Below are 57,671 nucleotides of genomic sequence, written 5' to 3'. Positions count from 1 at the left end.
GCACGCACTCGATGACCTCGGGGAGCCGCTCGGCGGCGAGCGATTTAGGCAGGACGGTGAGCACGCCCTTCTTTCGGGCCGCCGCGGCGAAGTCGCTGTCCTCCTGCGAGGTACAGAGCACGATCGGTATATGTGCCGTGCGCGGATCGGCGCGGATGATCTCCAGGGCCTCCAGGCCGTTCAAACCCGGCATGATATGATCCATGAAGATCGCGTCCGGAACCCGGCTTTTGAGGATCTCCAGTGCCGCCTCTGCGGAGTCGGCGGTATCGACATCGATACCGCAATTCTTCAGCTCGATGCGCAAGGCGTAACGCGTGACTCTGGAATCGTCGATCAAGAGGATCTTCATAAGGTCGTGACGGGCGGTATCGGTCAGGTGAGAAAACGCCGTCAGTTTACTGGTCGGAGGGGGCAGAGTGCCATGGGCGAGCAGGCTATAGAGTTTATTCGTCTCGAATCGGCGCAGGCGATCGCCGAGGAAACGGCCCGCCGAATGAGCGCCGCGGCACGCCGTGCCATCCGGGCGCGCGGGCGATTTCTGTGTGTCTTGGCCGGGGGGCGTACCCCGTTGGCCGCCTATAGTCGCCTGGTCGATCAACCCGAGGATTGGGCGCATTGGCATCTCTTTCTCGGCGACGAGCGCTGTCTCCCGCCCGACGACCCCGAGCGCAACAGCCGCGCGATCGAGCTGGCCCTGACGGAGCGCGTTGCGATTCCGCCGGACAATTTGCATTGGATCCCCGCAGAGTCGGGGGCAGAGTCGGCGGCCGGCCGCTACGACGCCCTGATTGCAGATCATATGCCCTTCGACTTGATCCTGCTGGGCATGGGAGAGGACGGTCACACGGCGAGCCTCTTCCCCGGTCATGTGACCCCGACGGACGTGCTGGCGTCACCCGTACACGAGGCACCTAAACCGCCGCCCGATCGTGTGACCCTGACCCCGTTGGCCTTCGCTTCTGCCCCGGAGCGTTTGATCCTGGTGACGGGTGCGGGCAAGCGCAAGGCGCTTGCAGCCTGGCGCCGCGGTGCTGACCTGCCGGTCGCGCGGATCGCTGCCCTGGGCAGGACTGATGTGCTGATGGATTCCGATGCCGCAGGGGATTGACCCTGAAGGTCGAGGTTTCCTATTGGAACAGGGCAGAGATTCCGAGACCGTACGAGATCGTTGTCGTTGTCGTTGTCGTTGTCGTAATCGCGGTCGTAGTCGTATCGATGGTCGACAACGACAACGAACGGTCTCGACACATCTGCCATGCTTCGCTGGCGGGCCCTCGATCCTTAGTCGTGTTCCCGTCATCTCGTCATACCGCTGCGGCGATGCGACACCTCGTTCAGGCGCTCTGCGCCGAGCCGTACTTCCCTGTTGACACTCCGCCAGGATACCCATCATGAATCTCGAAATTGCCATCCCGATCGCTCTGCATCAGGTCGCCGGTCTTGTCTGGGTCGGCGGGATGTTCTTCGCCCATTTCGCGCTTCGTCCGACGCTCAAAGAGGCGCTCGATCCCCAGCCCCGCCTGCGCGTCGCACTCGGCGTCTTTCAGCGCTTCTTCCCCTGGGTCTGGGGCTCGATTGCCGTTTTATGGCTCAGCGGACTCTGGGTGTTCCTCGGGGTCTCGGGCGGCAAGGCCGGGCTCTATGTCCATGCCATGATGGGCATTGCCCTGATCATGACGCTGGTCTTTACCCTGATCTATTTCCTCTCGTTCCGCCGGATGCAGCACAGCGTCGCCGCGGCCGACTGGCCTAAAGCCGCTTCCGCATTCGCGTGGATCCGCGGATTGATGGCCGTCAATCTGGGCTTGGGTTTGGCGACCGTGGTCATCGCCGCGGCGGGACCTGCCTTGATCAGTCTCTAAGGGATAACTCACAAGCTGCCGCTTGTTTCGCTCCGGGAGCCGAACGTAGATGAGGAGAAGAGTCCGAGTTTCGACACGACACCGCAGCGACAAGAGGTTCACGCGGGGGCGCGGAGTTGCGGCAAAGAGAATGCTGATTGGAGCGGAAACCGCTCCTACGCGGGGGCGCGCCACAGGGTCGGTGCATTGACCATCGGTGCGGCCCGAAGTCACCAGGCACCGGAGCGTCGCAGCGCGCTTTCACGCCGCAGCGCGGGAGCCAGTTTGACGGTGGGAGCGTGGCGCCGGTTCGAATACCTGCGGGGCTGCCGAGCCCCGGGGCGAGTTCGAATAGTTGCAGATCTCGGGAGCGTGAAGGTGGCCGGCTTGAAAACCGGTGTCTGCAGACCGACAGGCAATCGAGTGCCCCGAGCGATGACCGACCGGTTAAGATCAGGTCATAGGTACAGACTCCGCGTCGTCACGCCGTTATTCATAAAACTAGAATGAGAGGATTACGACACCACACCGAGCGCCACCGCACCGACCGTATCGGCTGGCTGCGCGCCGCCGTGCTCGGCGCGAACGACGGCATCGTCTCGACCGCCAGTCTTTTGCTCGGCGTGGCGGCGGCCAATGCCGGTCACGATAATCTTCTGCTGACCGGGGTCGCGGGCCTGGTGGCCGGCGCCATGTCGATGGCCGCCGGCGAGTATGTCTCGGTTCATTCGCAGGCCGATACCGAGAACGCCGATTTGGCGCGCGAGCGCACCGAGCTCGAACAGGATCCCTCGGCAGAACGCCGCGAGCTCGCGGCCATCTATGTCGCACGCGGGCTTGAGCCGGACCTTGCAGAACAAGTGTCCACGCAACTGATGGCGCACGACGCCATCGGTGCCCATGCTCGCGACGAGCTCGGCATCTCCGCGAACTTCAGCGCGCGGCCGATTCAGGCCGCCTTGGCGTCGGCGGCCAGCTTCGCGGTCGGCGCCGCGCTGCCGTTGGCCGTCACGGCCTTGGCCCCCGAGCAGGCCCTGATTCCCTGGGTGTCGGGTGCCTCTCTCGCCTCGCTGGCCGTGTTGGGCGCCATCGCCGCTCGGTTTGGTGGTGCCGACATGCTGATCGGCGCTTGGCGGGTCACCTTCTGGGGCGCGCTCGCGATGGTGATCACGGCCGGTGTGGGTGCCGTGTTCGGCGGCGCTGTTTGATCTTCCATCGTCGTGCACGGGATTTCCGTGACACCGCTGATGAACCGCTATGCGCAACGCGTGGCGCGGCACCGGCGGCGTTAGGGCGCCCCTGCCGGCTGGCGAGGGTACCTGCCCTGGACGACGTCGTCATCGAAATCCCGGTCTTTGGGCATGTCGTACCGTGTCTGGAGTTGGCCGATACCTGACGCTGCCGGTTTGGTCTGATAAAGCCCCTCGTCCTGCTTGCCGCGCCCACCGGTCGGGCCGCAAAGCGCCCGACCGAGATCACCGGGATCGAGGTCAAGACCCGCTTCCGGCCGAGGACGAATCGGGCTCAACCCAACCGCGGAACCGCGGGTGCAGATGTTCGGCACGACCTACGCACCCGGCGACAAGGTGCTGCAAAGGGTCAACAACTACGGCAAGGAGGTCTTCAACGGCGACATCGGTCGGATCGCGGCCATCGACCCGGAGCAGAGCACAGTGACCGTGATCATCGCCGAGGCGAAAGCGCTGCGGATGGCGGTCAAGCGGCAGGACCCCTTCGCGGCGTCCTCCGGTACGGGTGAGCTCCTGCTTGAGCAGGGGTCCGGTAAGCCGATACGCCTCGCCTGCGCTCTGCACCGCGGTATGCTTGGCATCGCCTCCTTATGTGCGATTCCGAACAGAGCGATTCCGATCTCTCCGCTACACTCATCAATACGGCCTACTGCAGGTCAGCCAAGCGGCTGACGACACGCCTCCGCGTCGGGTTCCCGCACGCTGCAGCCGGCATCCGGCGAACGAATCCCGTCAATCGTCCATAAAGAACCCCGCAGGGACCGCGCCGCGTCAATTGATGACCGCTGCAAGGCCGCGCGGCGAGCGCGCCAAAGCGGTGATCACTGACTCGGCGGAGACAAGCCATGACCAAGACGAGGACCCGGGGCGACGGCACGGACACCCCTGCGTTGCCCGTCGAGCTGCCGGAGATCACGGAGCCGTCGCCGGCAGCGACCGACACGAGCGAGGACCCGCATGCCGCGGAGCCGCCGCCCTTCACCGTCGTCGGCATCGGTGCCTCCGCCGGCGGATTGGCCGCGTTCGAGGCCTTCTTCTCGGCCATACCGCGCGATAGCGAGACCGGCATGGCCTTCGTGCTGGTGCAGCATCTCGCGCCGGATCACAAGAGCATCTTGACCGAGCTGGTCAAGCGCTACACTCGCATGCAGGTCCGGGAGGTCGAGGACGGCATGCGGGTCGAGCCGGACTGTGCCTACATCATCCCGCCCAGCCACGACATGGCGCTGTTCAACGGCACACTGCGCCTGCTCGAGCCCACGGCGCCGCGCGGGCTGCGCCTGCCGATCGACTTCTTCTTCCGCTCCCTCGCCCAAGACCAACATGAGCGTGCCATCTGTGTCGTGCTCTCGGGTACCGGCAGCGACGGCACCCTCGGCGCACGGGCGATCAAGGGCGAAGGCGGCCTGGTCATTGCCCAATCGCCCAAGACGGCGGCCTACGACGGCATGCCGCGCAGCCTCATCGCCAGCGGCCATGCCGATTACGTCCTGCCCCCCGAGGAGATGCCGGCGCACCTCATCGCCTATGCCGCACAGGCCTTCGACAAGACAACCCGGCCGGTCGCCCCGTCGGCGTCCTCCGAGGATGCCCTGACCAAGATCTGCATCCTGCTGCGCGACAAGACCCGCCATGATTTCTCCCAGTACAAGGAAAGCACCCTACGGCGTCGGATCGAGCGGCGCATGGCACTGCATCGGATCGATCGCCAGGGCGACTATGTCGGCTACCTGCGGCAGGACCCGGCGGAGATCGAGGCCCTGTTCGGCGACCTGTTGATCGGCGTCACCAACTTCTTCCGCGATCCGGATGCCTTCGCCGCCCTTGAGGAGGAGGTCATTCCGCGTCTGTTTCACGGCAAGCCTGCCGGCGCGACTGTACGGGTCTGGGTCTGCGGTTGCTCGACCGGGGAGGAGGCGTACTCCATCGCCATCCTGCTGCGCGAGCACCTGGAAACCCTCAAGCAGGACTTCAAGGTGCAGGTCTTCGCGACCGACATCGATCCACGCGCCATCGAGCAGGCCCGCGCCGGCCTCTATCCGAGCAGCATCTCGTCCGACGTCTCGCCAGCGCGGCTGGCGCGCTTTTTCTCGGAGGATGCGCAGGGGGGTTACCGCGTTCAAAAGGTGGTGCGGGATCTCCTGGTGTTCTCCGAGCAGGACCTGGTGCAGGACCCGCCCTTCTCCAGGATGGATCTCATCAGTTGTCGCAACCTGCTGATCTATCTCAACGGCGATCTGCAAGCGCGCCTGATCGCGCTCTTTCACTATGCCCTGAATCCGAACGGCGTGCTCTTTCTGGGCAATTCAGAGACCGTCGGCGAGGTCCCGACCCTGTTCGCACCGCTCAACCGCAAATGGAAGCTCTACAGCCGGCTGGAGCGACCGCGCGGCGCCTTCGTCCCGACCTCGGTCATGCGCGGGCCCCTCCCGCCGGCGTCGACCGACGCCGCGGATCCTCTGGCGCCCTCCACGGCGAGTCGGCACAAGGGTAAGCTCGATCTGCGCGCACTCACCGAGCAAGCCCTGCTGCGCCACTGCGACCCGGTCGGCATCCTCGTCAACGGCCGCGGCGAGATCCTCCACATCTACGGTCGCACCGGGCAGTACCTGGAGCCCGCCCCCGGCGATGCCGCCATGAACGTCTTCGCGATGGCGCGCGAGGGCTTGCGACGCGATCTGACGACCGCGCTGCACCGCGCCGTGACGCACCGCGAGCCGGTCCGTCGCCCGCGGCTGCGGGTGAAGACCAACGGCGACTTCAGCCGCATCGATCTGACGGTGCGCCCGGAGGAGACGCATCTGGACGGGATCCTGCTGACGGACTTCTACCTGGTCGTCCTGGAGACCGCCGCACCGCAGCTGGCCGCACCGGGCACGACCGCCTCGGGGACAGCGGGGGACGCCCCGACCACGGGCGATGGGGACAACGCGCGCATCGCCGAGCTTGAGCTCGAGCTGCGGGCGAAGGAGGAATATCTGCAATCCACGCGCGAAGAGATGGAGACCTCCAACGAGGAGCTGAAGTCCACCAACGAGGAGATGCAGTCGGTCAACGAGGAGATCCAATCCACCAACGAGGAGCTGGAGACCTCCAAAGAGGAGCTGCAATCGGTGAACGAGGAGCTGGCCACCGTCAACGCCGAGCTCCAGACCAAGGTCGCCGATCTCTCGCGCGCCAACAACGACATGAACAACCTGCTCGCCGGCACGGGCGTGGCGACCCTGTTCGTCGACCACCAGCTGTGCATCACGCGCTTCACGCCGATGGCGACCCGGCTGATCAAGTTGATCCAGACCGACATCGGGCGACCGGTCGGCGACATCGTCTCCAACCTGGTCGATTACACCGATCTCACCGACGACGTGCATGGCGTGCTGAGCGACCTGCTGCCCCGCGAGCACGAGGTTCAGACCCGGCAGGGCGCCTGGTACCTGATGCGCATCGGACCCTATCGTACCTTGGAGAACGTCATCGAGGGCGCCGTCATCACCTTCGTCGACATCTCCGAGCGCAAACGCAGCGAGGACGCCGTCCGCGCGGCCCGCGCCTTCGCCGAAGCGATCGTGGATGCGGTGCGCGAGCCCCTTGTCGTTCTGGATGCGGACCTGCGGGTGGTCTCGGCCAACCGCGCCTTCTACCGCCACTTCCGTCTGGACGAAGCGGACACCGTCAACCGTCACCTGTTCACGCTGAGCCACCACCGCTGGGACATCCCGGCACTGCGCGATCGCCTGCAGGAGATCCAGGCGCAGGGCGGCAGCTTCGACGACTTTGCGGTGGAGCAGACCTTTCCGGACATCGGAGCGCGCTCGCTGCGGCTCAACGCCCGGCGCGTCGACCCCGGCGAGGGTCAGCCTTGCATGATCCTGCTGGCACTCGAGGACGTCACCTCCCCCCCCCCCGGGGATCACCTGAACCAACCGATGCCCCGACCCCCGAGGCCCGGCCATGACCGACCCGCATGATCTCGAAGCAAACAAAGATCCGGGCGAGCGGGGCGACCCAAGCACCCCGCCGCGCGCGCCCTCCCGCGAGGAGACCTCGGTGCGGCTGCGTCGAGAGGCCGAAGCGCGCCTGCCGACACCCGACGAGCCGGCACCCCCGGCGCTCGCACCCGAGGAGGCCGAACGCCTGATCCATGAGCTGCGCGTGCATCAGATCGAGCTCGAGATGCAGAACGAAGAGTTGCTGCGTGCCCAAGAGGCGTTGGAGACCGCCCGGTCGCGTTACTTCGATCTCTACGATCTGGCGCCGATCGGCTACCTGACCCTGACCGAAGAGGGCATGATCCGGGAGGCCAACCTTGCCGCCGCCACCCTGCTCGAAACCCCGCGTGTCGGCCTGGTCGGCCGTCCCCTGACCCGCTTCATCCTCCCCGAGGACCAAGACATCCTCTACGGGTGCCTGCATCGGCTGCGCACCACGCGCGAGCCCCAGACGTGCGAGCTGCGGCTGCGCAAGACGCAGGGCATCGGGCGCTGGATCCGTGTCGACAGCTGTCTCGAGCCGCATCGGATGGGCAATCAAGGCCACTGGCGGGCCACCCTGAGCGACATCACGGCGAGCAAAGAAGGCGAGCAGCGGCTGCTCGACGCCCAGACCCGGTTGAAACGCGTTGCGGGGATCGCCGATGTCGGTTTCCTGGAGTGGAATCCGCGCACCGGCGCCATACTCCTGCCACCCGCCGTGCACTCCCCGACGAGCGATGTGCAGGACGCCGCAGCGCCGCAGACCTTGGACGCTTGGCTGGCCCGGCTGCATCCGGAGGATCGCGAGGCTGTGCGCACCGCCTTCACCCGCTTCGCCACCGACTGCGAGGCGCCCGCTGAAATCCACTATCGCCAACACAGCGAGAACGGGGATTACCTCTGGTTCGCGGCCTATCTGGAGCCGATCATGGATGATCGGGGCCGGCTCGATCGGGTCCTGATCGTTCACCAGGATGTGACCCAACGCAAGGAATCCGAGGAGCGTGCGCTGCACTTGGTGCAGCACGACCCCTTGACCGGGTTGCCGGGCCGAAGCCTGCTCGCGCCGATGGCCGCGCAGATGCTTGCCGGCGCCGGGCGTGCCGGTAAACGCCTGGCGGTCTTGTTCGTCGACCTGGACCGGTTCAAGGCCATCAACGACGACTATGGACACGCGGCCGGCGACGAGGTGTTGCGGCAGACCGCGCAACGGCTGCGTGCGTCGTTCCGCGCCGACGACCTGGTGGCTCGACTCGGCGGAGACGAGTTCGTGATCGTCCTGGCCAACATCCGGGACGAAGACGACGCCGCGACCGCTGCCGGAAACGCCGTCGCCGCGCTCGCGCGCCCGTACCCGGTCGCCGAGCAGGAATTGACCTGTGTGCCCAGCATCGGGATCAGCCTCTATCCGGACGACGCCGCGACGATCGACGCCCTGATCAAATGCGCAGATCTGGCCATGTACCATGCCAAACAGGTCAGTCCGGGGCAGTTTCAGTTCGCCACGGCCGCGCTCGAGCGCCAGTCGCGCGCCGTCGCGACAGTGAAGGCCGGCCTGCGCGAGGCGATGTCGCAGCAGGGGTTTCGACTCCTCTATCAGCCGGCGCTCGATCTGCGCAGCGGCGCCGTCATCGGGGTCGAAGCACTGCTGCGGTGGCCGCAAGCCGACGGCAGCGAGATCGCACCCTTGGTGTTCCTGCCGATCGCCGAATCGATCGGACTCATCCACGACCTCGGTGCCTGGGTGCTCCGGGAGGTCTTGCGCCAACACCGCGCCTGGCTGGCCGAGGGCATGCCGCCGATCGCCGTGACGGTGAACGTTTCGGCGCGCCAGTTCCGCCATCAGTCGTTTCTGCAGCACATCACGGACGCGCTGCGCGACGGCGGGGTCGACCCGGCCCTGGTGTCGCTCGCGCTGGGCGAGGCCACGCTGCTGCAGGACATGTCCGCCTCGCGCCGCCTCCTGGACAAGCTGCATGCGCTCGGGGTGCGGGTGGCGCTGGACGACCTCGGCCTCGGACCCTCCTGCCTCGGCCACATCGAAGACCTGCCGTTGGACGCTTTGGAGATCAACCGGACCCTGGTGCAGGGTTTGGACGAAGGGGCGCGCGCGCCGGCCATCGTCGAGACCATCGTGCGTCTCGGCCACGCCCTGCAGATCAAGGTCACCGCGATCGGCGTCGAAACCGAGGCGGAGCTCGGCGCCGTGCGCGACCTGGGCTGCGACCGGGCACAAGGGTTCTATCTGGGCAAACCCATGACCGGGGACGAGCTGGCCGCCTGGTATCGCAGCCGGCCGCCCGCTCCGGGAAGCGACCCTGGCCCTCCGCTTGGTTCACCGTCATGAGGGGAACGTCGTCGTGATCCGCTTGAGGTTAGTGGCGCGAGCAGTCGCCCGCACGCTTGATTGATTAATTAATTGAATTCGGTCATCTCGCCGCCGGTGATGACAGGCGGACACCCTGCCTAAGCCGAAGACTGCCCGTTGCGTATCGACGGCTTGGCCTTTCGTTGCTGCGTTCTCGGGCCCTTCCAATAATTCCCTCAATCCTTGTGCGGAGAGATCTCACGGCACACGCACCACTCGTCGGAGCAGCTCTCGTTCTCGCGACCAAAAGGCAAGAAACGTAGCAAAGACGCTCAGAACAGCTATACTGAATGTGATGGAGCCCACGGTAAACCAATCCGCAGCCAAGATGAAATGTGCACGCTGCATGGTCCCCGCGATCCGGCAGGACAAACAACCCCGGATCGATTCAACCTTATCAACATGAAAGGTCATTTACATGAACTGGAATCAAATACAAGGCAACTGGAAACAATTCACCGGCAAGGTCAAGGAGAAATGGGGAGACATCACGGACGACGACCTCGACCGCATCGCCGGCAAACGTGATGTTCTGGTCGGGCACATTCAGGAAAAGTACGGCATTGCGCAGGAAGAGGCCGAAAAACAGGTCAAGGAGTGGGAGGAGAGCAACAAGCTCGACGGTTAGGACGATTCACTTCCTCGAGCGCTCGGCCTCGTTCAGAGCAGCAACCGAGCAGGGAATCGGGTCCGCGCGCTTGCACTAGAGGAGCAAGCACATGTCACTCGGCACGATCCTTGTCATTGTCCTGATCCTCATCCTGGTCGGTGTCATCCCGACCTGGCCGCATAGTCGGTCGTGGGGTTACGCCCCCTCGGGCGTGATCGGCCTGATCCTCGTCATTCTGCTGATCCTGTTTGTATTGGGTCGGCTCTGACCTTCGGATACCTTCGGTCGGTTCGCTGCAGGCGAAACCGCCCGAAGGATCTGTCCCCTATCACCATCGAGAGAGGCACATATCCCGATGAAACTATCCTATAAAGCGATCTTGATGTCGTTATTGGTCCTGAGCTTCTCGCTGGGATCGCTCGGTTGCGAAAAAGAGGGTCCGGCCGAGCAGGCTGGAGAAACGATCGATCGAACCGTCGAGAAGACCGGGGACAAGATGGAGGACATCAAGGATGCGGCCACGAAATAACGCGGAGCATGCAGGAATGAATCGTTCCTACAACGTCGCTTTGATGTCGTCGGTGATCCTGGTTTTCGCACTGGGGTCGGTCGGTTGCGAGCAAGAAGGTCCGGCCGAAAGGGTCGGGCAATCGATCGATCGAACGGCCGAACAGGCCGGCGACAAGATGGAAGACGCCAAGGAGGCGGCTTCCGAGAAGGCAGAGGAGGCAGGTGCCTATATCGACGACGCGGCGATCACCGCCAAGATCAAGGCAGACTTCTTAGCCGATCCCGTGCTCGAGGTGTTGCAGATCAGCGTCACGACGACCGACGGCGTCGTCACGCTCAGCGGTGAAGTCGACTCGCAGGCGAGCATCGACAGGAGCCTAGTCATCGCCGGCGGAGTCGAGAACGTCCAATCGGTCCGAAACGAGCTGGTGGTCAAGGTCGCCGAATAGCGTTGCGACTCCATCTGAGCATCTGAAGGAACGAACCGCTCCTCGGAACGCCTCGGGCGTCCGAGGAGCCCCGACACCCACGAGAGGAAACGCAGATGGACGCCGAATTCAAAACGAGAACCCCGCAACTGAAGAATCGGGTCGTGAAGGTCGCCAAGTATTATCATCCACACACCTGGAAGGAAAAGGGTCTGTGGTGGACGGCAGGGCTATTTCTGGTGACCTACCTGGTGGTCATGGTCATCTTGGGCATCGTTTGGTCACGCTCGCCCGGATCGGTCGATGTCAATGAATACGCTATGGAGCAGGTCGGAAAGGATTCGACCAAGCTGGTGCCCGGCACCATGACTACCGCTGCGGCCATCGGGATTGCCGAGACCCTCTTGAATAAACCGGGCGGCTACCTGACGAACGACATTACGCCTCCGGGGATCTTTCTGGACAACATCCCGAATTGGGAATTCGGCGCCTTGACCGAGCTTCGCGATTTATCCCGCGCCCTGCGCAATGACTTCAGCCGTGCGCAGACGCAATCGGTGGAAGACGTGGATCTCCAGATCGCGGAGCCGAAGTTCAACTACGATTCCCAGTCCTGGATCTTCCCGTCATCCGAGTCGGAGTACCGCGACGGGATCGCGGCTATGCATCGCTATCTGACGCGACTCGCCGACGATAAAAACGGCGACGGTGAATTCTTCGCCCGCGCCGACAATCTAGCCGCCTATCTGCAAGTCGTTGCAAAGCGGCTCGGCAGTCTTGCGCAGCGCTTGTCCTACGCCGTCGGCCAGGCCCCGCTCGATACGGCGTTGGCCGGCGACGCAAGCGCCACGAAGGCATCGCCCGACGCCAGGCAAACCTGGAACAAGACACCCTGGCTCGAGATCGACGACGTCTTTTTCGAGGCGCGGGGCTATACCTGGGCCCTGCTGCGGACGTTGACCGCCATGGAGGCGGACTTCGCCCCGGTGCTCGAGGACAAGAACGCCCTGGTGTCCCTCAAGCAAATCGTGCGTGAGCTGGAGAATACCCAGAACATGATCTGGAGCCCCATGATCCTCAACGGCACCGGATTCGGACCCATGAGCAACCACTCCCTGGTGATGGCCTCCTACATCTCGCGCGCCAATGCGGCGATCATCGATCTTCGTCGGCTGTTGATCGAGGGTTAGGCAAAGCCCGGAAGATCTGCCCTCCCCGGACGGAGGGCACCGGAAAGGGCCATGGAGCCTAAACACCGTCAGCGTTCCCATGAGAGAGGCCGAGCCATGATGCAAGGTGACGAGCAAGCCGGTCGGCACATCGCCGGCAGGCGAATCGGTGTTCACTTGGAAAACGATTTGGAAGGACGATTGTTTATCCTGCTGGGTGTCTTTCAAGAATACCAAAGCAGTGCAATCTCTTTGGTACTTCTGCGCACCGCCGTCATGCGCGATCCCCGCTTGGCCTCGGTGCTGCGCCCGTCATTGACCGACATGCAAAGGGCCAACCAGGCCCTTAGAAAGGAGGTCATGCAGATGCAGCATGACATTGCCGCGCAGATCTCTCGTGACCCGGGTCATAGTGTCGGCGGGAAGCCGCCGTCCGAGAAGGCGCCCTTGTGACCCCTTCGGCGCCGAGCATCCATCGTTGCAGATGCTCGGATTTTTCAAAGATTTTGGTGAAGGTGAATATGATGAAAACACTTATCGGGCTCGTGATGCTGTTGTCGATCGGACTCTTGATCGGATGCAATACAATCGACGGAGCAGGCCAAGATATCGAACGTGGTGGTGAAGCGGTGAGCGACACGGCCAAAGAGGTTCAGAAGAGCATGTGAAACGGGCTCGTCGCGGTTTCTCGACAACCGGCAAGACCGCCTTGAACGTCCTTGGCGGCCTCGCTCATTAGATATCGTCCACCCACGCCTTAAGAAGGGACTCGTGACACCCGTTCCGCGGTGTCACGCAGCCCGGGGTGGCGCTCCGCGCCACATGCCACTGAGGCCGGAGTTACGAACGTTGCATCCTTGGGTACAGGCCCGAAGTGACCAAGGTCGCCTCCGATAATCGGTATGGAGTGTCTCCGAGTGCCGAATACGCAACGCTATTGGCCAAGGTCTAACCCGGCCCGTGCCCCGCAGCTAGTAGTTTGACCAACCACTGAAGGCTGCACCCTTCGGCACCGCAACAACCGTGAAACGCATGTCGAGGGGATACCATTTCGCCGGATCCTCACCGGCCCATTTCTTGAAGCCAGCATAATCGGTGACCGGGACCCCGTTCTTATTCTTGACAGCTACACCGTAACGTGTGCGCGGGTCCTTCCAGACAATCGGAACGCCGTTCTTTTTCCACATGCTCGGGATGTCGCGAGACCAAGTAACCTGGGTTCCAGACTTGCCTTGGACGTTGGCCGTCGGGGTGCAGGTCTCCCGAGCCCCCGACCATCCGGAGGTCGGAGTCTTCCACTGCCAGATACAGAACTGAAGCTGCATCGCTTGCGCAACAGGTTGGCTTCGGATCTGCACACGCATATGCAGGGTTCCGCCCGCGTAGTTGATCGGAGATGTCCAGTTACCGTTCGAGCCGGCGAGCATCTGGAAGATCCGATTATTCGGTTTAGCAACGGGCTCGACCTTCGGAAAACCCCGGTCGGCCTGAATAACCGGCCGGTTCCAATCGAATACCACGAGCTCGTTGCCGGAAGCAGCGAAAACGGGCGAGAGTGCGACGACGAACGACAGTCCGAGTAGTCCGGTGAGGACGTAGCGGCTGACTGGCCCACCGAAACTGCGATGGGTGGATGGGGGTTGACGGAAATTGATCATTCGGAACTACCTTTCAAGTTGTTGGGTTGAGCCAGATGGCCACAACCAGGCTTGTCATGTAAAACCAAGCTCCATGCATTGTCGCAGAATGACGACCGCCGACTGTGACCCAGCTCGAAGCCTTGCCGACCGGGAGCTGTTTGATGGCTGAAGACGGATTGAGTCGGCCTTTCCCTCTTTACCTTCCTCGGGTTTACCCTAACCGTCAAGGAAGGATTGGATGAAATGCGAAAGGAAGGGGCAGAACCCGTGGTGACGAAGACGGTCCGAGGGTTGCGCGCCGGATGCTCCGGCCGCCGTCCACCGGATCGATCTCCTCGCCGCGCCGCGCCCGAGAACCGCCGTTGTTTCAACGCGGTGGAGGGGTCGAGACCGGCGCCGTTGCGGTTTCTCAACAGCTGCGGATCGGTTTTTTCTCGAGTGCCGGAGTCACGGCTGCAGGTCTTGTGGCGGGCGACAGATTGCTGGATGGCTGGAATATCGATGTTGTATCCGGCGAGCTCGTGATCGATCCTTTCCAGGGGATCGCGGTCGACTTCACTTTGGCGTCGATCCGCCTCCGGGGATCGCCGAGTCGCACTCGGCAATCCCCTTAACGGACGAATGCCCCCGACGGATCAAGATCCCTCCTCCGAGCTCGGCAGCAAGCCGATCGCGCGAGCGGACAGGCTGATCTCGACGGCATGTTCTCCGCGGTCGTCCACCAGCGGAATCCCCGGCTCGTCCCGTGCGACACCATCCAGCGTGATCCGCGTTTCGCCCTCTCCATCGCCGCTTTGCCTCACGACGATGTCGTAAAGCGTCTCCCGATAGCGGTAACGCAGTTTGAACCCGTTCCAATCTCGGGGCAGACAGGGCGCGACATGCAGGGTATCGACCTCGAGCCGCAGCCCCAGCAGAGACTCCAGGATCAGCCGATACATCCAGCTCGCCGAGCCGGTATACCAGCTCCAGCCGCCGCGCCCGACATGCGGTGCAACCCCGTAGACATCGGCGGCGACCACGTAGGGCTCGACCTTGTAGATCGCGATGTCCTCGGGCGTGCGCCCGTGATTGATCGGGTTGATCATGCCGAAGAGCTCCCAGGCCTTCGCCGCATCGCCCAAGCGCGCGAACGCCATCGTCGCCCAGATGGCCGCATGGGTGTACTGGCCGCCGTTCTCGCGCACGCCGGGCACGTATCCCTTGATATAACCAGGATTCGAATCGGAGGTGTCGAAGGGCGGATCCAGCAGCTGGATCAGCCCGGCGTCCCGGCGCACCAGCTGCGCGTCCAACGCCGTCATCGCCGTACGGGCACGCGCCGGATCGCCGGCCCCGGACAGCACCGACCAGCTTTGCGCGATCGAATCGATCCGGCATTCGGGCTGACTCGCCGAGCCCAACGGGGTGCCGTCGTCGAAATAGGCGCGCCGGTACCAGCCGCCGTCCCAACCATGCGCCTCGATGTTCGCGCGCAACCGGGCCGCCTCCGTCAGGCAGCGCTCCACGAAGGGCTCGTCGCCCTGCAATCGAGCCACCGCGCCGAACTGCGTGAGCACCTCATGGAGGAACCAGCCCAGCCAGATGCTCTCGCCCCGGCCCTGGATCCCGACCAGGTTCATGCCGTCGTTCCAGTCGCCGGACCCCATCAGCGGCAGTCCATGCTCGCCGAACCGCAGACCATGCAGGATGGCCCGCACGCAGTGCCCGTAGAGACTCGCCGATTCCTCCGACTGTCCGGGGAGATCGTAATAGGCGTCGTCCTGCCCGCCGACCAGGCGGCCCTCGAGGAACCGGGTCGTTTCATCCAGCACACCGGTATCCCCGGTCGCCAGGACATAGCGAGCGGTCGCGAGCGGGAGCCACAGATAGTCGTCGGAGCACCGGGTGCGCACACCGCGCCCGGAGGGCGGATGCCACCAGTGCTGGACATCGCCCTCGGGAAACTGACGCCCGGCGCAGAGCAGCAGGTGCTCGCGCAACAGTCCGGGCTCGGCATGCACGAGCGCCATCGCATCCTGCAACTGGTCGCGGAACCCGAAGGCGCCGCCCGACTGGTAGTAACCGCTGCGCGCCCACAAGCGGCAGGCCAGGGTTTGATAGAGGAGCCAGCCGTTGGCCAGGACATCGAGCGCGGGGTCCGGGGTCTCGACCTGCACCGCACCGAGGGTGTGCGTCCACTGGGCATGGATCGCCTCCAGCGCGGAGCGGGCGGCGGAGGCCCCGCGGTAGCGATTCACCAGCACGCTGGCATCATCCGCGCCGCGCCGACCGGCCACGCCGAGCCGGAAGACGATTTCACGGGTTTGCCCGGCGGCCAGATCGATGCTCACCTGGAGCGCGGCGCAAGCATCCAGCCCGGCACCGACCTTTCCGGACAGCCGTAAGCGCGTGAGCGCGGCCGGTGCGTTCAGGGTACCGTTGCGCCCGATGAATTCGGTCCGGTCCCCGCTCAGGGTGCGGGATTGGTCGTCCACGTCGAAAAAGGCGCGACGGTCGGCGAACTCGGTATTGTAGGGGTTATGCGCGAAGAGCGCGCCGCTGATCGGGTCGATCTCGGTGACGACATGCAGGGCCGACTTGGGCCGCAGATCCCCGAGCACCCATTCCACGTAGCCGGTCGCGGACAGGCGGCGCGCCTGATTCGACCGATTGCGCAGCTTGAGCACCGAGAACTTGATCGGTGCGTCCACCGCGACATAGACCCACAACTCGGATTCGATACCGTCTTCGACGTGCTCGAAGACGCTGTAGCCGAAGCCGTGCCGGCCGACGTACTCCGAGGCACCGCCGGCGGGCAGCGGCGTGGGCGACCACAGGTGACCGCTCTCCTCGTCGCGCAGATAGAAGGCCTCGCCGCTCGCATCCCCGACCGGGTCGTTGTGCCAGGGGGTGAGGCGAAACGCGTGGGCATTCTCGCTCCAGGTATAGGCCATGCCGCTCGCCGAGACGACCGTCCCGAAGTGCGCATTCGCCAGGACATTGACCCAGGGTGCAGGCGTGGTTTGGCCGGGCAGGGTCGTGACGACGTATTCGCGCCCGTCGGGGCTGAAGCCGCCCGGGCCGTTGTCGAAGAGACGCGGCGCTCGGCCGTCCGGCTCCGCATCGCCGGCCGATGCGGCCTCGACGCCGCGACTCCATTCGGCAAAACGGGGGCGGGTCGGGCGCAGGCGCGGGATCCGCGCTTGCGCCGGTGCGCGCCGAGCGAGCTGCTCGACCAAGGTGCCCCGGGTATCGCAGAGGATGACCCGCGCCACGGTCTGGAAGAGGATGCGGTCTTCGTGGCTGATCTGATCGGCCGGGCGCACGAAGATGCCGCCGGGTCGATCGATCACATGCGCCTCCGCACCCGCGGCGATCAGGCCCAGGATCTGATCCTGCAGCTGCTGGCGGTAACCGGCGCGATCCTCGTTCCAGATCACCAGATCCACGGTCAGTCCCTTCAGGCGCCAATAGGCGTGCGCCTGCACCAGCTGATGGACCAGCGCGATGTTCTCCGGATCGCCGATCTGCACCAGCACCAGCGGCACGTCGCCGGACACCGCATGGCTCCAGAGCCCGGATTGTCCGCGCCGATTCTGAGCGAGCACGCTCGGCTCGGCACGCAGCGAGGCATTGGCGTAGAGGATCGAGCTGGCCAGGCGACCATAGAGCTGCACGTCGGACTGGCTGGCGTTGATCTGGCGCAGCACCACCTGGCTGTGGGTCCAGGCCAGATCGAAGACGCGGTCGGCGAGGCGCTGATCGCGGTATTTTTCCACCAGGCTCACGGCGCTCTCGCGATCCTCGCCGATGCCGGTCACCCGATCGATGACGGCGGATTGATCCGGTTCCAGCGTGATGGCGTAGCGGATGACCACGACGGGATCCAGCACCGAGCCGGCGCTGCCCGAGAGGCCCTCGTACCCGTGCATCGCCTGCGGATCGGCGACGCTGCGCTCGCGCCCGATAAAGCGCATCCGGTCCGTCTCGTAGGACGGGGTGCTGCACTCGGCCCCGCGTACCACCATCAGGTGGAACATCCAGGGCGAGGACTCCTCGCGCGAGCGCGGCCGGCGGGTGCAGAGGATCGCCGGCTGCGCCTCGAGCAGCTCGGTTTGCACGAAGAGGTTGCTGAAGGCCGGATGGGCCGCGTCGGCGGCGGGCGGGGCGAGCACGACCTCGGCGTAGCCGGTGACCTCGATGACCCGGGGGCTGCGCGAGCGGTTGGTCAGGCGCACCCGGCGCAGCTCGATGTCGTCTTCCGGGGAGACGGCGATCTCGGTATAGGACTCGATCCCGTTATCACGGCGACGAAACTCGGCGCGGCCTTCCGAGAAGATGGCCTCGTAGCTGTCCGGCGCTTTGAGCGTCGGCTGATAGGCGGTCGACCAGAAGTCGCCGCTGGCCAGGTCGCGCAGGTAGCAGAAGGTGCCCCAGTGGTCGCGGGTGGTGTCTTCGTGCCAGCGGGTGACGGCCAGATCTTTCCAGCGACTGTAGCCGCCGCCCGCGTTGGTGACCATCACGTGGTAGCGGCTGTTGGAGAGCAGCTTCACCTCGGGGATGGGCGTATCGGGGCTGGTGAACACGCGGATCGCCGCATCCTGACTTTCGGATGTGGTGCGGATGTCGGCGGGCTCGCCGGTCGCGTGCAGATAGAACGAAGGTGTCTTGGGGATGCGTTCCTGCAGCAGCAGGGCGGTCGCCTGAAACATCGGCGCCGCCATGAAGCGCCGCTGCATCGGACGGTCCAGGAGCAAATACGCCAGCGAGAGAAAACTCATGCCCTGGTGATGGGCCATGAAGGAGCGCACCAGGGCGCTCGTCTGCCCGCGAGGTAGACGGGACGGCGTGTAGTCGATGGCCTCGTAGAAGCCGTAACGGCCTTCGAACCCGCATGAGGCGAGCCGCTGGAGATTGCGGCACGCCGCCTCGGGCGCCACCATCAGCGCGAGCGCGCTGGCATAGGGCGCAATGACCAAATCCTCCGCCAGCCAGCGTTTCAGGCCCAGGCCGGGCACGCCGAAGGCGCGGTATTGATAATTCAGATGAAGGTCGACGGTGTTGTAACCGGATTCGGACACGCCCCAGGGGACACCGCGCTGTTTGCCGTACTCGATCTGCCGGGCCACCGCGGTGCGATAGGTCTGATCAAGCAGGGTGTTGTCGTAGGTCGGCATCACCAGCAAGGGCATGAGGTATTCGAACATGGAGCCGCTCCACGACAAGAGCGTCGACTCGCCGGCGGCGACGGTCAGCAGTCGCCCCAGGGCAAACCAGCTCTCCTGCGGCAAATGGCCCTGCGCAATCGCCACGAAACTGCCCAGCCGCGCTTCGGAGGCCAGCAGGTCGTAGAAGCTCGCATCCTGTCGCCGCTCGCCGACGTTGTAGCCGATCGCCAACAGATGACGCGACGGGTCGTAGAGGAAGTCGTAGTCGGCTTGCGCCAGCTCGCCGGCTTGCCGGGCGAGGTGCTCGAGCAGGGCGATGCGCTCGCGGACTGCGCCGTCGGCGCCCCGATCCGCCTCGAGCACGGCGAGCCGACGCAGTGTAAGGGACAGGTCCCGAGCCCCTTGCGCCTCGACCGAAACCGGGGTCGCCAGCGAGGGTACCAGCAACAGCAGATCATCCAGAAGGGCACGGCATTGACTGGCCAAGGCCCTGGCCCAGTCGTTCGCGACGCCCGTGGTGTGCGCATCCAACGCCGACGCCGCAACCTCGGCCGCCGTCGTCAGCGACTCGAGACACCGGCATGCCTCGGCCGGCGTGGCGGGCGGGGACTGAGAGGCCGACTCCAGGATCTGCCGCAACGGCGTGAGCGCGGCCGGCAGGACGCCGTCTCGATGCGGCTCGGGACCTGCGTCGAGCGCGTCCGCCAGAATCCCGAAGCTGTCCTCGATCCCGTCCAGCCAACGCGGGTTGAGTACGGGAGCGTCGATCAGTGCGAGCAGACCCGGCTGCAAGGTCAGCAGATGACCCGCGAGATTGCCGCTGTCCACCGAGGAGATATAGAGCGGGGCGAGCGGCTTGAGTGTCCGGGTGTCGTACCAGTTGAAGAAATGGCCGCGATGGCGCTCCATACCGGCCATCGTGTCCAGCGTGCGGGTGGTGCGCTCGATCAATCCGCTCGCCGTCAGATAGCCGAAATCATAGGCGGCCAGATTCGCGAGCAGCGACATCCCCATATTGGTCGGCGAGGTGCGATGCGCGACCACGGGCACGGGATGCTCCTGATAGTTGTCCGGCGGCAGCCAATGATCTTCCGGGCCGACGAACCGCTCGAAGAAGGCCCAGGTCTTGCGGGACATGGCGCGGAGAAAGCGCACTTGCTCGGCCGACAGGCGGGCCTCGCGACGCGTCAAGGGACGGCTGATCCACCAGGCGATGGTGGGGGCGGCCAGCCAGAGCAAGAGGATCGGTCCCGCGACGAGCAACACGGGCGGATTGAGCCAAGCCACCGCCGAAGCCGTCGCCAGGGCCAGCACGGGGGCGATCCACATCCTCCCGTGAAAGGCGAGGAGGTTCCCGCGCGCGCGATCCGAATCGCCCGAGGAGGTCCATTCGAGCAGCCGCCGATGGCTGACCCGCATCCGCCAAAGCGTGCGGACCATGGCATCCAGGCTGAAGTATCCCTCGTACGGGAGACAGGCGACGGTAAAGAGCGTCTGCGCCAACTGCCGGCGCGCGGTGCGCAGCGCGGCGGCAAGGTGATCGCGCCAGCGCACGTCGCCCGGCTTTTGCAGGCCGTTCAGGAGCGCGGTCAGCACCGAGGGAATCAGGGAGATGCCGAGCACGGCCAGGGTCCACAGCCCCGGGGACGCCGTGAGTGTCCAGCCCAGCACGAACAGCAGCGTGAGCGCCGCCGGCACGAGACTGCGCCGCAGATTATCGGCCAGCTTCCAGCGCGACAGTGCCGAGAGCGGGTTCTTGCGCAGGCGTCCGTCGAGCCCGGGAACGCGCGGCGAGAGCCAGCGTGCAATCTGCCAGTCGCCGCGAATCCAGCGATGGCGGCGGCTCACGTCCGCGCTGTAACCGGCGGGATAGTCTTCGTACAACTGCACATCGGAGACCAACCCCGAGCGGGCATAACAGCCTTCCAGCAGATCATGGCTGAGGATGCGATTCTCGGGAAAACGCCCCGCGAGCGCCTGCTCGAAGACATCGACATCGTAAATGCCCTTGCCGATGAAGGAGCCTTCTTGGAACCAATCCTGGTAGACATCGGAGACGGCGTGGGTATAGGGATCGATCCCGGCGTCCTCCCCGTACAGCCGCGCATAGCGCGAGCGATTGGCACCGGGCAGACTCACGGCCACGCGCGGTTGCAGAATGCCGTAGCCCTCGGTGACGACCTGCCGCGCGGGGTCGTAGTGGGCCCGATTGAGCGGGTGTGCCAGGGTCCCGACCAATTCGCGCGCGGCATCGCGCGGGAGCTGGGTGTCGGTGTCCAGGGTAATGACGTAGCGCACGCCGAGCAGGATACTCGTCTCGCCCACGATCCTTGCGAAGCGGTCGCCTGCTCCGCCGCGCAACAGCGCGTTCAGATCCGCGAGCTTGCCGCGCTTGCGCTCGTAACCCATCCAGATCCGCTCTTGCGGATTCCACAGGCGCGGGCGGTGGAAGAGGAAAAAGCCATCCCCGCCGTCGCGCGGGTACTTCGCGTTCAGGGCCTCGATCCCGTCCACGGCCAGTCGGACCAGCGTCTCGTCCTCGGGCTGCGTCTGTGTCGGCGCATCGCGAAAATCGGTTAAGAGGGCGAAGTGCAGGCACTCGTCCCGATTGGCCAAGAACCGCACCTCCAGCCCCTCGATCAGCGCCTCGATGCTCGCCGCGTCGGCGAGCATGGTCGGGGTCACGACCAGGGTGCGCGATTCCGACGGAATACCGAGGGAGAAATCCAGGCGCGGCAGCGGATAGGGTGTCGCGAGCAAGGTCGCCAGCCAGTTCACCAGCGCCACCGCGAGCTGACTGGTGCCCAGCACGGCCGGCACCGCCAAGAGCAGGATCAGCCAAGCCGGAAGGCTTCCGGACTGCGCCAGCAGCCCCCCGGCGAAGAGCGCCGTCAAGAGGAGGATTGCCCCCGGATAGAGGAACAAAGGAAACCGCCGACCGCGTCGCTGCAACGACTCCAGGGTGCGGAGGCGGGCCCGGGCCCGACGCTCCAGTCGCGGCAGACCGCGATCGATCAGATAGAACCCCACGTGCGCCGCACGCTCGGCGCCAGCGTTCCCGACCGCGCCTTCGCGCGCCAGCGCGACCGCTTGAAGAGCCACCTCAGCCTCGGACAAGGGGCTGTTCTTTGCGACCTTCTCCACGACGTGCCGGTAACGGTCGCGGGTGGCAAAGTCCATCTCCCCGTAAATCCCGCCCGGATCCTCGCGCAAGGTCTGCTCGACCTGGCTCATGGCCTCCACGAACTCGCGCCAGTCCGTCGCCCCGAGGAAACGCAGACTGCCGATGCTGTTGCCGATGGAGACCTGGTCGGCGGCTTGTTGCCGGTTCTCGACCTGCACCAACTGCTCGATCGTCAGACCAGATTCGGCGAGCTGCTGCTCGATCCAGGTCAGCGGCAAGGCCAAAGCGGAGCTCTGGCCCTGCAGTCGACGGGCCAACTCCGCCACGAAGGCGCTCGACAGGGGCGGGTTCGAGCGCGCCATGTCGGCGATCACGAGGATCAGATTTTTCGGATCCTGCTCGACCATCGTCATCATCCGATCGGCCCAGCCGTCGGCCAGGTTCTGGTCGGTCCGGCTGGCGGCGATGAGGACCGCGACCCGGCGCAGATTCTCGATCAGCGCCAGGCGCAGCATGATCGGGATGGCCCACAGTTCACCCAGCCGCAGGGTCGTGACCGTTTGATAGGCCACGACGAAACGGTTGAGGTTCTCGGGGTCGACCCGACCGTCGCCGTGGGCGATGATCTCGAGCGCGAGGTCGTAGACGCGCGGCAGTCCGGCGGAGGGTCCTCGGAGCAGACGCGGCAGTGCCCGGCTGTAGCCCTTGGGAAGATGCCGCTTGGCGGTGCGGATCTGATCTTCGATCAGGTAAAAATTGTCGAGCAGCCATTCGCCGGCCGGGGCGATCCGGCGGTTCTGCGCGACGGCGGCCATGAGCAATCGGCACACACCGATCAGGATGGTTTCATTCTCGGTCAGGCGCGCGAGCAGACGGTCCGGCGGGTGTCCGGGCATCAAGGCGTGCGCCTCGGCGAGGCGCTTGCCGTGCTCTTCCATCTGCACGGCGCTGAAGAGCTCCGAGCGCAACGGCGGCTCGTCGCCGATCGACGCCTTGGTCAAACCCTGACCGGGAAGCCATCTCCTGAATCGGAGCAGGGTGTCGCGAATCGCCAAATGACTCTCCTACACATGTCCGATCTTCGACGCGAAGACGCCATCCTGCACTCAATCTCGCCCCGCCTATTTCTTCCAGTAGAAGTCCAAGCGCGATTGGCCGGACCCATCCAGACTGAAGGTTTTACGCTGAGTCTCGTCCTGACCGCGTAAACCGGTCGGGGTGACATCCACGCTGTAGTCGCCCGCCGGCAGTTGGGCGAGGAACCAAGGGCCTTTCGATTCGGCGGTCAGGATCGGCCCGCCTTGCGCATCCAGAATGTTCACTTGAACCGACGAAAGATATTCGCCGCTACCCTCCGTCGCGAAGAGCAGACGCAGGTTGAACTGACTGGACAGGGCATCGAGCTCGGCGCGTTCGCTCTCCCCGATACCGCCCGATACATAGCGAATGTCGCCGGCAGTTTTGATCTCCGAAGACGCTTCCCCCGACGACTCCCGGCCCGGGGCTGCGGCATCCGGGGACGTCGGCGAGCCTAGGGTCTCGGCCGGCCGAATCCCGTACTCCGTTCGCGTTTCCGCGAGCTGCAGACCGAGGACGCCCGGCTGCTCCGGTCCGGCGGACTGCGCCGCTGCGCCGCCGAACATCAGCGCCATCGCCATCAGGCTCTTCAAATTTCCGTTGGTCATATCAAGGGGCTCGTTTGCCGACGTGAAAGAGGCCGGAAATCCGCTTTCCGGAAAGTGGATTACACCATTACCCGATGCGTATTCCGGACATGGATCCCAGGAGCCCGAAAGCGGACAGCAGCCAAAGCACCACGAAGATGACGACCACCACATTCAGGATCTTCTTGATGGTTCCGTCCATCGGAATGTAGTTGTTGATCAGCCACAGGATGACTCCGATGACGACCAAAACGATGACTAAGTTAATCAAACTCATCTCTATTCTCCGGTCCTGGTTGGTTAGCGCTCGGGACGCGGGAGTCTTTCATTCGGTAAACCCCCGCGCCGATCCATCGATGGATGGGGTGCGGCTCGCCCCTCTGCAAAAGACTGATCAAGTCCGTCACCGCAGCACCGACCCGCGAGATGCGGGAGTCCATCACCGGTGAGTGATTGGCCATCGGCCCGAGGCCGGCGCCGTTGGGGATCATCGGACTCCACCACACTCACCGAGCAAGTTTAGGTGGCGATCCCCCTTCTCGCCGTCGCAGAGGGGCACAACTTGATGAACGTCACCATGACACGGCGCCTTCCACCTGGTCTGTACGCCATCGCACATACGGGCACGGATCGGCACGTTATGTTTGATAGCGCACTGAATCAAAGCGTTTTTTGACGTAATTTATGATGCTGACGGAGCCATGGACCAGCCTCCGGCGGCCAACCCGGATCACGGCTAGCCCATGCGCGGCAAGCCTTCGCCCCTGGTTTCCCCGGCAAGAAGCTCCGCTTGCCGAGTGTTTCCGCTCCACCCGGCCCACGAGGAGACCGCACGTGCATCCCGAGAAGAATTCCGCTCTCTTCGACAATCGTCTTCTCGCATCGCTGCCGGACGAGGATCATCGGCAGGTGCTGATGCACTGCGAGTCGGTCGAACTTGCGCTCGACGAGGTGATCAGCGAGCCCGGCGAGCAGATCCGCCACGTCTACTTCCCCGTCGACTGCTTCTTTTCTCTGGTAACGCCACCGATCGATCACGCCGGTCTGGAGGTCAGACTGGTCGGCAGCGAGGGAATGGTCGGAACACCACTCGTCTTGGGGATCGACGTGACGCTGCTGCGCACCGTTGTCCGGGGCGCGGGTCCCGCCTGGCGCATGACAGCGGAGCGATTTCCGGAGGCGCTCGGGCAGAGCCCCGCACTCCGGATCACGCTGAACCGCTATCTTTTCGTGGTGACGAACCAGGTCGAGCAGATGGTTGCCTGCACTCGGTTCCATGTGCTGGAAGCGCGTCTCGCCCGCTGGCTGCTGATGACCCGGGACCGGGCGCATTCGGATCACTTCCATGCCACCCATGAGTTCCTGGCGCTCTTACTCGGGGTGCGGCGGGTCGGCGTCACCAAGGCCGCGACGGCGCTGCAAAAGCGCAATCTGATTCACTACAGCCGCGGCGACATCCGAGTTCTCGATCGGCCCGGCCTGCAAGCCGCAGCCTGCGCCTGTTACGGGGAGTCGGAAGCCATGTACGAGCGATTCATGGGCTGAGAGACGGCGACTTCCGAAAAACATCATCCCCTGGATTACTGCTTGAACTGGAAGGATAAACAGGATCTTTGACCGCGCGATATCTTAATCCTGGTTCTGATTCAATCAGGCCAGTCAGTCTGAAGGAAAGCGGCCGGTGATTCCGGCCAATGCGTCTAGTCCGAAGTGGCCCCGCCACACGGGATGGGTGTAGTTACGCAAGGCCGTGTTCGGCGCAGGAAAAAGCCTAGCATCTCTCCGGGTAAATTCCGGGAGCATCGGCTACCCTAAACACTGTGACCAAGCAAACCACGAAAAGCGAAAGACGCGGCGAGGAACAAGACATGTACACCGGCGACATCGTGATTCACATCGACGAGGAACTGGATACCGACCGCATCCACGAGCTGGAGCGGCAGATCGGAGTCGAGCATGGGGTCTACAGTGCCTGCATGCACGAGAAGACACGTCATCTGATGGTCGTGGACTTCGACGCGACCGAAGTGCGGCCAAGTCGAATCGTCGACTCCGTTCGAGCCCGGGGGCTGCATGCGGAGATGATTGGTTTTTAATGTCCGGGGGGGGCCGGGATATGCCCGGCGCCTCCTCCGGCATGTGGTGCGGGAAGGCGGCTTTCGCGCGTCGTCTCGTCCTGTAATGCCGGTTCGCCAGCCATTCTTTGAGGTTGCGGATCGCGATTACGGATGCGCAGCGTTCGAGTGCCGCGCGCTTCTCGTCGAGGACGTAAGGCGGGCTGCTCGGAAGCCGCGTCCACGGGTTGTCATGCATAAAAGTTCCTGCCGATCGTTCCATCGGCCCCGCGGGCGCGTATTTAGAACATTTGTACGGTAGCAACATCCACGCGCTCGCTTAAGTTTAGAACTCGTGGAGAGATGCAGCATGGCCTCCAGCGGGTCGCGCACGCCGAATCGACCATTCTCCTCGTATTGGACCTCTGTCGCATCTGCCGTAGATGATCAAAGCTCATTCTCAACGCGTGTTGCAGCCGTACTCGGCGCAAGTACAAATTGCTGAATCCAATCATGCGCGAGCGCTTTCGATGGATGGCGATTTGTGGGAGTTTCAGTTTATCTATGCAAACAGTCGCGGCGGTGAAGCAAGCGCTGCTCGACAGCACGGCCGCTTTACCAGGGCGGCGCACATCAGGCGTTGCGATCTCGAACGGGTGATCGCAAACCCTGTCACGGAAGATGGCCAAGTAGACCAACGCATCCTCGATTTGGCCACGTTTCTGACCGGAGCCCGACTGCCGTTCGAGGCCACCGATCGATATGAGTACTGGCTCCTTGACCCTAAAGACCACTCGCCGCTCGCCTTGATTTTCTCTTGCGTCGACGCGTCGGAGATGGCGTCGTTTCCAAAACTCACTGATTGGGCTGCGCTCCCGGCGGCTGTGATGCCGATCGAAACGAGTGAGGCCGAGCGCAGCAGGTCATATGGGCCCGTGAACTATCGGTTGGAAAGATGTGTCGCCGAGCGTGCGGGTAGCAAGCCGAGAGCGCAATGGTTCACCCGGAGGTACAGCGAGAGCGAGAATTTTCCACCTTTTTTGATACGCGAAGACTGGGAAGACGAAGAGCAACAAGATCTTTGTCAACGTTATCTGCATCGCCAAGCCCCCCGTTTGCTGATGCTGCATGGAGTGAATCTGGAGGAGCGGCGCAGAATGGAGTGGGCGGCACGGGCAAACGCGCTCGACGTGGCGCGCTTCTATCAGCTTTATCCGGAAATCGCCGATAGCAACGTGATGGATAAGATCCGGATCGAAGCTCGGCTTCGGTTGGCGGCAGGGGAGACAGCGTATTCGATGGGGCGCCGGGATGGTGTTCTGTACCAGTGATGTGGTCCCCTTTTCGACGTTCCGCGCGACCTCTCGGAGAACCCGAGCGATGATGCGCGACTCCCCGGCTCTTCCATATCGTAGACAATCGCGGTGTGTTGCAGCGCGCCGTGCTTACTGACGCTCCAGCCCTTGCGGGTCTGCCGGAAGACAATCCGCTCGGCGACGACAGCTTGAACAAGGATTCAAGGGATTCTCAACGGGCGGCCCGACGAAAGCCCGAAACCGAAGAGGTGTCGCGCTCTCTGCACAGGCGAGCCCCGCGTCCGGCGCGCGTTTTTTCTCCAGATCGATCGGGACGAGCGCTGCGGCTCGACTGCGCCCGTGCGTCTCGCGCAGCACGGGTTGTTTGTATGGAGGCATCAAAGCCGCAGATATCTCGGGCGGGTGATTCACCTGCAGCGCGGTTGATGAAGGGCGCCGAGCAGCGAAACGCGAGCAAATTGCAAAAAACCTTTAAGACACAAGGGCTCAAGAATGCGTGCGCTGTTGCAGCTTGCGCCAGCGTCATAAGAAGGAGTTATGAGCGCCGAAAATGTCTGAGTCGCGAAGCATGTGCTGAAACGCTTATACTCCTAGGACCATGTCGCGGAAGGCGTCGCAACGGAGCCGATTTCACGGTGGGGCGGTTGGATATCCGTTCCTTCGGCGTAGCCAGTCGACCTGATGCGGGGGCGGATCGGGTCACCGTTTCCTCGAGGTAGCCGAGGTTCACAATTTATTTGGAGTCATCATCCAATGATCGCAAGTAACCCTTTCGCGATTTTATCCGAGAGCCTTTCGCTTGACCCAGGCGTCATGCAGGCGTACGTCGTTCTGATGGTCCTTCTGGTCATCGGCGGCACACTGCTCGATGTCATGCATAAAAAGAGTGCCAAGTTCTTTTTCGAGAAGGGGCAGTCGCTGAAGAAGATCGCCAAGCGTGAAGTCAGTGGCGGAGAAAAGCTCGGCGTCGCCCTGAGCACGGTGACGAACGAGGTGTTGACCTCGAGTGAGTTCAAGAATCCACAACGTCGTGTCTCGCACCTGTTCACGATGTACGGCTTCGTCTTTTTCGTGGTGACCACTGCCGTCATGATCTTCGGCCTGCCCGTTGCCGAAGGCGAGGGCTCGGGTCTGGCACCTCTGCTGTGGCATCTGGGCGCGCTGTCGATCTGCATCGGCGGATACTGGTTCTGGTTCAAGATCCGCGTCGATGTGCGCTCCGAGGGTAACCAGTGGTACAACGTGCACCAGTCCGACTTGTTCATCGTTTCGCTCTTGCTGATGGCGACCTTCGCGCTGATCTGGTCCTTTCTGCAGGCCGTCGGCGGTGCGACCTCCGTGCTGAGCATGATCGCGTTCATCGTCTTCATCGGCGCGGCCACCACGCTGTTCAGCACCATCCTGTGGTCGAAGTTCGCGCACATGTTCTTCAAGCCTGCGGCTGCGTTCCAGAAGAAGGTGGCGGTTGCGGACGGATCCCGCGACAAATTGCCCGAGATTCCCGATTTGTCCAGTGCCGCGTGCAAAGAGCGCTATCCGGACATCCCGGAGTACATGGGTGCGAATCCGCCGAACATGGGGCTCGGCATCAAGCGCGAAGCTCCGGCCCACTATTGATCTAGAGCTGCGAGCTCAAGCCACGAAGAGGAAACGATTATGCCAACCTTCGTCTATATGACGCGCTGTGACGGTTGCGGCCAATGTGTCGACATCTGCCCCTCGGATATCATGCACATCGATCCGGTGGTGCGCCGTGCCTACAACATCGAGCCCAACATGTGCTGGGAGTGCTACTCCTGCGTGAAGGCCTGTCCGCACAACGCTATCGACGTTCGCGGTTACGCGGATTTCGCCCCGCTCGGCCACTCGGTCCGGGTTCAACGTGACGAGGAGAAAGGTGTCATCGCTTGGCGGATCATCTTCCGCAACGGCGAAAAGGACATGAATCTCCTGGCGCCGATCACGACGAAACCTTGGGGCAAGCACATTCCGCAGTTGGCAGACGTGCCGTCTCCCAGTCAGGAAATGCGTGATAGCGAGCTTCTGTACAACGAGCCGAAGTACATCCGATTCGATGACGGTGGTCTGCACACGCTCGAAAGCGCCGGGCTCCAACTGAAAGTAGGGGTTTACGAATAATGGCTTACAAGACAATCGTTGAGGACGGCATCGACATCCTGGTGTGCGGTGCAGGACTGGGCGGTACAGGTGCTGCCTTCGAGGCACGCTACTGGGGCAAAGACAAGAAGATCGTGATTGCCGAGAAGGCGAATATCGATCGATCGGGCGCGGTGGCACAGGGCCTCTACGCCATCAACTGCTACATGGGGACCCGTTTCGGCGAGAATAACCCGGAAGATCATGTTCGCTACGCGCGCATCGACCTGATGGGGATGGTTCGGGAGGATCTCCTGTTCGATATGGCGCGTCACGTGGACTCGACTGTGCACCAGTTCGAGGAATGGGGCCTGCCGTTGATGCGCAACCCGAAAACCGGCGCTTATCAGCGCGAGGGGCGCTGGCAGATCATGATCCACGGCGAGTCGTACAAGCCGATCGTCGCCGAGGCTGCCAAGAAGTCCGCCGACAAGGTTTTCAACCGTGTCTGCGTTACCCATCTGCTGATGGATGAATCCAAAGAGAACCGCGTCGCCGGCGCCGTTGGGTTCAATGTGCGCACCGGCAACTACCACGTGTTCAAGTCCAAGACGGTGGTCGTTGCGGCTGGCGGTGCGTCGAACATCTTCAAGCCGCGCTCGGTCGGCGAAGGTGCCGGCCGCGTGTGGTATGCGCCCTGGTCGTCGGGCTCCGCCTATGGCCTGATGATCAATGCCGGTGCGAAGATGACCCAGATGGAGAACAGGATTGTTCTCGCGCGCTTCAAGGACGGATACGGTCCGGTCGGTGCGTACTTCCTGCACCTCAAGACCTACACGCAGAACGGCATGGGCGAAGAGTACGAATCCAAGTGGTTCCCGGCCCTCCAGGAAATGGTCGGTAAGCGATATCTGGACGTCGAGGCGTCTCACCTTTCGCATCGCCCGATTCCCACCTGTCTGCGGAATCACGCGTTCATCAACGAAGTGAACGCAGGCCGCGGTCCGATTCACATGGTGACGATGGAGGCGTTTCAGGATCCGCATCTCGAAGAGATCGGCTGGCACAACTTCTTGGGTATGACCGTCGGCCAAGCGGTGTTGTGGGCAGCGACGGATGTCGACCCGAAGTATGAGAATCCGGAGCTGACGACGTCCGAGCCCTACGTCATGGGTTCTCATGCCACCGGGTGTGGAGCCTGGTGCTCCGGTCCCGAAGACATCTCCCCGCCGGAGTACTTCTGGGGCTACAACCGCATGACGACCGTGGAAGGTCTGTTCGGCGCGGGTGACGCTGTCGGTGGTACGCCGCACGCATTCTCGTCCGGTTCGTTCACGGAAGGCCGGCTCGCGGCCAAGGCGGCCTGCAAGTATATCGACGACGGAAAGGGCGAGGGCATCCGCGTCTCCGACGAGCAGATCAACCGTCGCAAGGAAGAGATCTACAAGCCGATGGAGCACTACAAGATCTATCGGAACGAGATCACCGCCGGTTCGGTCAACCCGCACTACATCAACCCGCGTCAAGGACTGGATCGCCTGCAGAAGCTGATGGACGAGTATTGCGGCGGGGTGACCGTCAGCTACATGACCAACGAGAAGCTGCTGCACATCGGGCTCAAGAAACTCAAGCTTCTGGAAGAAGACCTTGAAAAGATTGCCGCGGAGAATATCCACGAGCTGTTGCGTGCCTGGGAGCTGAAGCATCGTCACCTCACCTCCGAGGCCGTCATGCATCACACTCTGTTCCGCAAAGAAACCCGCTGGCCCGGTTATTATTATCGCGGTGACGCGATGAAGGTGGACGACGAGAACTGGCATGTACTCACCGTTTCTCGCCGGGATCCCGAGACGGGCGAGTACACCATGGAGAAAGCACCTTGCTACCACCTGATCGAGGACAAGCAAGAGGCTAAGGCTGCCTAAGCCTTTCCGAAGGCCGGGGCCTCGGGAATCGGGGCCTCGGATTTATTCTCGCGGTTCTTCCAGGCTTGTTGGACGAGCGCTAGGCTAAACGTCATGCGCGCTTGCGTCGTTACCACGTAACACACTTGGCGTTTATCGAGATGGTTCATCGCCGTGAAGCCGGCGGCTTAAGCTCGAGCTCGTCACAAGATTGCCAAGACGCACATCGATGGCGATGCGAAATGAATATCAACGATAAGTCCGACGAGGAAATTCTCGAGATCGCCCATCCGATGTGGGACGAGTTGGTCCAGTTCTCCAACAAGGGTCAATACGGCAAGTTTATCCGGAAGTTCTCGTATGAACTGCTGCTCGGCTTAAACGAGGTCGAGCTCGGTAAGCAGTTCGCTCATAGCGAATTGTCCCGGAACCTGGTCGAAGAGCGAGACTTTCTTGGTCTCATTCGGCGTGGCGAGCATGTGACCGTTCTTTACCGCATGCGAAGTACGGCGAAGGAAGGGGAGTGGCTGGGAAGAATGGTTCTCGGCTATGAGAAAGGCGAAGTACGTATTTTCGCCGTGTCGATTTTCTGAGCGTTATGACCGACACCATAAAGCGTAATAAGTACGTCGAGCTCAAGTACCGAGTCGTCGACGCCAAGGCCGGCCATGTGTTGACGGCTGTCGATTTTCCGTTGGGTTATGTCCACGGTGTCAACGACGTGCTTTCGTCTCAAGTTATGGCCGAGCTTGAGGGCAGAGCGGTGGGTGATACGATATCGGTCGAGCTGGACTGCAACACGTTGTTTGGTCCCAGGGATGAGTCTCTAGTCGTTACCGACTACATCGAGAATGTCCCTGAAGAGTACCGAGAGGTCGGTACCACCATCCTCATGGAAAACGAGCAGGGCGAGACGAAGACCTTCTTGGTCACGAGAGTCGACGAGAAGACGTTGACGATTGACGGAAATAATCCCTTGTGCGGTCGGCAAGTCGTGTTTGAGCTTGAAATCTTGACCGTTCGAGATGCGACCGAGGCAGAGATGGCAGCCGGCGGCAAGGTTGAAATGCCGCCCGCGCTCACGGGTGTAAAGCCCGTACCTCTCTAGCGAATGATTGAAAAGACGTGAGCCAGGGCTTCCGCCATGAGTGAGAAAGTATGCAGCTGAACCTCGATCCGACACTATTTGAAGAACAGCAGTTCATACTGGTCCGCGAATTGGTGCAGAATATCAGGGTCAAGCTGCAGGAAGTGGGCTTGAGTGGCGAAAAGCTCGAAGAAGCGACAGCAAGCATTGCGTTCAGTGTTGCCAGTACGATCGATGACACGTCGGCGATCGAAGTCGACGGGAAGGAAGTCCATCCGTACCTGACATTTCGCACGTCGGATGAAGCGTTAACTCACTGCGGTGAAAACTCATACACGCATGAGTTCGTGTACGAAGCCCTGCAAATCCTGTCTGGAAAAGGTGACTTATGAGCGAGCAATCCAAAAGCAGACCAAAGGTTCCGGAAGGCAAGGTGCGTTTCCACAAGACCAAGCAAATGGAAGCCAATGATAAGGGTTTCGTCGGATATCAGACGATCTGGGAATCTTTTCAGAAAGAGGTCGCTTATAAGACCCCGAAGCGCCCCTGATCTCCAGCGGGGCAGGACGCCCCGCTGTTTCGATCGTCCAAGCCGCTGAATCAAGCCCCGGGGTCTGCCTCGACGTTTCTGCCGACCTCCATTTCTTCCGCCGTTGCATCGCGGACCAACAGGATCTTCACCTGGTAGATGACCTCCCTGCCACAGAGCGGGTTGTTACCGTCGAAGGTGATCTTGTCTCCTTCAATCTTGGTCACCAAGAAACTCTTCATTTGACCGAGAGTGTTCTCCATCAGGATCCGGGTGCCGACCTGGCGATATTCGCGCGGCACAACAGCGACCTTTTCGGTGATCACGAGTGACTCGTCTCTCGGACCGTACAACTCATTGCAGTCGACAAGCAGGTCGACCCGTGCACCTTGCGTCTTGCCTTCGAGCTCGCAGGTGATCGTCGGTGTCAATATCTCATTCACCCCGTGAACGTAGTTGAGGGGGCGCGAGATTTCGGTAAGAACATCGCCAGTCTTGCTGTCGCGCACGAGGTAGGTGAGCTCGACGTACTTGCCGTCGGTAATGGTGCTTGTGCTGGTTTCGGTCATAGATGTCCGGGGAAGTGTAGGTTGGTGAGGATAAAAGGGCGGCGCGGGCATTTAGGTTTAGTCCCGTGCGGCCCGGAACTTGGTGCGCCACAGTGGGCTATAGCCGGGCCACCGCCGGTGGGCCATGGGGCTATGAGGCCATCGCCAGGAGTGAAGGCAGGAATCAATTGGATAGGCACCGAGGAGGCGCGAAAGACGGGAAAAGCGGACGAGCTGAAAAAATCTGATGGCAGTCAGTTTTTTCGCGTAAATAATTGATTTTAAAGGTGGTATTGGCGCGCCCGACAGGATTCGAACCTGTGACCCCAGCCTTCGGAGGGCTGTACTCTATCCATCTGAGCTACGGGCGCTTTGGGGGTTTTCGCTGTCCGTACTACCGCGATTCGAGATGAGGTCGGGGTCCGGCTCTGCGAAGACCCTGAAGGATACTGCGATCCGCCGCGGTCGTCCATGCCGATCTTGCGTTCGGATTGAGCTGGCTGCGGCCGTTGGTTGACCCGTCCGAGCTTAGTCGACGTCGAGCATGCCCTTGAGCGCATGCAGATGGCTCAGTCCACGGGCCTTGCGGTTCTCGGGGGTCTCGTCGCGCGCATTGTCCCAACGCAGCTGATCCTTTGGCAGCTCGGCGAGGAAGCGGCTGGGCTCGCTCGTCACCCACTCGCCGTAGCGTTTGCGCCGACGGGTGAGTGTGAAGGTGAGTGTGCGCTGAGCGCGCGTGATGCCGACATAGGCGAGGCGACGTTCTTCCTCGATGGTCTCTTCCTCGATGCTGGTGCGGTGCGGGAGCAGCTCCTCTTCCATGCCGACCAGGAAGACGTGGGGGAACTCCAGTCCCTTGGCGGCGTGCAGGGTCATGAGACTGACCCGGTCGCCGCCTTCGTCTTCGTCCTGGCGCTCCATGACGTCCATCAGGGTGAGAAGGGTCGCCATCTCGGCGAGTGTCTTCTCCTGCAGCTCGCCCTTCTTGAGTGCGCCGAGCCAGTCGAGCAGATCGGTGATGTTGGCGTAACGGCGGTCGGCGACGGCTTGGCTGGAGGCGTTCTCGCGCAACCATGCTGCGTAGTCGATCGTCTCGACCAGCGCGCGCATGGTTCCGACGGGGTCGGTCTCGCCGCGACGGGCATGCTCGGAGACCAATGCGGTGAAGGCGTGGAGGCGCTCGCGTTGGCGCTCGCTCAGGTGCTCGCCGAGACCGATCTCGCCGCAGGCATCCAGCAGATGGATCTCGCGCTCGCGTGCATAGTTGGCGAGCTTCTCCAGCGTTGTCGGGCCGATCTCCCGCCGCGGGGTGTTGACGATGCGCAGGAAGGCGGCATCGTCCTGCGGATTGGCGATGAGGCGCAGGTAGGCCATCAGGTCCTTCACCTCGGCGCGGGCGAAGAAGGAGGTGCCGCCGCTCAGGACATAGGGCACGTTGTGCTCGCGCAGGGCCTTCTCGAACGGGCGCGCCTGATGGTTGCCGCGATAGAGGATGGCGATGTCGCCGAAGTCGGCCCCTTCGGCGAACTTCAGATGCAGGATCTCGGAGACGACCTGCTCGGCCTCGTGGCCCTCGTCCTTGCAGTGCAGGACGCGCGGCGGCTCGCCCGGACCGTGCTCGCTCCAGAGCCGTTTCTCGAAGACGTGCGGGTTGTTTGCGATCAGTGTGTTGGCGAGTCCGAGGATGGTCGCGCTGGAGCGATAGTTTTGCTCCAGCATGATGACCTTCAGATGCGGGTAGTCGGTCTGGAGCCGGGCCAGGTTCTCGGGTCGCGCACCGCGCCAGGCGTAGATGGATTGGTCGTCGTCGCCGACCACGGTGAAGGCTGCACGCGGCCCGACGAGCCGGCGGACCAGGTCGTATTGTGCCCCGTTGGTGTCCTGGTACTCGTCGACCAGCAGATAACGGATCCGCCCTTGCCAGGTCTCGCGCAGCTCCGGATGCTCGGCGAGCATCCGTGCCGGACCCAGGATGAGGTCGTCGAAGTCGACCGCGTTGTAGGCACGTAAACTGCGCTCGTAGTCGGCGTAGAAGCCGGCAAGTCGGGCCTCGAAGTCGTCTTCGGCCAGGCTTTCGGCCTGTGCGGGGTCGACCAGGTCGTTCTTCCAGCGCGAGATGCGGTGTTGGATGGCCGCCGGGCTGAAGGCGTCGCCGCCCTTGGTGTGGCGCAGGTGCTCCTTGATCAGCGCCTCGGCGTCCTGGGCGTCGAGGAGCGAGAATCGGGGGCGAAGGCCGGCGCGCTCCGGGTGTCGGCGCAGCATGTCGAGGCCCAAGGTATGGAAGGTGGAAATGGTCAGGCCGCGCGTCTCGGCGCCCTTGATCCGGCTGCCGACCCGCTCGCGCATCTCGCGCGCGGCCTTGTTGGTGAAGGTGAGGGCGCAGATGTGGCGCGGCGAGATCCCGCCTTGGTCGATGAGGTGGGCGATCTTGCGGGTGATGACACGGGTCTTGCCGGATCCGGCGCCGGCCAGGACCAAGAGCGGCCCGGCGGTGTAGTGCACCGCCTCGAGTTGTCGAGGGTTGAGTCCGGTCATACGGGATCCTGTGGCGTGACGGCGACCCGGTCCTCGCATGGCGCGAGGTGGCCTCCGGTTCGGGCCGACAAAGATACCCGATCGGCATCCTTCGAACGCATGTCCGGATGAGGTAATCCGGGTGCGTTCGTAATACCATGCAGGTCTTTCAATCGACGGTGAGATGGTGGTCCCGTGACGAAGACGATCCTGCTGACGATCCCGCTGATGCTTTGTCTCGGGATGGCGTATGCGCAAGACGAGGAACCGTCGGCTCCCGGCGACGGCTTTCTGGAGGCGCCGACGGTGATTCCATCGCCGATCACCGGCGAGCCGGTGGAGCCCGAGATCACCATCATCGAATCCGGCGACGATGTCATCTACGAGTACCGGATCCGCGGGGTGCTCTACATGGTCCGAATCCAACCCCAGTTCGGGCCGCCCTACTTTCTTTACGACACCAACGGCGACGGAATTCTGGACATGCAGGAGAATGCGGCGAACAACGTCTCGATCCCGCAGTGGGTTCTGTTCGAATGGAATTGAGGTCGGATCGAGTCGTGTTCGCCCCGAAGTGTCGAACTTAACTGCGCGGGCATGCGAGGTGCCGACGGCCGACGCCGTTCAGGCGGATCGGATGCATCGCCCGAGTGGCCTGTTTCTCGCTGAGCCCGACGCTTGGAGCCCCGTATGAAGAACGATCCCCGGCCGGGCGGTCGGGCGCGCCTGCTTAGTCTCGCCGATCGGATCGACGCCGTCGTCCGACAGATCGGCGAGTGGGCGACCTGGCTTTCGCTTGCCATGGTGTTGGTCACCTTCGCCGTAGTGCTGCTGCGCTACGCGTTCGACATCGGCTCGATTGCGCTGCAGGAGTCGGTGACCTACATGCATGCCGTCCTGTTTATGCTCGGCATCGCCTACACGCTGGGGCGCAACGGTCATGTGCGCGTGGATATCCTCTACGAGCGTTTCTCGCGTCGCGCGCGTGCTCGGGTGGATCTGGTCGGTACGCTCCTTCTGCTCATCCCGGTTTGTGTGTTGATCATCTGGCTGGGTTGGGCCTATGTCGCCGAGTCCTGGCGGGTGCAAGAGGCCTCGCGCGAGGCGGGCGGCATCCCGGCGGTTTACCTCCTGAAGACCCTGATCCTGATCATGCCGATCCTGCTGCTGGCTCAAGGTCTGTCGAACGCGCTACGCAATTGGCTCTTCCTGTCGGGAATGGAGGAGGCGCTGCCGCCCTCGGACGGAGGTGTGAGTCGTGCATGAACTGATGCCTGTCCTGCTGTTCGCCGGGGTCGTGGCCACCCTGCTGGCCGGATACCCGGTCGCCCTCTCGCTGGGCGGTACGGCTCTCGCGTTTGCCCTGGTCGGCGAGGTCTTCGGGCTGTTCGAGCCGGCGTTTCTCGAGGCGTTGCCCAATCGCCTCTACGGTGTTATGACCAACGAGACGTTGATCGCGGTGCCGCTCTTCGTCTTTATGGGCGTGATGCTCGAACGCTCGCGGGTCGCCGAAAGCCTGCTCGACACTATGGCGATGCTGTTCGGACCTCTACGCGGTGGACTCGGGATCTCGGTGACCCTGGTCGGCATGCTGCTGGCGGCGAGCACCGGCATCGTCGGGGCGACCGTCGTGACCATGGGGCTCTTGTCCCTGCCGATCATGATGCGCCGCGGTTATTCGCCGAGCTTGGCGGCCGGGACCATCTGTGCGTCCGGTACCCTGGGTCAGATCATCCCGCCCTCGATCGTTCTGGTGTTGCTCGGGGACGTGCTGTCGTCGGCCTATCAGCAGGCGCAATTGGAGATGGGTGTCTGGTCGCCGGAGACCGTGTCGGTCGGCGATCTCTTCGTCGGCGCCCTGGTGCCCGGGCTGATGCTGGTCGGCTTTTACATCCTCTACATCGTCGGCGTTGCGGTGTTTCGACCCGAGGCGGTGCCGGCGATGCCGCGCGAGGATCGTCCGGTCGACGGTGCCGCGCTGGCCTGGCGGGTCGTCTCGGTGCTGATCCCGCCACTCTTTCTGGTGGTGGCGGTCTTGGGGTCGATCCTGGGCGGGTTTGCGACACCCACGGAGGCGGCGTCGGTGGGCGCAGTCGGTGCGCTGATCCTGGCCGCGGCGCGCGGTCGGCTCACGGTCTCGACCATGCGCGAGGTGGTGCGTCAGACCACCATGGTGACCAGTATGGTGTTCTTGATCTTCATCGGTGCCGCGATCTTCTCCTTGGTCTTCCGCGGTTTCGGTGGCGACGACCTGGTCACCGAATTTCTCACCGGCTTGCCCGGCGGGGTCGTCGGCGCAGTGGCACTCGTGATGCTGGTCATGTTTCTGCTCGGATTCATCCTGGACTTCATCGAGATCACATTCGTGGTGGTCCCGATCGTGGGTCCCGTGTTGCTCGCGATGGGGCTGGATCCGGTCTGGCTCGGCGTGATGATGGCCGTCAATCTCCAAACCTCTTTTCTCACGCCGCCCTTCGGCTTTTCGCTGTTCTACCTGCGCGGGGTGGCGCCGCCCGGGATCACGACGGTCCACATCTATAAGGGCGTGGCGCCCTTTATCCTGATTCAGTTGATCGTCCTTGGCCTTCTCGCGCTCTGGCCCGCGCTGGCGACCTGGTTGCCCGGGGTGGTCTACGCGTCTTGATGCCTCTTCGAGAGGGCTGATCGGCGGCGGTGTTGTCCGGCTCAGCGTGCGCTCGATTGACGGCCGGTCGAGTCGATGGCCTGCGGGGGCGGCGGCCGGCGTGTCATGTCCCGTGTGAGTCCCCGGTAGAGGTCCGCTTGAGGATCCCGGAACATGACGCCGATGCCGGATCCGCGATGGTGGACCACGATGGCCGGGATCAGCCAATCCTTGCCGAGACACTCGAGCTCGAGCTCGACCAGAATACCGGTCGGAAGGGTAAGGTTGCTGACCTCGAGGAACATCCCCTGGTCGGACAGGTTGCAGGCGCGGGCGCAGATGAAGCGGCGCTTGCGGTAACGGATCGAGACCTGAAGGTCGATCGGGTGTCGGGCGCAGTAGCGGCGTTCGATGGTCATTAGACAGTCTCTCCCCTGATCATTGGCTTCGCGCGATAGTAGAGACTCGACTTGACGAATCGGTTGAAGTCGCGTGACGGAACGATGAATCTTGCCGAGGATGGAGCCGTCTTGGTCAGCCGTCGCGATGTTGCCAATAGCCCCAATCGTAGGTGCGATATTTCACGGGCATCAGATTCGTATAGAGCAGGATGCAGCGCGTGATCGAATGCCGAGTCTTGTTCCATCGGCTGCCTGCGATGCGTCGATGGTCGGTCGCGTGAACGACCAGATCCTTTCGAAACGACACCCGAAAACCCGCCCGCCGAAGACGCCAGACGACCTCCGAGTCCTCGTTGCAGGTCAATCTCAGGTCGAAACCGCCCACGCACGCGAGTGCATCCCGCCGTATCAGTAGATTGGAGCCCGATGCGGCCGGTATTCCGCAGGCGTGGCTCAGCGCTTGGGCGCGGGCGATGCGGTTGTAATAGGCGCGAAAGCGGTCTGTGGAGAGCTTCGGTCCGTAATACACCGCACTCTCGGAAAGGCACGCGAGCTTCTCGAAATAACCCGGCGGAAAGAGGATATCGGCATCGCTGAACAGCAGCCATTCGGTCCGTGCGAGATCGGCGCCCCGTTGTCTCGCTTGCGTGACGGATCCGGGTTCGCGCATGACGAGCGTGCGCTCGGGGCGCAGTGTCTCGATTAGGTCCGGTGTCTCGTCCCGGCTCGCATCCACCACGATGAGCCGGATCTGCGCGGGAACGGACGCCAGGAATTGCCGGATATTGTGGGCCTCGTCGCGCGTCGGAAGGATCAGTGTGATATCGGCCGGAAGCATTCCCGTTCATCCCGTCTCGCGCGGCAAAATAGCCGTCGAGCGAGTTTAAGGCGGAGTCATGTCAACCTGATGACGCGATATTCCCCGACCTGGAATCCGGAACTCGGTCGAGAGCGAGCCAAATGGACTCAAGGGGATGTCGGTCCGGAAACCCGGAAAAAGAACCCCCGGAGTTCTGGGGTCAGGACTCCGGGGTAATCGCTTCCCCGGCTTGGGGATGCCGGGATTTGGGGCTGCCCTCAGGGGGGATGGGCAACCCCGATGCGCTCGGCAAATACGACAGGGTGCACTTGAGTAAGTTCCTCGGATGTTTAAACCGCGCCCAGCGTGGTATGTGATGTTTTTGGATGGGACCGGCCCCGGCAGACTTGGCAATCGCTGGAGCCGGCGCGGTTTAAAATACTAAAATTTAATCTAAATCGCGCATCGCCACTCGTCCAGTGTAGAGCCAAGCCTTCGCGTATCCCCAACCGACACATATAACCCCGGGCGCGATTTCGATTAATGGGCCTCGTCCCAGTTCTCTCCCACCCCGATATCGACGACGAGCGGAACCGCCAGCTCCGCAGCGGATTCCATCGCAGAGCGAATTCTCTCGGCGGCCGCCTCGACTGCATCGGCGGTGATCTCGAACACCAGCTCGTCATGCACCTGCATGATCATCCGCACCGGCGGCCGCTCGGACTGGATCCAATGATCCGTCGCGATCATGGCGCGCTTGATGATGTCGGCGGCCGTGCCCTGCATTGGCGCGTTGATGGCGGTCCGCTCGGCGGCGGCGCGGCGACTCTGGTTGCTGTGCCCGATCTCGGCGAGATAAAGCCGGCGGCCAAACAGGGTCTCGACATAGCGGTCCTCGTGCGCTTGGGTGCGGGTGCGCTCCATGAAGTCCTTGACCCCGGGATAGCGCTGGAAGTAACGATCCACGTATTCCTGTGCCGCACCGCGCTCGATGCCGAGCTGCTTGGCGAGCCCGAAGGCGGACATGCCGTAGATGAGTCCGAAGTTGATCGCCTTGGCCGAGCGGCGCTGCTCCCCGGTGACCGCCTCGGGGGCGAGTCCAAGGATCTCGGCGGCGGTCGCGCGATGGATGTCGAGCCCGCTCGCGAAGGCCGCGAGCAGCCGTTCGTCGCCCGAGAGATGGGCCATGATGCGCAGCTCGATCTGGGAGTAGTCGGCGGCGAGCAGCCGGTTTCCCGGCTCGGCGACGAAGGCGCGGCGGATCCGGCGACCCTCGTCGGTGCGGATCGGGATGTTCTGCAGATTCGGATCGCTGGAGGAAAGCCGGCCGGTCGCGGCCACCGCCTGATGGTAGGAGGTGTGGACCCGCCCGGTATCCGGGTTGACCATCTGGCGGAGCTTGTCGGTGTAGGTGGATTTCAGCTTCGAGAGGCTGCGGTGTTGCAGAATCAGATCCGGCAGCGCATGGCCGTCGGCGGCGAGCTGTTCGAGCACCGACTCCGAGGTCGAGGGTGCACCGGTCGGTGTCTTGGCGACCACCGGCAGACCCAACTCCTCGAAAAAGATCGCGCCGATCTGCTTGGGCGAGCCCATGTTGAAGCGTCGCCCGGCCGTCTCGTAGGCTCGGATCTCGATCTCCTGGATGCGCTTGGCAAGCTCTGCGCTCTGCGCGGCGAGCAGATCCGGATCGATCCGCACGCCGTGGCGCTCCATGCGCGAGAGGATGGGGATCAGCGGGACCTCGATCTCCCGGTAGAGCGCGGCCATGCTCGGGATCGCCTCCAGACGGGGCCAGAGTGCGCGATGCAGGCGCAGGGTCACATCGGCGTCTTCGGCGGCGTAGTGTCCGGCCTGCTCCAGCGGGATCTGATCGAAGGTGAGCTGCTTGGCGCCCTTGCCGGCGATATCCTCGAAGTGGACGGTGTCGTGGTCCAGGTATTTCTTGGCCAGCGAGTCCATATCGTGGCGGGTCGCCGTGCTGTCGAGGACATAGCTCTCGAGCATGGTGTCGTGGGCGATGCCGCGCAGCTCTATGGCGTAACGGGCCAGGATGCTCATGTCGTACTTGAGGTTCTGGCCGACCTTGCGACGGTCGGGATCCTCAAGCAGGGGTTTCAGCCGTTCGAGCACCTTCAGGCGGTCCAGTTGATCCGGCGCGCCCGGGTAGACATGGGCGACCGGGACATAGGCGGCCGTTCCCGGCTCGACGGACACCGAGAGGCCGACCAGCTCCGCGCGCATGTAGTCGAGGTCGGTCGTTTCGGTATCGAAGGCGAACAGATCTGCGGACTCGAGCTTCGCGACCCAGGCATCGAAGGCGTCTCGGGTGAGGACCACCTCGTAGTCCTGGCTCGGCTTCGACCCCGTCGCTGTCTCGGCGTCGGCAGGCTGCGCGGCGTCGGTGTCCGCGTCTTTCAGGGTGGCGAGCAGGCGGCGCGACTCCAAGCGCTCGTACCAACCGCGCAGCGTCTCGCGATCCGGCGGGGCAGGGCGCAGATCCGCGGGCTCCAGGTCGAGCGCCACATCCCGCTTGATGGTCGTGAGCTCGCGCGACAGGGGCAATTGGTCCAGCACCGCGCGCAGATTCTCCCCGACCTTACCCGTGATCTTGTCCGCGTTGGCGATCACCCCGTCCAGATCCCCAAAGTCAGCGATCCACTTGGCCGCGGTCTTGGGGCCGCACTTGGGCACGCCGGGGATGTTGTCGACGCTGTCGCCCATCAGGGCCAGATAGTCGACGATGCGCTCGGGCGGCACGCCGAACTTCTCTTCGACACCCGCCGAATCCAGCACCGTATCCGTCATCGTATTCACCAGCGTGACATGCTCGCCGACGAGCTGCGCCATGTCCTTGTCCCCGGTCGACACCAGCGTCGGGATGCCCTGCGCAGCGGCGCGGGTCGCGAGCGTGCCGATCACGTCGTCGGCCTCCACGTCCGGGATCACCAGCAGCGGCAATCCCATCGCTCGGATCACCTCCTGCAGCGGCAGGATCTGCTCGCGCAGCTCGTCGGGCATGGCCGGTCGGTTGGCCTTGTATTCGGGATAGATAGAGTCGCGAAAGGTCTTGCCGGGCGCATCGAAGACCACGCCGATGTAGTCGGGTCGATGCTCGTCGATGAGCTTGCGCAGCATGCTGACGACACCCATCAGCGCTCCGGTCGCCTCGCCTTTGGAGTTGGTCAGTTTGGGCAGGGCGTGATAGGCGCGGAACAGATAGCCGGAGGCGTCGACCAGGATCAAAGGGTAGCGTGTCGCCATGGGGGTCTCGTCGGGGAGTCGGAGCGATGAGGCGAACGGTAGCACAGGAGCGCTCGTCCGGCCCTCGATCGGATACCGAACACCGCCCGGAAAACCGCCCACGCGGGTCGTCTCCGGTGTGTCGGGTCAACCTAAAAAGAGCAGTTGAACCGCAAAGAACACAGAGAACGCGAAGGCGTTTACTCCCGGCGTATGCCGACGGACAGACCACTGATCGCGGCGGCCTGCTCGGGCGGGACTTGAGCCTCGATGTGAAGGATGGCTCCCGGCTCGAGCCGCGGCCCGCGGGCCAGGCGGAAGACGAGGCTCTCGCTCGCGGTTCCGTCCGCGAGTCCGATCCGGGCGGCGACGGGCACGGGCGCGCCGGACGGAACCTGCCAAGGGGTCGGGTCGGGGATCGGAGCGACGACCTTGAGCAGGACGTCGAATCGCCCGGATCCTCGATCGAAGCTCTGATGCTTGACGTTGAACGGATCCCGGCTCAGCGCGGCATCGAAACTCCAGTGAATGTCGCCGGTCTTCGAGGGTGCGGAGGCGGAGCCTCCCGAGCTCGGCGCGGATCCCATGCGTTCGACACGTCGCTCCAGTTCCTCGACACGCTGCTCCAGCGCTCGAAGACTCGACGGGTCGACCTGTGGTGCGGTCGCCGGGTCAACCTCCGGACGAGTACTCGGCTGCGCATTCGCCACCGTCGACGGCCCGACCAGTGCAAGTCCGATCAGGCCGATCAGGGCAAGTTGGAGCGTCGACGGGCTTAGGTTTGCTGGAGTCATGATGTTCCCGCGAGCTGTCGCATCACTTAAACCTCGCTCGGTGCGGAATGCGTCGTTTGTTGGAGTGGTCTGGCCGTGCCAGCTCCGACGACTGTCTGAGCTGGTGCAGTTTAAGGTATTCAAAAATATTCAATTCTAAACCGCGTCTCACCGGGATCGAGGATATCTCCGAAGCCAAACGGACAATAAAAACAACGCATGTCGCTCCGGGCGCGGTTTAGGTGAACATGTCCGAGGTGATGTTGCGGAACCAGTCCAGCGCGAACTGTTGTTCGAGTGCGCGCGTTCGGGCATCCGCGTCGGCCGGCGAGACCCCGCCTGCTCCGGGTATGTCCACGATGCGCCCGTCTTCGAGCCGATAGACACCCGCGACCGAGATACCGTGCTCGGGCGCGATGATGCTGTAGCAGGTGTTGACATAGGACGGCGCGGGTGCGGCTTCGCCGTTGATCGCAGCGACGATGGCGGCAGCGCAGACCTTGCCCTGCGAGTTGGCAGAATAGCCGGATTTCGGCATTGCCCCGGCGATACAGGCATCGCCGATCACATGGATATCCTTGTGGATCGAAGACTCGAAGGTCCGCTGATCCACCGGGCACCAGCCCGATTCATTTGCAAGTCCGGCGGTTTGCGCGAGTGCGCCGGCCTTCTGGTGCGGGATCAGGTTGATCACGTCGCCCTTAAATTCCTCGAACGACCCCATCAAGGTGCGGGTCTCGGGGTCGATCGCCTCGATGATGCCGCCCTGCGCCCCCGAGACCCATTCGATCATGTCGCCGTAGTGCTCCTCCCAACCGGCCTGGAAGAGTGCCTGTTTGGAGAAGGCGTCCTTCGCGTCGAGGATCACGATCTTGGATTTGGGCTTATGGGTCGAGAAATAGTGCGCGACCTGTGCGGCGCGCTCGTAGGGGCCCGGCGGACAGCGAAATGGATTCGGCGGTGCCACGATATAGAAGACGCCGCCGTCCTCCATCGCTTCCAACTGTCTGCGCAGGATTTGGGTCTGCTTGCCGGCCTTCCAGGCGTGGGGGATCTTTTCGGCCACCGCCTCGGACATGCCTTCGATCGCCGCCCAGTCGTAATCCACGCCGGGCGAGACGATCAACTTGTCGTAGTTGTAGCGGTTGCCGCTCGCGCCTGTGACGAAGTGTTGTACCGGATCGATCTCGACGACGGTGTCCTGCATCACGGCGATCCCGCGACGGGTTAGGCCGCGATAGTCGAAGGTGAGGCTGGCCAGATCGCGCTCGCCGCCGAGCACCTCGTTGCTGAGCGGGCAGGAGACGTAGGCCGAGTCCTTTTCGATCAAGGTGACGCGGATCTCCGGGTCCGACATCTGCAGGTACTTGGCCGCGATGGTGCCGCCGTAACCGCCGCCGATCACGACCACACGGGCCTTCGGCGGCGTTGCGGCATGCACGGCGAGCGACGGCCCGCCAAGCACGGCGGCCGTGGACAGCAGGGAGGACTGCAGAAAGTTTCTACGGGTCAGCGTGTTCATCCTGTGGATCCTCTTAAACCGCGCCCGGCGCGGTATGCGATGTTCTTTCGATGGGATCGGCCCCGGCAGACTTGACCACCGCTGGAGTCTGCGCGGTTTAAAATATTAAAAAATATATCATTTTAAACCGCGTCCCCCGCTAAGGGCTGTGGATGCACTAAACGTCGAGCTCACTCGAAAACGAGCATCTCGCTCTGGACGCGGTTTACTTCTGACTTTCGTAGAAATGGGCCAGGGCCGCGATTTCCGCGTCCGAGAGATCCGCGACGCGGTTTCTCATCTTGCGCGGGTGGCAGCGCTCGCCGTCGCGACAGGCCTGCATGGCGTACTGCAGATAACCTGCCCATTGCCCTGCCATGCGCGGCGATTCCTTGTCCTGCGAGCGCCCGCCGTCCTGATGACAACTCTCGCAGTAGCGTTCGTGCAGGGCCGGTGCCTCGGCGAGTTGATCCGCAACGGCGACACGGTCGGTGGAGACCCAGGGCTGAGCGGCGTAAAAGCTCGCGATCGCGTTGATCTCCTGATCACCATAGCCCAGCATGATGCGACCCATGATGGTCGAGGGTCGCCGACCGGTCTTGTAGTCGGTGAGCACCTCGACGAGATAACCCTTGTCCAGCCCGCCGATGGTCGGCATGACCTCCCCGGCGCTCGCGCCGAGCGTGCCGTGACAGCCGGCGCAGGTGTTGGCGAGCATGCTCTCGGAGCGGATCTCCTCGGCATGGAGCGGCAGGCTCGGGAACGTCCCGATCAGGAGCCCGACGCACAGGGCGCGGCTCCAAGTGGGTCTTGGCATGGCACTCTCTCCTTTGGGTCGACAGGCCTCCGGGTTGCGACCGTCTGCAGGGTTGCGACCGGAGGATCATTGTTGTTTTCGCGGCACCTTGAACGACTCCCGAGGGCTCGGCCTTGATTCAAGTCAAGGCCGATCGGTTGGTTCCGGCACCCGACATCGGCCGTGCGGCGGCGGTCTCCCCAACGAAAATCCGAACAAACGCAGGGTCATTGACAAAGATCAATCATCCATCAACCGCCGGTGAAATTTGACTTGTATCAAGGCCGCCCGGAGATCCCCTCGGCATCGTCCGGGTCGATAGGGATGATTGCCAAGACCGATGAGCACCCGTGGTTTCTCGGCATGTCGGTCGATCAGGCGAGGGTCGTCAGCGCGAGAGCTCGCCGACTGGCCCAGGGACGGGGTCCATAACAAAGAATCCGGAGTGCACTATGAAGCAATATCCTCGCGGACCGAGTCCCGCGGGCCTCGATCGGGTCGGTCTCGTCCGATTGGGTTTCGCCATCGGGCTTCTCGCCCTTGCAACGACGGTCGATGCTGCGCGTCCAAGCGGGCAGGCCGGGGTCGATTGGGGCGATCCACGCGGTGAGGAGTGCGTGGATTGTCATATGACCGAGAACCCGGGTCTTTACTGGGAGTGGAACCACAGTGCGCACGGTCAGGCCGGCGTGAACTGTCTGGACTGCCATCAGCGCGAGGAGGGCGCGGTCGATGCCTTCAAGCACGAGGGCGAGTTCATCTCCATCGTGGTGACGCCGAAGAATTGCTCGACCTGTCACGAGACCGAGTTCCAAGAGATGGACGGCTCCCATCACGCCAAGGCCGGGCAGATCCTGGGCTCGCTCGACAATCTGCTCGGCGAGGTCATTGGTGGACCCGCCGCGGTCAACGCCGGCTGCAAGCAGTGTCACGGCGGCGAGTTGGAGTTCTACACCGAAGGCAAGAACAAGGGTCGCCCGACCCCGGGGACCTGGCCCAACACCGGTATCGGCCGGATCAACCCGGACGGCAGCCTCGGCTCCTGCACGGCCTGTCACGGTCGGCATCGCTTCTCGCGGGCTCAAGCGCGCACGCCCGATACCTGCGGCAAATGCCATGTCGGACCGGATCATCCTCAGATCGAGGTCTACAACGAATCCAAGCACGGCATCATCTACCGCGCCAAGGTCGACGAGATGAACCTCGACTCGCGTAAATGGGTCGCGGGCGTGGATTACTCGGCCGCACCCACCTGTGCGACCTGCCACATGAGCGCCGGCCCGGGGATCGGGGCGACGCACAACGTCGGCGAGCGCATTTCCTGGACCCTGCGTCCACCGATCTCGACCAAGATCAATCTGGTCAAGCTCGAAAACGGTCAGGAGTTCGACGTGCCCGAGGGTCAGCCGATCCCGGCCGTGGGCGACGAGGCGAAAGGCTCTACCGTCGTCGAGGTGCTGACCTGGAAGGACCGGCGCGCCAAGATGGAAAAGGTCTGCTTCGGCTGTCATGCCGAAAGCGTCGTGACCGGCCATTACAAGCAGTTCGACGACGTGGTCGACCTCTACAACGACAAGTTCGCCAAGCCGATCGCCGCCATGATGGATCGACTCAAGGAAGGCGGCTACATCACGGGTGCGCCCTTCGACGAGAAGATCGAGTGGACCTGGTGGGAGATCTGGCATCACGAGGGGCGTCGCGCGCGCCACGGTGCATCCATGAGCGGGCCGGACTACACCTGGTGGCACGGCATGTACGAGGTCGCCCAGCACACCTACTTCAAATGGATCCCGGAGCTCAAGGAGGTGGTGATCAAGAAGGACGGCAACGACGAGTTCGCGGTCGCCCTGCTGGAGGAATACTTCAAGCCCATCGACGGGCATGACTGGTACTTCAACGGCATGAGCAAGGATCAGCTCGAGGTGGTGCGCAAAGGCTTCGAGGCCCGCTATGGCGAGGGATCGTTGAAGTAAGGCGTCGAGTGCTCGGCTGTAGGGGCGAATGAATTCGCCCCTACAGGTGCAGGCGACGCCGTGCCCATCCCCGATCACCGATCATCCAAACCCCCTTCCAGTTCCAACCCTCCGCTCCCGAGTCCGGGAGTGCCCAGCACCCGAGAGCCACCCATGCGTTCGATTCCGATCGTCTTTCTTGTCCTGTTGCTGGCTTCCCCGGCGACGTTTGCCGCCGATGCCGATGCTTTGATCCGAGACGGCGAGGCGAAGATTCAGGCCGGCGAGCTCGATGCCGCCGTCACCGTTCTGCGCGAGGCCGTCGCGGCCGATCAGACCTCCGCCTTGGCCCGGTTGCGTCTCGGCGGGGCGCTCCTGATGAAGCAGGACTATTCGGGTGCCATCGAGCAGTTTCGCGAGACCGTGAGACTGGACCCGAACAGCGCGAATGCCTTCGTCGGGATGTCCGTGGCCTATCTGCACAGCGCGCGATACGACCTCGCCCGTGCCTCTCTGGACGAGGCGATCCGAATCGATCCGGACAAACGCAAGGAGGCGGAGCCTTTGCTGGCCTACATCGACAGGGCGTCTGCCCGCACCGATCCCGCATCGGGCGAACCGGCGCCGCAGCATTGAGCGATCGACGTTAGGGCGGCTCGATAAAACCGCGCCCAGTGCGGTATGCGATGCTTTTGGATGGGATCGGCCCCGGCAGTTTTTGACGACCGCTGGAGACGGCGCGGTTTAAAGCATTAAAAAATATATAACTTTAAACCGCGTCCCCGCTAAGGGCCGTGGATGCAACAAACGTCGAGCTCACTCGAAGGTGAGCATCTCGCTCTGGACGCGGTTTAAGCGGGACGCGGATCAAGCGGTTGTGCAGCGCTCCCTGCCGTCGGCAGATGAGCGATCGGTCCGACCACATGACCCGGTAGCCAGCGCAGCAGAACGGCCTCGAGCTCGGCGATCTGCGCGGGCTTGGAGATGAAGTCGTCCATCCCGGCGGCGGAGCAGTCCTCGCGATCGCGCTCGGAGACACCGGCGGTCATGGCGACGATGGGGATATGCTCGCCGTCGCCGCGCGCCTGCTCGGCTGCGCGGATGTGGCGCGTCGCCTCGTGTCCGCTGAGCCTCGGCATCTGAATATCCATGAGGATCAGATCGAACCGCGCTTGCGCGAGGGCCTCGATCGCCGCCTGACCGTCGGGCGCGATTCCGGGCTCGATGCCGAAACGGCGCAGCATCATGGTGACGACCTTCTGATTGACTGCATTGTCCTCGGCAACCAGAACCCGTGCGTCGAATCGTCGCGTCGGACGTTTCGCGGGCACGGGTACGATGCCGGCATCCGGTCGGGACATCCCCAAGACCTTGGCGGCTGCATCGTGGAGTAGGATCTCGCGGACCGGTTTGAGGAGGGTCACCTCGATGCCGACCCGACGCGCCTCGGGTCCCGGATAACCGAGCGAGCTGAGCATGATGAGCCGTGTCGCACCGAGCGCCTCGTCGCCCTTGATCCGATGCGCAAGCTCGATCCCGTCCATGCCCGGCATCTGCATGTCCAGAATCGCCAGCTCGAACGGCCGATCCTGCTCGAGTCCGCGCTGTAGCGCCTGCAAGGCTTGCGGTCCGTCTTCCGCGCACTCGGTTCGCGCGCCCCAGCGCGCGAGATGGTTCTCCAGGATCAGGCGGTTGGTCGCATTGTCGTCGACGATTAGTGTGCGAACGCCGTTGAGATCGGTTTCCTCCCAGGCTGGAGCCGAGGTTGCGGTTTTCAGGCTCAGCGTGAACCAGAACCGCGAGCCGACGGCCGGCGTGCTCTCCACACCGATCTCGCCGCCCATCAGCACGACAAGGCGTTTGGAGATGACCAGACCGAGTCCGGTACCGCCGAATCGGCGAGTCGTGGACGCGTCCGCTTGGGTAAAGGGACGAAACAGGGCTTCAATGGTCTGCGGATCGATCCCGATCCCGGTATCCGAGACCTCGAATCGAACCATCCAGCCGTCCGCGGTCTTGCGATCCAAAGCGACGCGGACCACCACCTCGCCGCGGTCGGTGAACTTCACGGCATTGCCCATCAGATTCATGAGGATCTGTCGGATGCGATAGGGATCGCCCACCAGCAGTCGGGGCACGTCCGGGTGAACGAAGCTCGCCACCTCGATTGGCCGCGCACGCGCGGCCGAGGCGACCAACCCGGAGATCTCCTCCACGGTGTTGCGCAGATCAAGCTCGATCTCCTGAAGATCGAGCTTGCCGGCTTCGATCTTGGAGAAATCCAGGATGTCGTTGATGACCGTGAGCAGCAGACCGCCCGATTTCTCGGCGGTGGTGATGAAGTCCTGCTGTTGGCGGGTGAGTTGGCTGTCGCGCAGCAGCTCGAGCATACCGAGGACGCCGTTCATCGGCGTGCGGATCTCGTGGCTCATCATCGCCAGGAACTCGCTTTTTGCCCGGTCTGCGGACATCGCCTCGTCGCGCGCGCGGGCCAGCGCGTCCATTTGTCGGCGGGTCTGGGTGAGGTCGCGCACGATCGCGGTAAAGACGCGGCTGGTGCCGACATCGACCCGGCTCATCGCCAGGTAGAGCGGGAAGCTCGTCGCATCCTTGCGCAGGCCCTCGAGCTCGCGGATCTCGGTCAGGGCATCCGCGTCGCCGAGCGTGCGCGCGTCGCGCATCCGCTCTTCGTACTCACGGCGATAAGGCTCGGCGAAGAGGATCGACATGGGTTTGCCGCGGATCTCGGAGGTGTCGTATCCGAACATGCGTTCGGCGACGCGGTTCATGGCGACCAGCCGGCCGGCCCCGTCGATATGAACGGCACCGTCGGCCATGTTGTCGACGATGGCTCGATTGCGCGCACGGCTTTCGGTCAAAAACGCGATCTCGCGTCTTGTCGCTCGACTTCTCAGGATCCACCAAAGGATCGATGTCGCCGCCGAGATCGCGACTGTGCCGAGCAGGAGCGCGGCATGCGTCGGTAGCCCCGTTCGAACGAGCTCGGACCAGAGCTCCGGATCCGACCCGAGCGCACGCGCCTGCGCGATCAAATCCCACAAGAGGACGCCGACGCTCGTCAGGGTCGCGCCGCCGATCAAGGCGAGTCCCAAGGCACCGATTCGAGCGCCGCGATGCGTGTTCGGACCCTGTCTTGGATCGGTGGAGCCTTGATCGGATCGCCGACGATTGAATTGAGCCATCATTCTCGACAGGGCAGTTGACGTGGAAAGCCGGCGGCCGGGCCCGAATGGTGCGGGACAGTCGTCCGAGACGTCGGGCTCCGCCCGAAATGGTATTCCCTGCTTGTCTAGGTCGGCGCAAGCCCCCGATCCCGTCGTCGCATCCAGGCGTCTCCTCATCTTGCCGTGCGGATGTTATCACCATCGGATGGGGGCGCATTGCAGCACTGTTGCCCCCGAGCTGCGGTGCGCACCCCGGGATTACTCGACGCACGGTTGACAGCGGGAGCGCCGCTCGACCAGAGTGCCCTTATTCGATTCTGAAACGACAGGATCTCCGTATGCAGCACCTTTGCGACATCGCCGAACGCTTCCTGAGCCAGGCGCCGGCCTGTGATTACTGGACCTTGCGTTTGGTCGAGGAAGAGCACGATCATTTGGAGGTTCGTCAGGGCGTGGTCGAGCCGAGTCGACTGACCTACACCTCCGGCGCCATGGTCACCCTCGTCAAAGACGGCGGAATCGGTTACGGCGCAACCAGCGATCTCAGCGCCGCCGGGCTGCGCGCTGCGGCCGAGCGGGCCGCGGGCTGGGCTCGGGTGCATGCCCGGCTCGGACTCTTCGAGGCCGGCATCTATCCGCGCAGCAGCACCCGCGCGGACTATCGCACGCCGGTCGAGGAGCCTTGGTCGACGCTGCCGATCGGCGAGAAGCTCGACATTCTGCAAGCCGCCAACGACGCCTTGGCGATCGACGATCGCATCGTGGATTGGTCGGCTTGGCTGGCGCGCCGCCGAGTGTCGCAGCTCCTGATTACGAGCGACGGCGGGCGTGTCTCGCAGGTTCTGGACTATGTGCATCCGGGCCTGGTCGCGGTGGCCAATGCAGGGAGCCAGACTCAGCGCAGGCATGGGGGCGGCTCCGACGGCTCGCAGCAGGGTGGTCTGGAGCGGATCGTTGCCGTGTGTCTGCTCGAGGAGGCCCCGCGCGTGGCGGAGGAGGCGCTTGCCCTCTTGGATGCCCCGGAATGTCCGACGGACACCCGCGATCTCGTCCTGCTGCCGAGCCAGATGGTGCTGCAGATCCACGAGAGCATCGGTCATCCATTGGAGCTCGACCGTATCTTGGGCGACGAGCGCAACTATGCCGGCACCAGCTTCGTCACGCCCGGCATGTTCGGTCGCTACCGCTATGGCTCGGAGCTGCTGAACGTGACCTTCGACCCGACCGTGCCGATGGAGCTGGTCTCGGGTGTCGCCGACGACGAGGGCGCGCCCGCCGTGCGTGAATATCTGATCCGTCGCGGCATCCTGGAGCGTCCGCTCGGCGGAGCCTTGTCCCAAGCGCGCGCCGGTCTACCCGGCACGGCCAACACACGTGCCAGCAGTTGGGATCGCCCGCCGATCGATCGCATGGGCAACATCAACTTGGAGCCGGGGGAGGGCAGTCTCGCCGATCTGATCGCGCAGGTGGAGCGGGGCATCCTGATGGACACCAACCGCTCCTGGTCGATCGACGACAGCCGCAACAAGTTCCAGTTCGGCTGCGAGCTGGGTCGGCTGATCGAAGACGGCGAGCTCAAAGGGTTGGTGCGCAACCCCGGCTATCGTGGCATCTCCGCAAGCTTCTGGCGCAGTCTCGACGGCGTGGGCGGCCCGGAGAGCCTGGAGATCCGCGGGGTGTGCAACTGCGGGAAGGGCGAACCCAATCAATCGGTCTACGTCGGTCACGCCACGCCGCCCTGCTTGTTTCGCGATGTCGCGGTCTTCGGAGGTGGCGAGTGAACGCCGATGCCTTTTTCGCCTTGGCCGATCATCTGAACGCCGAGCTGCACGGCGCCGAGATCCTCTTTTCCAACCTCTCGAACGAGTCTTCGGACTTCGTGCGACTCAACCGCAACCGGGTGCGTCAGGCCGGGCATGTTGGCGCGACCGCTCTGGACTTGACCCTGATCGAGGGCTCCAAACAGGTCGAGGGCGGCTGCGATTTGAGCGGCGATCCGACCGAGGATCAGGTCCGCGCACGGCGTCTGCTCGCCCGGCTGCGCGAGCGTTTGGCGCACGTGCCGGACGATCCCTATCTCAGCTATTCAGCCGAGCCGTCCGAGAGCGACCGGCGCAGCGACGCACGACTCCCGCCCGCCGCCGAGGCGATCGGCGCGCTCATCGAGTCCGCCGACGGGATGGACCTGGTCGGGATCTGGGCGAGCGGCGAGATCGCCGAGGGGCTCGCAAGCTCGATCGGGCATCGCCACTGGCATGCGAGTGCCAGCTTCAACCTGGATTGGAGTTGCTATCTGGAGGCGGACAAGGCGGTCAAATCCGCCTACAGCGGGTTCGACTGGGATCCGGCGATCCTGCGCGCCAAGCTCGAGGCGATGCGCGAGGGACTGCACATCATGTCACGCCCGGCACGCATCCTGGAGCCGGGGCGCTACCGGGCCTACCTGGCGCCGAGCGCCGTCGGCGAGCTGATGGGCATGCTCGCCTGGGGCGGGTTCGATCTCAAGAGCCACCGCACCCATCAAACACCGCTGCTCAAGATGACGCGCGGCAAGCGCAGCTTCGACCCGCGCATCGGGATCCACGAAGAGCACGACCGCGGTCTCGCTCCCCGCTTCACGGCCGAGGGCTTCCCGACCCCGCCGCGTGTCGCTCTGGTGGAAGGCGGTCGTTTCGCCGGATGTCTGGTCGACGCCCGTTCGGGCAAGGAATACGGCGAGCCGGTCAACGCCGCGAGCGATGCGCCCGGATCGCTCGGCCTGGATGCCGGGACGCTGGATGTTGCCGATGTTGCGGGCCAACTCGATACGGGGTTGTGGATCGGCAACCTCTGGTACTGCAACTGGTCCGATCCCAACGACTGCCGCGTCACCGGCATGACCCGCTTCGGTACCTACTGGGTCGAGGCCGGCGAGATCGTCGCCCCGGTGAAGGTCATGCGTTTCGACGACAGCCTCTACCACCTGCTCGGCGATCGTCTGGAGGGCCTGACGCGCGAGCGCGAGCTGCTCCTCTCCGCCGAGACCTACGACGGGCGCTCGACCGACAGCGCGCTCTTGCCCGGTGTGTTGGTGTCGGGGATCGACTTGACGCTGTGAGATGGCGATTCCCGCCATCCGCAGCCGTCGGTAGGACGCCGTCTCAAGAACCCTTTCAAATCGGCGTTTGACTCGTGACACCGCTGGGCGGTGTCACGCATCTCTTGGCGCTCCGCGCCACGATCGAGCTGGGTTCACCAATCCCTGAACACATCGACCAACCCCGCGCGCCCGGCATAGCAGCGCGCGCTCGACCAGCGCCAATGCTCCGGATCATCCACAAAACCCCGCTTCACCGGATTGTTGTGGATGTACTCCAGCTTCTGTCTCAACATCACTTTCCCCTCGATGCATTCCGGATGGGATCCCTCTTGCCAGAGCTGATACGAGCGATCGCTGCGTCTCGCCTTGAACGTGAACCCCATGCGATCCAGAAGCCGTCGTGTTCCCTGTTCCTCCAGCAGATCGATGAGCCTCCTTGCCGAGTAGGATTTGAAACGCTTCCAGACATCCGGCAGGTTGGGCGCCTGAGCCACCGCATGCAGGTGGTTTTCCAGCACGACGAAGCCATAGATTCGAAGCGCGGCATGTTCCTGCAGGTATGACCAAGAGTCGAACACCACTTGAGCGGTTTCGGGTCGAGTGAAAATGGGTAGCCATTCGACGACGGTACAGGTCAAGAAATGTGGGTGCTCCTCCGAGGCGAAACGGTAGCGTGTCCGAGCCATTGGTGCCCCGTTGAAATATTGTTTCGTGTTCTCTACTCGATCGTCTGCTTCGTTGTGAACCGCATCTTGACTCGCAGTGTTTCACCCTTCGATCGCCTCCTGTGCACGTGGCGCGGAGCGCCAAGGGATGCGTGACACCGCCGAGCGGTGTCACGAGCTATGGAGCTGACGGCTGAGGTGATCTCGCGGCTCCGCTTATTTTCTTCTCGTGACACCGCCCAGCGGTGTCACGCCTCTACTGGCGCTCCGCGCCACGTGCTCGGCCAATCGACCATGCGTTGCCACGCAAAGAGCGCCGGCCGGCGGGGTTCCGGTGTTCTAATGGCGACCATACCGACCCGCGCCCCGATGCGCTGCCTATAAAGGGACAAAGGCATGCCAGATTTTCTGAAACCCCTGTTTAACCGCCGTATGCTTGCCGACGCACTGCGTGAGCAGCCGCCGTCACCGGACGATGCGCAACGCACGATCGCCTTGAGCTGGGCCGCCGGCGCGGCGAACGGAAGCCTTCTGGGCAAAAAGGAAAAACCCCTGCAAGGCCAATTCCTGAGCGAGGTGATGGACCGGCTGCTGGACTTTCGCCAGCTCGTCGGCTCCGAGGGGATGCACCACATGGAGCCCGAGACCAGCTCCGGGACGGTGAAGGGCTATCGACCGCCGGATGCCCGTCTGGGCTGGTTCGGGTCCGACGTGGACCTCACCCGCGCGGTCCTCGAGCTGAAGGCACCGGGCGCGGATCTGGACGCCAAGCAGGGTGCGGGTTACGGCAAGCTCACGCCGGTGGAGCAGGCGTTCGGTTATGCCGCCAAGGTCGACGGCTGCCGCTGGGTCATCGTCAGCAACTTCATCGAGCTGCGGCTCTATCGCACCGATCGCGGGCAGGGTAACTGCCAGCGTTTTTGGTTAGCCGATTTGGCCGATCCCGAGCGGCTCGACGTTTTCCTCTTCCTGCTCGGTCGCGCGACCCTGCTCGGTGCCGATCCTGCCGTGCCGAGCCCGGTGGAGCGTCTCGCCAGTCACACCCATGTGGCCGAGGAGCGGATCACCAAGGCATTCTATGTCTTCTATCGGGATCTGCGGCTCGATCTCTTCTATCGGCTGCGCGCCGACAACCCGGCGCCTGCGTCTCTGTCGGCCGAGTCACACGCCGTGCGGCTTCTGGAGCAGGCCCAGAAGCTCCTCGACCGTTGTCTCTTCATCTGCTTTTGCGAGGACATCGGCCTGCTGCCGGCCAAGGTGCTCAACAGCGCCCTGACCGTCAAGACCGAGGGCTTCGTCAAGGTCTCGCGCTGGCAACAGCTCTGCGGTCTGTTCGACGCCATGGACAAGGGTCTGCCCGCGATGCAGATCAACGCCTACAACGGCGGTTTATTCGCGAAGGACGCCGCGCTCGATGCCCTGGTGGTGGCCGATGCCGCGCTCGACGGCATCCGTGCGCTTTCGGACTACGATTTCGAGACCGATCTGAACGTCAACATCCTGGGTCACATCTTCGAGCAATCGATCACCGACCTGGAATCCATCCGTGCCGAGATTCGCGGCGAGGCGGACGACCGGCAGCGTTCGCGACGCAAGCGCGACGGTATCTTCTACACCCCGGATCTCATTACCCGCTTCATGGTCGCGCGCACCATCGGTGGCTGGCTGGCCGAGCGTCACGCGCAGATCGAGGCCCGGCATCGCACCGGCAAGCCCGGACCCCTGGCGAACGAGACCCGTCTGAAGATCTGGGTGGATCATCTTGAGATTCTGCGGCGCATCAAGGTGCTGGATCCGGCCTGCGGATCGGGCGCCTTCCTGGTCGCCGCCTTCGAGTATCTGATCGGCGAGTACGAGCGGGTGAACCGCACGATCGCCGAGCTGAGCGGCGCGCCCGGACAGCTCGGCCTGTTCGATCTCGATCGCCAGATCCTGCAGGACAACCTCTTCGGAGTCGATCTCAACCCGGAATCGGTCGAGATCACCAAGCTGAGTCTGTGGCTGAAGACCGCCCGGCGCGACAAGCCGCTCAACAATCTCGATGCCAACATCCGCTGCGGCAACTCGCTCGTCGAGCCGCCCGATGCCCCGGTTGATCCCTTGGCTGATCAGGCGCTTGTCGACGCCTTCGCTGCGCTCCCGGCGGATCGCCGCGCCTTCGATTGGCGCGCCGCCTTCCCGGCGGTTTTCGCGCAGGGCGGTTTCGATGTCGTCATCGGCAATCCGCCTTATGTGCGCCAGGAGGCGCTGGGCCCGCTCAAGCCCTATCTCGCCCGGCGCTATGCCAGCTATCACGGCGTCGCCGATCTCTATGTCTATTTCTACGAGCGCGGGCTGGAGCTGCTCGCGCCGCGCGGCACCCTCAGCTACATCGTGACCAACAAATGGCTGCGCGCCGGTTACGGCGAGCCGCTGCGCCGGCTCTTCAGCGAGCGCGCCGTCCTGGAGGAGATCCTCGATTTCGGCCATGCGCCCATCTTCGAGGACGCCGACACCTTCCCCTGCATCATCGTCGTCCGGCCCGGATCCGCGGCGGCGGACGACGACGGGTCTGGCACCGGGCCGCAGGCCGCGGCGGATCCGGCCGAGCCGCTTATGGTGAGCGTCTGCCCGGTCCCGCGCGACCGCTCCACCGAGCTGTCGCTGGAGCACTATGTCCACGAGCATGCCTATCCGGTGCCTTGGAGCCGGTACGACGCCGGCCCCTGGAGCCTGGAATCGCCCGAGGTCGAGACCTTGATGGGACGGCTGCGCGAGCGCGGCGTGCCGCTGGCCGAGTTTGTCGGCTGCAAGCCCTATCGCGGCGTCTTGACCGGGCTCAACGAGGCGTTCCTGATCGACGAGGCGACCCGCGTGGATTTGATCCGCGCGGATCCCGCC

The 57,671-nt window shown here is 63.4% G+C and carries 47 protein-coding genes and 1 tRNA gene (2 of these 48 cut by a window edge); 31 read left to right on the top strand and 17 right to left on the bottom strand.

Annotated elements, in window-relative coordinates; genetic code table 11:
• Positions 1-352, bottom strand: the start of a protein-coding gene (locus BLV04_RS03355; RefSeq protein ID WP_093028148.1) for a response regulator. Its footprint begins 614 nt before the window's first position; 352 of the gene's 966 nt are visible here — the first part of the coding sequence; the start codon lies at positions 350-352; the stop codon falls past the left edge of the window.
• A gap of 72 nt (positions 353-424) precedes the next feature.
• Between BLV04_RS03355 and pgl the strand changes: the two genes are divergently transcribed.
• The 13 genes from pgl to BLV04_RS03290 all read left to right on the top strand — a co-directional run bounded on the left by pgl (position 425) and on the right by BLV04_RS03290 (position 12,818).
• Positions 425-1,111: a 6-phosphogluconolactonase gene (gene pgl / locus BLV04_RS03350; protein ID WP_093028146.1), complete on the top strand. Its 687-nt coding sequence runs from the start codon at positions 425-427 to the stop codon at positions 1,109-1,111.
• 283 nt (positions 1,112-1,394) lie between these two features.
• Positions 1,395-1,865 (top strand): CopD family protein, encoded by a 471-nt coding sequence (locus BLV04_RS03345; protein ID WP_093028144.1) that lies wholly within the window; start codon positions 1,395-1,397, stop codon positions 1,863-1,865.
• Between the two features lie 485 nt (positions 1,866-2,350).
• Complete coding sequence (locus BLV04_RS03340) at positions 2,351-3,052, top strand: VIT1/CCC1 transporter family protein (protein ID WP_093028142.1); 702 nt, start codon at positions 2,351-2,353, stop codon at positions 3,050-3,052.
• A 225-nt stretch (positions 3,053-3,277) separates the two neighbouring features.
• On the top strand, positions 3,278-3,766 hold the full coding sequence (locus BLV04_RS26045) for a hypothetical protein (protein WP_093028140.1): 489 nt from the start codon (positions 3,278-3,280) through the stop codon (positions 3,764-3,766).
• 173 nt (positions 3,767-3,939) lie between these two features.
• Positions 3,940-7,062 carry a chemotaxis protein CheB gene (locus BLV04_RS03330; protein WP_093028138.1) on the top strand — a complete coding sequence of 1,041 codons (3,123 nt, stop codon included), beginning with the start codon at positions 3,940-3,942 and terminating at the stop codon, positions 7,060-7,062.
• Positions 7,046-9,412, top strand: coding sequence for a putative bifunctional diguanylate cyclase/phosphodiesterase (locus BLV04_RS03325; protein WP_093028136.1), 2,367 nt, complete (start codon positions 7,046-7,048; stop codon positions 9,410-9,412). The genes BLV04_RS03330 and BLV04_RS03325 overlap by 17 nt, the downstream gene beginning before the upstream one ends.
• A 439-nt stretch (positions 9,413-9,851) precedes the next feature.
• The gene (locus BLV04_RS03320) at positions 9,852-10,061 is read left to right on the top strand and encodes a CsbD family protein (protein WP_093028135.1); all 210 of its coding nucleotides are present in this window, start codon (positions 9,852-9,854) and stop codon (positions 10,059-10,061) included.
• A 91-nt stretch (positions 10,062-10,152) separates the two neighbouring features.
• Complete coding sequence (locus BLV04_RS03315; RefSeq protein ID WP_007191392.1) at positions 10,153-10,311, top strand: DUF3309 family protein; 159 nt, start codon at positions 10,153-10,155, stop codon at positions 10,309-10,311.
• Positions 10,312-10,398: 87 nt separating this feature from the next.
• The gene (locus BLV04_RS03310) at positions 10,399-10,572 is read left to right on the top strand and encodes a transport-associated protein (protein WP_093028133.1); all 174 of its coding nucleotides are present in this window, start codon (positions 10,399-10,401) and stop codon (positions 10,570-10,572) included.
• A 16-nt stretch (positions 10,573-10,588) separates the two neighbouring features.
• Positions 10,589-11,002, top strand: coding sequence for a BON domain-containing protein (locus BLV04_RS03305; RefSeq protein ID WP_093028131.1), 414 nt, complete (start codon positions 10,589-10,591; stop codon positions 11,000-11,002).
• Between the two features lie 95 nt (positions 11,003-11,097).
• Positions 11,098-12,171: a DUF2333 family protein gene (locus BLV04_RS03300; protein ID WP_093028129.1), complete on the top strand. Its 1,074-nt coding sequence runs from the start codon at positions 11,098-11,100 to the stop codon at positions 12,169-12,171.
• A 96-nt stretch (positions 12,172-12,267) separates the two neighbouring features.
• Positions 12,268-12,603 (top strand): hypothetical protein, encoded by a 336-nt coding sequence (locus BLV04_RS03295; protein ID WP_139191850.1) that lies wholly within the window; start codon positions 12,268-12,270, stop codon positions 12,601-12,603.
• A 71-nt stretch (positions 12,604-12,674) separates the two neighbouring features.
• On the top strand, positions 12,675-12,818 hold the full coding sequence (locus tag BLV04_RS03290) for an entericidin A/B family lipoprotein (protein WP_007191386.1): 144 nt from the start codon (positions 12,675-12,677) through the stop codon (positions 12,816-12,818).
• Between the two features lie 303 nt (positions 12,819-13,121).
• On the opposite strand, the gene BLV04_RS03285 is transcribed toward BLV04_RS03290, so the two are convergent.
• The 5 genes from BLV04_RS03285 to BLV04_RS26040 form a co-directional block, all read right to left on the bottom strand.
• On the bottom strand, positions 13,122-13,808 hold the full coding sequence (locus BLV04_RS03285; RefSeq protein ID WP_093028125.1) for a hypothetical protein: 687 nt from the start codon (positions 13,806-13,808) through the stop codon (positions 13,122-13,124).
• 617 nt (positions 13,809-14,425) lie between these two features.
• On the bottom strand, positions 14,426-23,119 hold the full coding sequence (locus BLV04_RS03275) for a glycoside hydrolase family 94 protein (protein ID WP_093028121.1): 8,694 nt from the start codon (positions 23,117-23,119) through the stop codon (positions 14,426-14,428).
• A 66-nt stretch (positions 23,120-23,185) separates the two neighbouring features.
• Positions 23,186-23,749, bottom strand: coding sequence for a carboxypeptidase-like regulatory domain-containing protein (locus BLV04_RS03270; RefSeq protein WP_175534473.1), 564 nt, complete (start codon positions 23,747-23,749; stop codon positions 23,186-23,188).
• 67 nt (positions 23,750-23,816) lie between these two features.
• Positions 23,817-24,005 (bottom strand): Thivi_2564 family membrane protein, encoded by a 189-nt coding sequence (locus BLV04_RS03265; RefSeq protein WP_093028119.1) that lies wholly within the window; start codon positions 24,003-24,005, stop codon positions 23,817-23,819.
• Positions 23,992-24,219, bottom strand: a complete 228-nt coding sequence (locus BLV04_RS26040; protein WP_093028117.1) for a DUF2333 family protein — start codon at positions 24,217-24,219, stop codon at positions 23,992-23,994. Before BLV04_RS26040 ends, BLV04_RS03265 begins: the two co-directional genes overlap by 14 nt.
• A gap of 343 nt (positions 24,220-24,562) precedes the next feature.
• Between BLV04_RS26040 and BLV04_RS03255 the strand changes: the two genes are divergently transcribed.
• From BLV04_RS03255 to BLV04_RS24775, 10 genes are all read left to right on the top strand, one after another.
• Positions 24,563-25,273 (top strand): Crp/Fnr family transcriptional regulator, encoded by a 711-nt coding sequence (locus BLV04_RS03255; RefSeq protein ID WP_093028116.1) that lies wholly within the window; start codon positions 24,563-24,565, stop codon positions 25,271-25,273.
• Positions 25,274-25,548: 275 nt separating this feature from the next.
• Entirely contained in the window at positions 25,549-25,824 is a 276-nt protein-coding gene (locus BLV04_RS03250) for a heavy-metal-associated domain-containing protein (RefSeq protein ID WP_175534472.1), read from the top strand.
• 401 nt (positions 25,825-26,225) lie between these two features.
• Complete coding sequence (locus BLV04_RS03245) at positions 26,226-27,113, top strand: hypothetical protein (protein WP_139191849.1); 888 nt, start codon at positions 26,226-26,228, stop codon at positions 27,111-27,113.
• 738 nt (positions 27,114-27,851) lie between these two features.
• Entirely contained in the window at positions 27,852-28,715 is an 864-nt protein-coding gene (locus tag BLV04_RS03240) for an adenylyl-sulfate reductase (protein WP_175534471.1), read from the top strand.
• 39 nt (positions 28,716-28,754) lie between these two features.
• Complete coding sequence (aprB, locus tag BLV04_RS03235) at positions 28,755-29,237, top strand: adenylyl-sulfate reductase subunit beta (protein WP_093028108.1); 483 nt, start codon at positions 28,755-28,757, stop codon at positions 29,235-29,237.
• A complete protein-coding gene (gene aprA / locus BLV04_RS03230; RefSeq protein ID WP_093028106.1) occupies positions 29,237-31,120 on the top strand; it encodes an adenylyl-sulfate reductase subunit alpha in 1,884 nt (627 codons plus the stop codon). The genes aprB and aprA overlap by 1 nt, the downstream gene beginning before the upstream one ends.
• 221 nt (positions 31,121-31,341) lie before the next feature.
• Positions 31,342-31,692, top strand: a complete 351-nt coding sequence (locus BLV04_RS03225; protein WP_093028104.1) for a hypothetical protein — start codon at positions 31,342-31,344, stop codon at positions 31,690-31,692.
• A 5-nt stretch (positions 31,693-31,697) separates the two neighbouring features.
• Positions 31,698-32,207, top strand: a complete 510-nt coding sequence (locus BLV04_RS03220; protein WP_093028102.1) for an FKBP-type peptidyl-prolyl cis-trans isomerase — start codon at positions 31,698-31,700, stop codon at positions 32,205-32,207.
• Positions 32,208-32,257: 50 nt separating this feature from the next.
• Positions 32,258-32,578 (top strand): hypothetical protein, encoded by a 321-nt coding sequence (locus BLV04_RS03215; RefSeq protein WP_093028100.1) that lies wholly within the window; start codon positions 32,258-32,260, stop codon positions 32,576-32,578.
• A complete protein-coding gene (locus tag BLV04_RS24775; RefSeq protein WP_175534470.1) occupies positions 32,575-32,736 on the top strand; it encodes a hypothetical protein in 162 nt (53 codons plus the stop codon). Before BLV04_RS03215 ends, BLV04_RS24775 begins: the two co-directional genes overlap by 4 nt.
• Before the next feature lie 50 nt (positions 32,737-32,786).
• Here BLV04_RS24775 and BLV04_RS03210 read toward each other — a convergent pair whose 3' ends face one another.
• From BLV04_RS03210 to BLV04_RS03200, 3 genes are all read right to left on the bottom strand, one after another.
• Positions 32,787-33,284: an FKBP-type peptidyl-prolyl cis-trans isomerase gene (locus tag BLV04_RS03210; protein ID WP_093028098.1), complete on the bottom strand. Its 498-nt coding sequence runs from the start codon at positions 33,282-33,284 to the stop codon at positions 32,787-32,789.
• Between the two features lie 273 nt (positions 33,285-33,557).
• Positions 33,558-33,634 (bottom strand) — tRNA-Arg (locus BLV04_RS03205).
• Positions 33,635-33,791: 157 nt separating this feature from the next.
• Positions 33,792-35,798 carry a UvrD-helicase domain-containing protein gene (locus BLV04_RS03200; RefSeq protein ID WP_093028096.1) on the bottom strand — a complete coding sequence of 669 codons (2,007 nt, stop codon included), beginning with the start codon at positions 35,796-35,798 and terminating at the stop codon, positions 33,792-33,794.
• A 174-nt stretch (positions 35,799-35,972) separates the two neighbouring features.
• On the opposite strand from BLV04_RS03200, the gene BLV04_RS03195 reads away from it, so the two are divergent.
• From BLV04_RS03195 to BLV04_RS03185, 3 genes are all read left to right on the top strand, one after another.
• A complete protein-coding gene (locus tag BLV04_RS03195; protein WP_093028094.1) occupies positions 35,973-36,323 on the top strand; it encodes a DUF2782 domain-containing protein in 351 nt (116 codons plus the stop codon).
• Positions 36,324-36,467: 144 nt separating this feature from the next.
• The gene (locus BLV04_RS03190; protein ID WP_093028092.1) at positions 36,468-37,043 is read left to right on the top strand and encodes a TRAP transporter small permease subunit; all 576 of its coding nucleotides are present in this window, start codon (positions 36,468-36,470) and stop codon (positions 37,041-37,043) included.
• A complete protein-coding gene (locus BLV04_RS03185; RefSeq protein ID WP_175534469.1) occupies positions 37,036-38,421 on the top strand; it encodes a TRAP transporter large permease in 1,386 nt (461 codons plus the stop codon). The genes BLV04_RS03190 and BLV04_RS03185 overlap by 8 nt, the downstream gene beginning before the upstream one ends.
• A gap of 41 nt (positions 38,422-38,462) precedes the next feature.
• On the opposite strand, the gene BLV04_RS03180 is transcribed toward BLV04_RS03185, so the two are convergent.
• The 6 genes from BLV04_RS03180 to BLV04_RS03155 form a co-directional block, all read right to left on the bottom strand.
• Entirely contained in the window at positions 38,463-38,819 is a 357-nt protein-coding gene (locus tag BLV04_RS03180; protein WP_093028090.1) for a PilZ domain-containing protein, read from the bottom strand.
• Positions 38,820-38,934: 115 nt separating this feature from the next.
• A complete protein-coding gene (locus BLV04_RS03175) occupies positions 38,935-39,639 on the bottom strand; it encodes a glycosyltransferase family 2 protein (RefSeq protein ID WP_093028088.1) in 705 nt (234 codons plus the stop codon).
• A 501-nt stretch (positions 39,640-40,140) separates the two neighbouring features.
• The gene (gene polA / locus BLV04_RS03170; RefSeq protein WP_093028086.1) at positions 40,141-42,861 is read right to left on the bottom strand and encodes a DNA polymerase I; all 2,721 of its coding nucleotides are present in this window, start codon (positions 42,859-42,861) and stop codon (positions 40,141-40,143) included.
• 179 nt (positions 42,862-43,040) lie between these two features.
• Positions 43,041-43,634, bottom strand: a complete 594-nt coding sequence (locus BLV04_RS03165) for a hypothetical protein (RefSeq protein ID WP_093028084.1) — start codon at positions 43,632-43,634, stop codon at positions 43,041-43,043.
• Positions 43,635-43,851: 217 nt separating this feature from the next.
• Positions 43,852-45,135, bottom strand: a complete 1,284-nt coding sequence (locus BLV04_RS03160) for an NAD(P)/FAD-dependent oxidoreductase (RefSeq protein WP_093028082.1) — start codon at positions 45,133-45,135, stop codon at positions 43,852-43,854.
• 205 nt (positions 45,136-45,340) lie between these two features.
• Positions 45,341-45,931 (bottom strand): c-type cytochrome, encoded by a 591-nt coding sequence (locus tag BLV04_RS03155; protein ID WP_093028080.1) that lies wholly within the window; start codon positions 45,929-45,931, stop codon positions 45,341-45,343.
• A gap of 431 nt (positions 45,932-46,362) precedes the next feature.
• Here BLV04_RS03155 and BLV04_RS03150 point away from each other — a divergent pair, with 431 nt between their 5' ends.
• Together BLV04_RS03150 and BLV04_RS03145 are read left to right on the top strand one after the other, a co-directional pair.
• The gene (locus BLV04_RS03150; protein WP_093028078.1) at positions 46,363-47,883 is read left to right on the top strand and encodes a multiheme c-type cytochrome; all 1,521 of its coding nucleotides are present in this window, start codon (positions 46,363-46,365) and stop codon (positions 47,881-47,883) included.
• 153 nt (positions 47,884-48,036) lie between these two features.
• Positions 48,037-48,498, top strand: coding sequence for a tetratricopeptide repeat protein (locus tag BLV04_RS03145; protein ID WP_093028076.1), 462 nt, complete (start codon positions 48,037-48,039; stop codon positions 48,496-48,498).
• A gap of 215 nt (positions 48,499-48,713) precedes the next feature.
• On the opposite strand, the gene BLV04_RS03140 is transcribed toward BLV04_RS03145, so the two are convergent.
• A complete protein-coding gene (locus BLV04_RS03140) occupies positions 48,714-50,975 on the bottom strand; it encodes a response regulator (protein WP_217633648.1) in 2,262 nt (753 codons plus the stop codon).
• 410 nt (positions 50,976-51,385) lie between these two features.
• On the opposite strand from BLV04_RS03140, the gene BLV04_RS03135 reads away from it, so the two are divergent.
• Together BLV04_RS03135 and BLV04_RS03130 are read left to right on the top strand one after the other, a co-directional pair.
• Positions 51,386-52,828 (top strand): TldD/PmbA family protein, encoded by a 1,443-nt coding sequence (locus BLV04_RS03135; RefSeq protein WP_093028072.1) that lies wholly within the window; start codon positions 51,386-51,388, stop codon positions 52,826-52,828.
• A complete protein-coding gene (locus BLV04_RS03130) occupies positions 52,825-54,144 on the top strand; it encodes a metallopeptidase TldD-related protein (protein WP_093028070.1) in 1,320 nt (439 codons plus the stop codon). Before BLV04_RS03135 ends, BLV04_RS03130 begins: the two co-directional genes overlap by 4 nt.
• A 134-nt stretch (positions 54,145-54,278) precedes the next feature.
• Here the strand turns inward: BLV04_RS03130 and BLV04_RS03125 are convergent, their stop codons facing one another.
• Positions 54,279-54,812, bottom strand: a complete 534-nt coding sequence (locus BLV04_RS03125) for an REP-associated tyrosine transposase (RefSeq protein WP_093028068.1) — start codon at positions 54,810-54,812, stop codon at positions 54,279-54,281.
• A 375-nt stretch (positions 54,813-55,187) separates the two neighbouring features.
• Between BLV04_RS03125 and BLV04_RS03120 the strand changes: the two genes are divergently transcribed.
• Positions 55,188-57,671, top strand: partial view of an Eco57I restriction-modification methylase domain-containing protein gene (locus BLV04_RS03120; RefSeq protein ID WP_093028066.1) — the 5' portion only. Its footprint extends 912 nt past the window's final position; the window shows 2,484 of its 3,396 coding nt (coding positions 1-2,484); it begins with the start codon at positions 55,188-55,190; its stop codon lies off the right edge, out of view.

Source organism: Thiocapsa roseopersicina (assembly GCF_900106925.1).
Lineage (GTDB): Bacteria > Pseudomonadota > Gammaproteobacteria > Chromatiales > Chromatiaceae > Thiocapsa > Thiocapsa roseopersicina.
The sequence above is the reverse complement of the archived record's forward strand: the minus strand, read 5'-3'. Positions and strand labels throughout refer to the sequence as shown.

Coding starts and splice junctions, on each gene's coding strand:
- BLV04_RS26040 (WP_093028117.1), bottom strand. CDS start 24,219: ATGATCCCCAACGGCGCCGGCCTCGGGCCGATGGCCAATCACTCACCG.
- BLV04_RS03135 (WP_093028072.1), top strand. CDS start 51,386: ATGCAGCACCTTTGCGACATCGCCGAACGCTTCCTGAGCCAGGCGCCG.
- BLV04_RS03320 (WP_093028135.1), top strand. CDS start 9,852: ATGAACTGGAATCAAATACAAGGCAACTGGAAACAATTCACCGGCAAG.
- BLV04_RS03190 (WP_093028092.1), top strand. CDS start 36,468: ATGAAGAACGATCCCCGGCCGGGCGGTCGGGCGCGCCTGCTTAGTCTC.
- BLV04_RS03225 (WP_093028104.1), top strand. CDS start 31,342: ATGAATATCAACGATAAGTCCGACGAGGAAATTCTCGAGATCGCCCAT.
- BLV04_RS03340 (WP_093028142.1), top strand. CDS start 2,351: ATGAGAGGATTACGACACCACACCGAGCGCCACCGCACCGACCGTATC.
- BLV04_RS03200 (WP_093028096.1), bottom strand. CDS start 35,798: ATGACCGGACTCAACCCTCGACAACTCGAGGCGGTGCACTACACCGCC.
- BLV04_RS03270 (WP_175534473.1), bottom strand. CDS start 23,749: ATGACCAACGGAAATTTGAAGAGCCTGATGGCGATGGCGCTGATGTTC.
- BLV04_RS03175 (WP_093028088.1), bottom strand. CDS start 39,639: ATGCTTCCGGCCGATATCACACTGATCCTTCCGACGCGCGACGAGGCC.
- BLV04_RS03150 (WP_093028078.1), top strand. CDS start 46,363: ATGAAGCAATATCCTCGCGGACCGAGTCCCGCGGGCCTCGATCGGGTC.
- BLV04_RS03165 (WP_093028084.1), bottom strand. CDS start 43,634: ATGACTCCAGCAAACCTAAGCCCGTCGACGCTCCAACTTGCCCTGATC.
- BLV04_RS03300 (WP_093028129.1), top strand. CDS start 11,098: ATGGACGCCGAATTCAAAACGAGAACCCCGCAACTGAAGAATCGGGTC.
- aprA (WP_093028106.1), top strand. CDS start 29,237: ATGGCTTACAAGACAATCGTTGAGGACGGCATCGACATCCTGGTGTGC.
- aprB (WP_093028108.1), top strand. CDS start 28,755: ATGCCAACCTTCGTCTATATGACGCGCTGTGACGGTTGCGGCCAATGT.
- BLV04_RS24775 (WP_175534470.1), top strand. CDS start 32,575: ATGAGCGAGCAATCCAAAAGCAGACCAAAGGTTCCGGAAGGCAAGGTG.
- BLV04_RS03345 (WP_093028144.1), top strand. CDS start 1,395: ATGAATCTCGAAATTGCCATCCCGATCGCTCTGCATCAGGTCGCCGGT.
- BLV04_RS03220 (WP_093028102.1), top strand. CDS start 31,698: ATGACCGACACCATAAAGCGTAATAAGTACGTCGAGCTCAAGTACCGA.
- BLV04_RS03310 (WP_093028133.1), top strand. CDS start 10,399: ATGAAACTATCCTATAAAGCGATCTTGATGTCGTTATTGGTCCTGAGC.
- BLV04_RS03180 (WP_093028090.1), bottom strand. CDS start 38,819: ATGACCATCGAACGCCGCTACTGCGCCCGACACCCGATCGACCTTCAG.
- BLV04_RS03315 (WP_007191392.1), top strand. CDS start 10,153: ATGTCACTCGGCACGATCCTTGTCATTGTCCTGATCCTCATCCTGGTC.
- pgl (WP_093028146.1), top strand. CDS start 425: ATGGGCGAGCAGGCTATAGAGTTTATTCGTCTCGAATCGGCGCAGGCG.
- BLV04_RS03160 (WP_093028082.1), bottom strand. CDS start 45,135: ATGAACACGCTGACCCGTAGAAACTTTCTGCAGTCCTCCCTGCTGTCC.
- polA (WP_093028086.1), bottom strand. CDS start 42,861: ATGGCGACACGCTACCCTTTGATCCTGGTCGACGCCTCCGGCTATCTG.
- BLV04_RS03210 (WP_093028098.1), bottom strand. CDS start 33,284: ATGACCGAAACCAGCACAAGCACCATTACCGACGGCAAGTACGTCGAG.
- BLV04_RS03325 (WP_093028136.1), top strand. CDS start 7,046: ATGACCGACCCGCATGATCTCGAAGCAAACAAAGATCCGGGCGAGCGG.
- BLV04_RS03125 (WP_093028068.1), bottom strand. CDS start 54,812: ATGGCTCGGACACGCTACCGTTTCGCCTCGGAGGAGCACCCACATTTC.
- BLV04_RS03240 (WP_175534471.1), top strand. CDS start 27,852: ATGATCGCAAGTAACCCTTTCGCGATTTTATCCGAGAGCCTTTCGCTT.
- BLV04_RS03295 (WP_139191850.1), top strand. CDS start 12,268: ATGATGCAAGGTGACGAGCAAGCCGGTCGGCACATCGCCGGCAGGCGA.
- BLV04_RS03245 (WP_139191849.1), top strand. CDS start 26,226: ATGATCAAAGCTCATTCTCAACGCGTGTTGCAGCCGTACTCGGCGCAA.
- BLV04_RS03285 (WP_093028125.1), bottom strand. CDS start 13,808: ATGATCAATTTCCGTCAACCCCCATCCACCCATCGCAGTTTCGGTGGG.
- BLV04_RS03290 (WP_007191386.1), top strand. CDS start 12,675: ATGAAAACACTTATCGGGCTCGTGATGCTGTTGTCGATCGGACTCTTG.
- BLV04_RS03215 (WP_093028100.1), top strand. CDS start 32,258: ATGCAGCTGAACCTCGATCCGACACTATTTGAAGAACAGCAGTTCATA.
- BLV04_RS03265 (WP_093028119.1), bottom strand. CDS start 24,005: ATGAGTTTGATTAACTTAGTCATCGTTTTGGTCGTCATCGGAGTCATC.
- BLV04_RS03330 (WP_093028138.1), top strand. CDS start 3,940: ATGACCAAGACGAGGACCCGGGGCGACGGCACGGACACCCCTGCGTTG.
- BLV04_RS03155 (WP_093028080.1), bottom strand. CDS start 45,931: ATGCCAAGACCCACTTGGAGCCGCGCCCTGTGCGTCGGGCTCCTGATC.
- BLV04_RS03145 (WP_093028076.1), top strand. CDS start 48,037: ATGCGTTCGATTCCGATCGTCTTTCTTGTCCTGTTGCTGGCTTCCCCG.
- BLV04_RS03305 (WP_093028131.1), top strand. CDS start 10,589: ATGAATCGTTCCTACAACGTCGCTTTGATGTCGTCGGTGATCCTGGTT.